Here is a 57,671-nt window from a genome sequence, read left to right as displayed (position 1 = left end):
TCTTAAGTTAAAAATATGTTAATAAGTTCAAGTGTGGTTTACTTTTATTTCCTTTTTTATTATGAAAATTAGGTTTTTTGACGCTTTAAAGTTAATTAAATTTGTTTTTTTTCGTTATTTTTATTATTGAAAATAGTTTATAAATAATAATGTTAATTATTTGTTGTTGTCTCTAATTGACTGTACACAATTGAAAGTGGGTAAAAAAGATACAATTTACTTTGTCTATATAACTAATGGTTATCGGGGGAAAAGGGGCATGGCGATACCAATTAAGTTGCACCAATTGAGAGCGTTTGTTGAAATTGGTCGTCATGGAAGCATAAGAGCTGCCAGCCGCTTTCTTCAGCTATCTCAGCCTGCATTAACAAAATCAATTCGTGAATTAGAAGGCTCTTTGGGTGCAAAATTATTTATTCGCACTAATCAGGGGATATATTTGACCGATTGTGGTGAACGTTTTTTACGTCGAGCTAGCATTATTCTTGAGGAGCTGCGAGTCGGGCAAGAAGAAATACAACAATGTATTGGTTTATCGGGAGGAACAGTAAATATTGGTGTTGCAGGAAGTATTGCACGTTCTGTTATGCCCAAAGTGGTTATTCAGTTCCATCGTGATTTTCCTAATATTAAAGTACGCGTTATGGAAGGGCAGTTGTTAACCATGCTGCCTCAATTACGCCAAGGTGAGCTCGATTTTACAGTGAATACTTATTGTCCTGGCAGCTTAGATGCTGAATTTACTTTTGAGCAACTGATGCAAAAAGAGTACAAAGTGATCATGCGTAAAGATCATCCTAAGAAGAATGCAACATCATTGAAGGAATTGGTTGATTGCGATTGGACGATGCCAACGCCTAAAGGAACCTATTACAAACAGCTTTCTGATGTGTTTTTGTTGATGGAAAAACCAATGAGTTTTAGCGTCACTTGCGAAACATTAATAGGTTGCATGAGCTTAGTTGCACAAAGTGATTTTCTGACGATTGTCTCTATCGATACTATTGATGATCCATTGTTTGAACAACAATTTGTGGCGTTAAACTTGATTGAACAATTACCTTATGCCACGTTCGCATTGGTTCAACGTCGTGATCATACCCTGTCTCCAGCGGGTGAACATTTTGCGAGGCTTTTTCGTGTTTATTGCCAAAATAGAGACGATACTTCAATTTATTAATTAAAAAAAACAACAAATAATATGTAATTAGTGCTGTTCAGTTGTATGAATAATGATTAAAGTTAATTCAGTTAATAACAATGGGGAAACGGTATGCTGTATATTTTCGATATGGGTAATGTGATTATTGATATCGACTTTAATCGTGTTTTTGATAAGTGGTCAGAACTCAGTGGTACGCCTTCTGAGCAAATCAAATCACGGTTTACTTTTGGGAATATCTTCCAATTACATGAGTGTGGCAAAATCTCAGATATTGAGTTCGCTGAACTGCTCTGTGAAGAGCTTGATATTACACTCAGTTTTGAAGAGTTTGCTGAAGGCTGGCACGCAGTATTTATTTCATTAAGACCTGAAGTCATTGAGATTATGGAACGTCTACGTGAACAAGGTCACCGTGTTGTCGTCCTATCAAACACTAATCGCTTGCATCTTGATTATTGGCCTCAGCATTATCCTGAAATTGCAGCCTCCTCTGATTTTCTTTATTTATCTCAAGATTTAGGAATGCGTAAACCTGATCCAGAAATCTATAAATATGTTCTGCAATCAGAAGAATTTGATGCTCAAGACGCTGTATTCTTTGATGATATTGAAGAAAATATTAAGGCGGCACAAGCACTGGGTATTCAAGGTGTACATGTTGTTAATAAAGACACTGTCCCTGAATACTTTCGTACATATGACTTCAGCTCTGAAGTTGAATAATTAATAATTTTTCATCGTGGAGTAACTTAAATAGTTACTCCATCTTTTTGTACAGAGTTACCATGATTGCATTAATACAGAGAGTCACTCACGCATCTGTTGCTGTCGATGAGCAAATTGTTGGCCAAATTAATGGCGGATTGCTTGTTCTACTTGGCGTAGAGAAACATGACAATGAGCAAACAGCTAAGCGGCTGCGTGATAAAGTACTTGGTTATCGGATTTTTAGTGATGAACAGGGAAAAATGAACCTGAATGTTCAACAAGCAGGTGGTAGTTTATTAGTTGTGTCCCAATTCACGCTGGCGGCAGATACCAAAAAAGGTATGAGACCGAGTTTTTCAGGGGGCGCAGAGCCTACACGGGCGGAACAGCTGTATGAATATTTTGTTGATCTCAGTCGCCAACAAGGCGTTGTCACTAAAACGGGGCAGTTTGCCGCAGATATGCAAGTCAGCTTGACCAATGATGGTCCAGTCACTTTCTGGTTGCAAGTCTAATTCTATTATTAAAGGGGAGACTATGTACCATCTACGTGCACCTAAAGATGAAACTGAATTCAACGCTTATTACCAGTTCCGCTGGGAGATGCTACGTAAACCCTTTAATCAACCTCTCGGTTCTGAAAAAGATGGTTATGACCTAACGGCTCATCATCAAATGGTTGTCGATGATAAAAACCGTATTTTGGCAATTGGTCGGCTCTACATTAATGCAGATAATGAAGGGGCTATTCGCTTTTTAGCGGTCAATCCTATTATGCAAGGGAAGGGGCTGGGTAAATTGATTCTGATGGCATTGGAATCTATTGCACGACAAGAAGGTGTGAAACGGGTTGTATCCAGTGTCAGGGAAGAGGCGGTTCCATTTTTTAATAAGATTGGTTTTGAAAGTCGTGGGTTAATTGCGGGTGAGCTAAATACTCCAGTACGCCATTATTTAATGATCAAACCGATTGAAACCCTAGACCAAATTCTTCACCGACCTGATTGGTGTGGTGAATTGCAACAAGCTTGGTACAAACACATTCCGTTAAGTGAAAAAATGGGTGTCCGAGTTGAGCAATATACAGGGAAAAAATTCATCACAACCATGCCTGAATCGGGCAATCAAAATCCTTATGAAACCATTTTTGCAGGTAGCCAATTTTCACTTGCAACACTGACTGCTTGGGGAATGATTTGGTTATTAATGCAAGAACACCAACTTAGTGGTGATATTGTATTGGTTGATGCAAGTATTCGTTATAGCAAACCCGTTAGTGGTAGGCCGACAGCTGTTGCCGATATGTCTTCTATGAGTGGTGATCTTGACCGCCTCTCAAGGGGAAGCAAGGCCAGAGTCAAACTCGAAGTTAAAGTGAGCGGTGCCAATAATGAGGTTGGGGGCGTTTTCAGCGGTGTTTATATGGTCTTCCCGATTGAGAATCCAGTAAAACCGTTATAACGTCGTTAGCAATATTAATTTTTAAGGCAGGCAATGCATGATAGCAAGCCTGCCTTTATTCTATTATCTGACGCTATTGTGTGAGCAGAGAAGGGAGCGGTTCCTGTATCGGTATAGCCCCAGCAGGTATAGGGGTTGATTCAATGACACCTGACTCAACAGGTGGAGCTTCACTTTCAACTGATGACGTGACCACTCCTTTGACGACAGTGCGATACATTTGTTTACCTTGCAATGGAATGGCTGATAGCTCTCCGTTTAAACTTTTTGCTAACGAAGGAGCCAAAAAATCCCCTTGCAGTGAGGTATCAAAATCACCAATTACTTGAGGTGGAAAACCTTGCCAGCCCCATTGATTTAATACAGATAGATCCACATTAGTACCAGAAGCACGTAATAAGAAAGGTATATTCTTAGGTGATTGTTTAACCAATAACCCTAGCTTGACGATGCCCTTTTCTGTGCTGGTGGTCAATGAGGCCGCAGCAGAAGCTTGCCCACTTTGGCGTAAATCCATATAAGGTCGACGTACCATTACCTGATTAATGGTTCCACTATCAGCATTGAATGAAGCTTTGCCATTCCATATGCCCCATTGTTTTTGCTTGATAAGACTTAAATTTTCGATATTGCCACTGAGCGCTGTAAATTCAAATGGAAAGTTGGGATCTATATTCATCAGCAAAGATTGTGATAGCGTAAACTGTTTGATAGTTAGCCCTGATAACCAATTTGGTGCAGGTTTAGCTGCGAAATCAAGCCAAGTCTCAGGTAAGGTATATAAAATGCCCGCCAACTTACCGTCATTGATAGTCAGTGTTTGATCATTACGCTGCCAAGTACCATTAAGATTGAAAACGCCTTTATAGTAATAGCCTGAGAGCTTTTCAATTTCGAGGTCATCACCTTGAATATTTATTTTTCCGATAAGTGTATCTAATTGCTCATCATGGATAACCAGTTGATTAACATTAAAGTTAATATGACTTTCAGGATTACTCCAGCTGCCTCTTATCATACTTAATCGGTCAATTTCAGCATTTATGCTTGAAATAGCCCAATCTTTACCTTGTAAATCAACATTAGTTAATGCAACATTTTTAAGCGAAATAGCGCGGTTACTGTCGATTGCTTCACGTAAAGAATCAAAAGAAATATTATTTTGCCAGCCAACTTGGTTCATCACTAAAGAATCAATATTGATTGAGCCATCCGCTAACATTTTCCCTGAACCGTTAATGTAACCATTATTCAGATAGCCACTTGCCTCTGTTAATTCGGTCATATTCTCTTGGAGTTTACCAGTTACAGCGACATTCTTTAACGTTAATTCATTGATGTTCAATTGTTTGGTGGTTAAACGAAAGTCGCCATATCCAAAAAGATGGTTTGTACTTGGACGCCATGGCGTGATCCCACCGGTTAACCCTGAAACTTGTAACTGGTTACCGGCTTGATTTAACTGAATACGGCTATTTTCAAACTGTAGAACATTAGCATTCAATGGAATTGAGGTTGATGTGTCAGATGTAGCTGCTATCAGATCACCTTGAGTAATAACTAAACGACGGATTGCATTACCGCTAAAAATATTACGCCAATTAACCTCAACAACGATTTGTTTTGCATCTAATTTCAGATCTTTATTTTGTGACTCGAGTTTGACGTCTTGGAAAATAAATTCACCCGCATTAACGAACTCATGTCCCATGATACCCACGTCGATATCAAAATTAGTGAATTTGCTTAAAAACTGACTCGCGTATGATGCACCCCAACGTGTTTGCAGCCCCGCATAAGCGAAAACGATCACTAATAAAAATAGTAACAGAAGCGTAATAATAAGCTTAGTCAACCATCTCATGGTTATCTGCCTCTTCATAAATTGGACTGATATCGATATACCCGTTAGATTTTAAGTTGCTTGGCGCGTGCTGTGAATACAGTATTTCGCTTAGCTACCCGAACTATAGGCTTATCTGTGTGATTTGGGATCTCTTCAATTACCTTCTAGCTGCAACACGTACTATTTTAGGAGTTTATCGTGAGTGCATTGATTAAGCTTAAAAGTTATCGGGATAGAATACAGAATAACCGCCAGTGTATTCAACTCTGGCGGTAAATGACAGGCTACTTTTCGTGAGGGAAGATTAAATTGAGAACAATTGCGGTCAAACCACCAGCGGCAATGCCGGATGAAAATAATGTTCTTAACCAATCTGGTGCGAATTGTAAAATAAGAGGTTGTTGCGATACGCCCATACCGACTGCAAGTGATAAAGCCATGATCATAATAGCCCGGCGATTTAAAGGCTCACGCGAAACAATGCGCACGCCTGATGCGGCAATAGTACCAAACATCACAATGGTGGCTCCGCCGAGTACAGGTTCAGGTATCTGCTGAACAAAACCCGCTACTGCTGGAAACAGTCCCAATAATACTAACATCGATGCCACGATATAACCGACATAACGGCTCGCCACGCCGGTTAGTTGAATGACACCATTATTTTGACCAAAGCAAGAGTTAGGGAAAGTATTAAAAACAGCAGAAACCATTGAATTCAAACCATTAGCGAGTACACCACCTTTAATTCGTTTCATATAAATTGGCCCACGAACGGGTTGTTCTGACACGTCTGATGTTGCGGTGATATCACCAATAGTTTCTAACGACGTGACCATAAATATCAGTATTAATGGGATCAATAAATTCCAATCGAACGATAAGCCATAATAGAAAGGTTTGGGTATGGTAATGATTGAATGTTCACTATTTACTGGTTGTGTGGTGGGTAACATATCCATCCACCAAGCTGCTAGATAACCAACTGCCATTGCAATTACGAGTGAAGCAACGCGTAAATAGGCATTTTTTTGGCGATTAAGCAAAATGATGACGGCTAAAACAATTCCCGCCAGTATTAGGTAATCCGGTGAACCAAAAGTGTTATCCGCAATTGCGCTATGCCCACCTCCAATAGAGGTAAGCCCCACTTGTATTAACGACAGACCAATAATCATCACGACAATACCAGAGACTAATGGTGTAATGACTCGACGAGCTAAATGCAAAAAGCGTGATAGAATGACTTCGGTCAGTGCTGCAACTAATAAAGTGCCAAATAGTGCTGCCATCATCGATGGAATATCTGCTCCGCCTTGTTTAAGTGCAACTCCTCCCATAATCAAGGGGGCAACAAAGTTGAAACTCGTTCCTTGGATAGAAAGAAGGCCTGAACCAATTGGTCCCCATGCTCGAATTTGAATCAAAGAGGCGATGCCAGAAGCAAACAGTGACATGCTAATAATACGCTCGGTATCATGAGCTGGTAGGCCTAGTGATTGGCAAATAAGCATGGCTGGAGTAATCACAGCAACAAACATGGCGAGAAGGTGTTGGCCTGCAGCAAAAAGAGCTTGCGGTAATGGTGGCCTGTCTTCAAGTTGATAAATAAGCTCGCTCTTTGTCGTTGCTTCAACGGCCTGTTTTTCAGATGCTGTGGTATTCATTATCTATTTCTCTGCCAACAAAAAACGCATTGTAAAACTATCAATCTAAAAAGCAATCGTTTGCGCTAAATATATTTTTCTACTTTTAATCAAGTGGTGTCACATTTTTATATGTTTTAACTTGTGTTTATAACAGATTTTTTTTCTAATTCGAGCACCTATTTCTGGCATTTTAATGCAGATGTTAACGTTTTGTTGGATTTAAATAACATTAATAACAGATGAGGTACCTAAATGTATCATCTCGATGTCTACGGTACGCTTGTGGCAGCTACCCTTGTTTTATTACTTGGACGTAAACTGGTAAAATCCGTTCCTTTCCTCGAAAAATATACGATTCCAGAGCCTGTGGCAGGCGGTTTGCTAGTCGCTTTCAGTTTATTAGTGATCAAACAAGTTTTCGATTGGAGTCTGTCTTTTGACTTGTCATTACAAGAGCCAATGATGCTGGCATTCTTTGCTACAATTGGTTTAAATGCCAACTTAGCGAGCTTAAAAGCAGGTGGAAAGGCTCTATTCATCTTTGTTTTTGTCGTTGTTGGTTTACTGTTGGTACAAAATACAGTCGGTATTGCATTGGCCAAATTACTTGGTCTTGATCCGTTAATGGGGCTTCTAGCTGGTTCTATTACCTTATCTGGTGGGCACGGAACTGGTGCTGCTTGGGGTAAAATTTTCACTGATAGTTATGGCTTCCAGAGTGCAACTGAGGTCGCGATGGCTTGTGCGACATTTGGTCTTGTTCTTGGTGGATTAATTGGTGGTCCTGTTGCTCGCTTCCTCATCCGAAACATTCCTACACCGAGTACGGCTGATGATGATAAAGATGTACCAACTGCATTTGAAAAGCCTCAATCAGGCCGAATGATTTCGTCTATGGTATTGATTGAAACACTTGCGATGATTGCCATTTGCTTAATGGCTGGTAGTTATATTGAAGAATTACTAGCAAGTACTGCTTTTGCTCTTCCTAAATTTGTTTGTGTATTATTTATCGGTGTTATTTTAAGTAATGGTTTGTCTTTACTCGGTTTCTATCGTGTCTTCGATAGAGCAGTTTCTATAATGGGGAACGTTAGTCTTTCATTATTCCTTGCTATGGCATTAATGAGCTTGAAACTATGGGAACTGGCTTCTTTAGCCATACCTATGTTAGTTATTTTAGGCGTTCAAGCTTGTGTTATGGCTGCTTATGCTATTTTTGTGACTTTCCGTGTGATGGGCAAAAATTATGATGCAGCGATATTGGCAGCAGGGCACTGTGGTTTTGGTTTAGGTGCAACACCGACAGCGATAGCGAACATGCAAGCAGTCACTGATAGGTTTGGCCCATCACATCTTGCATTTTTAGTTGTGCCAATGGTTGGTGCATTCTTTATTGATATTGCCAATGCTTTAGTGATCAAACTTTATTTAATGCTCCCCGTTTTTCCAACTCTTGTTGGCTAGCTCATATTCAAAATATTAAAATAATTAGCCGTGAATTTCTTCACGGCTAATTGCTATATGGAGAAAATGAGATTATCAACAAGCCTGCTATAAGCTATAGCCATCATGCGTGGCTATATTGTTCGCGCTCAGGTAGCCATCTTTCAATGATCAATTTTGCATTATCAGGATGATTTTGTTGAATATGGCGTGCGATACGTTGTACTTCAGGCAACATGTATTGGTCACGGAGTAAGTCTGCTACTTTGAATTCCGCATTACCTGTTTGTCTCGTTCCTAATAATTCCCCAGGTCCTCTAATTTCCAGATCTTTTTGAGCTATTACAAAGCCATCATTACTATCTCGCAGAACCTGTAAACGTTGCTTAGCTGTGTGGGTTAGCGGTGTTCTGTAGAGAAGTACACAGTGAGATGCGATAGCACCACGGCCTACTCGTCCCCTTAATTGATGTAATTGTGCAAGACCCAAACGCTCTGGATTATCAATAATCATTAAGCTAGCATTAGGAACATCGACCCCAACTTCGATAACGGTAGTCGCAACTAAAAGTTGAATTTCGTTATTTTTAAATGCCGCCATAATGCTTTGTTTTTCACTGGGTTTCATTCTCCCATGTACGAGACCAACTTTTAACTCTGGGAGAGCAAGAGACAATTCGTCGCTCGTGACTTGCGCTGCTTGCGCTTCTAAAACGTCAGAATCATCAATCAAAGTACAGACCCAATAAGCTTGGCGACCCTCTTCAATACAGGCTTGCCTAACGCGCTCAACAATATCATTACGCCTTGTATCGGGAATCGCGACGGTAGTGACAGGTGTTCGTCCTGGTGGTAGTTCATCAATCACAGAGGTATCCATATCCGCATAAGCAGTCATTGCTAATGTTCGTGGGATAGGAGTTGCAGTCATGATCAATTGATGAGGGTGAAAACCTTGTTTCTCACCTTTTTCTCGCAATGCAAGACGCTGATGTACACCAAATCGATGTTGCTCATCGATTATGATGAGGCCTAATGCTTTAAAATTTACTTGTTCTTGGAATATGGCATGAGTACCAATAATCATGCCCACGTCACCATTAGCGATGGCCTCTTGCTGTTGCTCTCGCGCTTTACCTTTCTGTTTTCCTGCAAGCCAGCCAACCTTGATACCAAGAGGTTCGAACCACAGCTTGAAATTATTGGCATGTTGCTCAGCTAGAATTTCGGTTGGTGCCATCAAAGCAACTTGTTTACCATTCTCGATAGCAAATAGTGCAGCTAGTGCGGCGACAAGTGTTTTTCCTGAGCCGACATCACCTTGAATTAAACGCATCATCGGGGTGTCTTTTAGTAGATCTTGCTCTATTTCGGAGACGACTCGAACTTGTGCATTTGTGGGTGAAAAAGGTAATTGGGCTAAAAATTGAGATTCGAATTTGCCTGTTGTTGGCATTGGTTGTGCATAAAGTCGATCATTACCCGCTCGGATCGCTAATCGACTTAAATGGTGCGCAAGTAGTTCTTCCAATATGAGACGTCTTTGTGCAGGATGTTGCCCTTTTTCTAGCTCACTTAAAGCCACATTAGCTGGTGGTGTATGCAATAAGCGTATTGCATCAGGGAGACTGATCAAACCACGACTCAATTCTTCTGGCAAAAGCTCTTTAATTTGCCCGCTATCTAGCATGACCAAAGCCTGCTCAATCAATTTTCGCAGCGTAGCTTGACGTATCCCTTCTGTTGTCGGGTAAACTGGCGTCAGGTTCTCTTGAAGTGCAATATTGCTAGTGTCTTGTGAGACTTTATATTCAGGATGAATAATTTCAGGGCCTGTCTGACCTCGACGGATCTCCCCGTATGCAATAACATGTCGTCCTTCTGCGAGACTATTTTTCATCGCAGCAGAAAAATTGAAAAAACGTAGCGTTAAATTTCCTGTGCCATCAGTGATCAGGCAGGTCATCATTTTTTTACGGCCAAACACAACTTTGGTTTGTAAGACCTCACCAACAATCGTTGCTGTTGTTCCCGGTAAAAGGTCGCGTATTTGATAGAGACGAGTATGATCTTCGTAACGCAGAGGAAGATGTAAGAGTAGGTCTTGAACGGTATTGAGGCCGATTTTGCTTAGTTTTTCTGATTGACTAGCTCCCACTCCATGTAGGGTGGCCAATGAAATTGTATCAAGCAGCCCACTGTTCATTGTTTCATCCTTAACTAAGCTGTTTTTTTCTCATTTTTTCGGTTAATTGCATTTGTGCCCACCAAGCATCTTCGGCTTCTATTTGCCCTTGAGTATTGATATAAGGGCGAGGTAGACCTTTGCGCCTTGCCACTTCAGCAAGAACTGGGTAGCCACCTTCAAATAACCACTCTTGCTGCTCTTGTGCTGACAGTACGCTATTTTCCCGAGAATACATTCCAGCAAGCTGCCTTTGGCGCTGAGCTTCATAAAGGATTAGCGCAGAAGCGACGGAGACATTGAGCGACTGAACCATGCCAGCCATCGGGATAATAATATGCTGATCACTGAGTGATAGGGCTTTTGATGAGATCCCTTTTTTTTCTTGCCCCACCATAATACAGGTCGGACGGGTATAATCAATTTCGCGAAAATCGACAGCATGTTCAGATAAATTCGTCACAAGAACCTGCATGTTTTGCGATTTTATCTGTGAAATAGCGTCTTCAGTAGATTTATGTGAAATGACTTTTACCCAACTATTGCTTCCAGCCGCAGAGGAAACCGAAAGTTTGACGTTCTGATCTGGCCAAATAGCATGAATTTGGTGAATACCTACGGCATCTGCACTGCGTACAATGGCAGAGACATTATGAGGTTTATGAACTTCTTCGAGGCAAATTGTGAGGTCTGGTTGCCGCATCGCCATCATTTGGCAAATGCGGCGATAGCGGCGTTCATTCATAGTTAATTATCGTCTAGTTAATTACGGTTTCGGCTGACTCGTAAAACATCCGGCATGATACGAATTTTTCGCATAACGTTTGCCAATTGAACACGATTTTTAGTCGTGAGGCGGATAAATGCACAATAAACTCGACCATCTTTCTCTTCTGTATTCATACTTTGAATACTTGAGTTAGCATCATTGATAGCCGCTGTTAAATTAGCTAGGGCGCCCTGATGGTTAATCATATCGACCTTAATTTCAGCAATAAAATCAGTATCAGTTTCATTATCCCATTCTACAGCCATGAATTTATCTGGCTCTTTTTGATAGCCGCGGATATTACGACAAGATTCATGGTGGATAACTAGACCTTTACCTGGGCTAATATGCGCGATAATTGGGTCGCCTGGAATAGGGCGGCAGCATTTAGCAAAGGTGATGAGAACACCATCGGCCCCTTTGATTGATAGCTTATTGCGAGTCGATGTAATTGATTCATCTTCAGGTGCTATTTGCGTGTTATTTTGCAAATTACGTGCGACAACAACGCTCATTGCGTTGCCTAAACCAATTTCGGCAAGCAAGTCATCAATTGAGTGTAATTTCATACGCGCAAGTTCGATATCAATATTCGCCTGTGGTACATCACTGAGTTTATTACCTGTACCAAGAGCATGATTCAACAGACGTCGACCTAAATTAACTGAATCTTCACGTTTTAGGTTTTTCAGCAGCTGCCGTATTTTAGCGCGTGCTTTTGAGCTGACGACAAAATTTAACCAAGCCGCATTCGGTCTAGCGCCTGGAGCTGTGATAATTTCCACGGTTTGACCACTAGTCAACGATTGTGATAGTGGATAAGGTTGGCGATCAACACGAGCACCAACACAAGCGTGGCCGATATCAGTATGAACCGCGTAGGCAAAATCGACTGGAGTTGCACCAGTCGGCAGTTCAACAATACGACCTTCTGGTGTGAAAACATAAATCTCATCAGGGAAAAGATCTGATTTCACACTCTCAATAAATTCGAAGGAGCTCCCTGCACTTTGTTGAAGTTCAAGTAAGCTTTGCATCCAACGCTGGGCACGAACTTGTGCAGTTGTGCCGGGTTCACCTTGCTCTTTATATGCCCAATGTGCGGCAACTCCCATTTCAGCCATTTGATCCATATCTTCAGTACGGATCTGAACTTCAACGGGTACGCCATGTGGACCTATTAATGAGGTATGTAGTGATTGATAGCCGTTGGCCTTTGGAATAGCAATGTAATCTTTGATACGACCAGGACGCGGTTTATATAGATTGTGCATCTGACCTAAAACACGGTAGCAGGTATCAACATCTTTCACGATAACTCTGAAAGCATAAATATCCATAATAGAATGGAAACGCTGCTCTTTAAGGTGCATTTTGCGATAGATGGAATAAAGGTGTTTCTCGCGGCCACTAACTCGACATAGCACACCAGCTTCTGTTAGGCGGCCGTCAATTTCAGAAAGGATTTTTTGAATCATTTCTTTACGGTTACCACGAGCTGATTTAACCACTTCTTTGATGACACGATAACGGTTTGGATACAAGGCCTCAAAACCTAGCTCTTCTAGCTCAGTTTTGATGTGATGGATACCTAACCGATGTGCAAGAGGACTATAAATTTCGAGCGTTTCTCTTGCGATGCGACGACGCTTATCAGGCCTTAATGAGCCCAGCGTTCGCATATTGTGAGTGCGGTCTGCCAGTTTTATCAAAATGACGCGAATGTCTTTGACCATCGCCATAATCATTTTGCGGAAATTTTCTGCTTGAGCTTCTTTTTTGTCGCGGAAGTTGAGTTTATCTAATTTAGATACACCTTCAACAAGACCTGCAACTGTGGTTCCAAATAGCTCTTCTATGTCCTGAAATGTCGCTGGAGTATCTTCAATGACATCGTGAAGTAGCGCCGCCATAAGTGTTTCATGATCCAAGCGCATCTGGGCAAGAATACAAGCTACAGCAACAGGGTGAGTAATATACGGCTCACCACTCGAACGGGTTTGTCCTTCATGGGCATCCCGTGCGACAACATAGGCTTTTTTCAGTAATTCAATCTGTTCTTTGGGAAGATACTTCTGAATTACTTGATTTAGGCTCTCAAACAGATACAAGGCAGACCCACCTTAGTGATTAGCGACGACCTTCAGCGATAGCAGAAACTGCTTGCATTTCAGCCGCTTCTTGCTCTTGCTGCTCTTGACGCTCACGTACATCCAGTATGTGACCGTTGATTAAACCTTCTTCTATTTCACGTAGTGCGATAACAGTAAATTTATCGTTTTCTTCAGGAACTAAAGGATCTTTACCGCCAGTTTGTAACTGACGAGCTCTGCGAGCTGCGACCAGTACGAGGTCAAAGCGGTTACCAATTTTTTCTACTGCGTCTTGAACAGTTACGCGTGCCATAAGTGTGCTACTCCGAAAGAAATAAAAAAATGACCTGATATGATACTGAAACTATTCTCAGTCTGCCAGCAATTTGCCGATTAAAGCATCATGTCGTTGAATTTGACGGTCCAACTTTAAACGTTCAGTGCGGATGATCGACTGTAAATCGCTTAATGCGCTATTAAAATCATCATTTACGATGAGGTAATCATATTCATTGTAATGTTCGATTTCACCGACAGCTTGCGACATACGTTTTTCAATAACTTCATCGCTATCTTGGCCACGGCCACGTAAGCGGCGATAAAGTTCATCTTTTGATGGTGGTAATATAAAAATACTACGAGCCTCAGGCATTGCTATACGAATTTGCTGAGCGCCTTGCCAGTCTATATCCAGAAAAACGTCGACTCCGCTTTTAAGAACTTCTTCAATAATTGGACGAGAAGTACCGTAGTAGTTTCCGAAAACACAAGCATGTTCTAAAAACTCGTTATTCTCGACCATAGTCAAAAAGTTAGCTTCAGAAACGAAAAAATAATGCTCACCATGAACTTCACCAGGGCGTGCAGTTCTTGTTGTATGGGAGACTGAAACTTGAGTGTCATACAACGGTTGTGTTTTCAACAACGCCTGGATCAGGCTGGACTTACCCGCACCGCTTGGTGCAGAAACAATATATAACGTGCCTTGTATCATGATGGTTTCTTGAATAATCGAGGGTTAAACATAAAAGACGGTAGTAAACCCCACATAGTATACACGGACTTAAACTAACATGCAGCGTTATCAATAAAACACGAATTATAACGCAATTAATTTAAGAAATAGATGAATTGCGAAGGTGTTCCACAAATTATTTTTGAATTTACCGAAAATACATTCTTTTTGCGAAGTGTTTTGCAAACTATATGCAATATGGCTGAAAGATTCAGACTATCGGTTTAGGATGTGTGTTTATAGCCCAGACGTAATTTAAATATTCTTTATTTTTTTATTAACAATTTGATTTTACTAATTAAATTTTAGCGATAATGCGTTGTATTGCTAGTTGATGGGTAGCGATAAAATATAATGACAAGGATATGTTATGCCGCAAATTTTTGGCTTAGTGAAAAGAACGTTTTTCAATCAACCTATTTTATTAATTATTTTACTATTCAGCAGTGCCAATTGTTTGGCTAAACAGCAAATTCTATCTCAACAACCTCATTGCTCAACACTTAGCAAAACACATTTAGTCAGTGAAAGCCAAAAGCTTGGCACTCAGTTACAACAGTGGAATACATTGTATCACCTATCGGGTAGTAGCCCTGTGAGTGATGAGATGTATGACCAACTTTTGACGACCTGGCAAGGATGGCAAGCGTGTCTAAATTTATCAGAACAGCTACCTCCAGCCAATATACCTGTTAACTCGAAGAGAAAAAAACACCCAATTGCTCATACGGGGTTGAAAAAATTAAATAAAGCCGCGATAACAACTTGGATCGCAACAAGAGCGAATATTTGGTTGCAACCAAAAGTGGATGGGGTTGCGGTTTCTTTGATATACAAACAGGGGAAGCTTGTTTCGATGATTAGTCGAGGTAACGGTATTGAAGGATTGGAATGGCGTGATAAAGCAGATTTTATACCTGCCGTTCTAAAGCAGTTACCCACTTCACAAGAACAGCTTATTTTACAGGGAGAATTATTTTGGCAATTGAATGGGCATATTCAGGAAAATAAAGGGAGCATCAATGCTAGAAATCAAGTAGCGGGATGGTTAATGCGTAAAACCTTTCCTTCCAAAGTGGAAAATAATATAGGTATTTTTGTTTGGGCTTGGCCTGAAGGAAACGACAATGTTGGAGAACAATTGAAACAGCTGTCAAAGTTAGGTTTTACATTAACTCAAAAATACAGCCATAAAGTTGAAAATATGGCGCAGGTCAAACAATGGCAAGAACATTATTACCAAACACCTATGCCTTTTGCGACGGATGGTATTGTACTAAAAACATCGCCAACGCCAAAAGCTGAAGCATGGCAAACGGGAAATAATAGTTGGTCAGTGGCTTGGAAACATCCATACAGAAGCACTATTTCCAAAGTAAAAGATCTGCATTTTCGTGTGGGAAGAACGGGTTTGGTAAGTGTTGTTGCTGAAATAGAACCTATCGAACTAGATAGTAAAAAGGTCAGTCGGCTTTCTTTAGGTACATTGAAATCATGGCAAAAGAAAGACGTGTTAATTGGGGATACAATACAAGTGGTGTTAGCGGGTCATGGTATTCCCAAGTTAGAATCGGTAATTTGGAGACTACAGGAACGCACATACCCCGATATTTCTCGGCTTAAACACTTTAATTATTTGAGTTGCTTAGTGGCAGCATCTTTTTGTCAGCAACAATTTATTGCTCGTTTAAATTGGCTAGGTAAACAGCTTAAGCTTAAGGGAATTAGTGAAGCAACATGGCGTGAATGGGTGGAAGATTATCATTTAACCAAGCTAACAACATGGTTATCGCCAAAATGGCAAAATGATTTACCAAATAATAAAAAAAACCGAAGTCTCATTGCTCAATTTAACGAAGTAGATAAGCAGCTTTTAGCCGGTTGGTTAAAAGGGCTAGGGATACCGTTAAAGGATAAACAACTTTTATTTATATCAGAGCTTAGTCAATTCGATGACCCTAAGTTTATCGATCAACTTGGCTTATCTCTTAATCAAACCGCTAAACTCAATCGATGGCTTTTAGAGCCTGAAATACAGGATGCTTTACAAGTGGTTAAAGAGATAAAAAGGAAGCCACCAATTGAATAAACTGATGGCTATAAATGAGTAATAAAGGCAAATAACGCTTATAAGCTAATCTTGGCTTTCATAGTTAAAAATAGGTAATCCTAAGCGGTAGCGTATTGCAATTAGTCTAGCGCTTAGGCCCAAAACTAATGTAATAATAACGACGATATCTTGTGGTAATGGTGTATAGAGTAACCCGATATACAGCCATGCGGCAGCAAATGAAACGCCTGCATAGACTTCTTTTTGGAAAACGAGAGGGATCGTGTTACAGAGCATATCGCGAAGAACACCACCAAAAACACCGGTAATAACCGCAGCAATTGCTGCAATCACTGGGCTATAATTCATATCAAGTGCTATTTGGGCACCTAGAATTGAAAAGACAATTAAGCCAATCGCATCAAGAATCAGAAATAAGCGACGTAAGTGCTTCATCATCGGTGCAATCCAAATAGTAATGATGGCTGCACCAGCAACCGTGAGGATATATTCAGGGTTTTGCACCCAACCTAATGGGTAGTGACCAAGTAAAATATCGCGAACCGACCCACCACCAATAGCGGTGGCAGATGCAATAATAATAACGCCAAATACATCCATTTTTCGACGGCCAGCAGCAAGTGCGCCAGTCATGGCTTCAGCAGTAATACCAATAATATAAAGAACACTTAATAACATAATGATTCTATTCGACACTAAGGTTATTGCTAAAGGGTAATATTACTTGTAGAAATTCTCGACTGAGATTTTCTAGCGCCTTGAAAAATAGATTAGTTAAAGTAATCCGATAGCTCATATTAAAAGATATCAAAGGATAACAGATTGAACAACAAGTTGCTTTATAAAGAGACTAGAATAACTGATGAGAGAAGAAGCCATCAACTGACTAATATTAATGTTTGGACACCAGATAGCCAGTGGCTGGCTTATGATGTCCGACCTAGTGGTAGTTCATTTACAGGATTAACCATAGAAAAAATTCATGTGGTTAGTGGGGAAATATGTGAAATCTATCGTGCTAGCCATGGTGCGCACGTCGGTGTCGTCACTGTTAGCGCGGAAAATCCACCTCGCTATGCTTTTATTCATGGTCCCGAATTTCCTGATCAACAATGGCAATATGATTTTCATCATCGCCGGGGTGTTTACGTTAAAGATAATGAATTGGGTGTAGCACATGCTATTGATGCAATGTGTATTACTCCACCTTATATTGCTGGAGCATTAAGAGGGGGAACACATGTTCATGTGTTTAGCCCCGATGGAAAGTGGTTGAGCTTCACGTATAACGATCATGTTATGCATGAAAAAAACATCCAATTGGATCAGCGCAATGTGGCTGTTGCAGTTCCTACAAAAAGAGTTAGCGTTGAACCCAAAAGGCATCCACGTGAGTATAGTGGTGACTATTTTTGTTGTGTTGTTAGCCAAACAACACCATCTCCTATTTTTGGCAGCGATGATATTAGCCGAGCCTATGAAGAAGGATGGGTTGGCCAAAATGGGTATTCCACTGAAAATGGACACTGGCAAGATAGAGCTATTGCATTTATAGGTGATACCCACGCACTTAATGGCGATATAATTCCTGAAATCTATCTCGTTGACCTGCCAAAAAATGTTGAAGATTTCATGCTAGCAGGTGAATTCCCTATTGAGGGAACGCAATTACGTATGCCTTATCCACCCAAGAATGTCCATCAGCGGCGCCTGACTTATACTCATGACCGGCAATATCCAGGGCTTGCTACACAGCCAAGGCATTGGCTACGTTCATCACCAGATGGCAGCTCAATTGCTTGTCTCATGAAAGATGACGATGGTGTTGTACAGTTGTGGTTGGTTAATACTTGCACTGGAGAACTTCAACAAATCACCAATGGAAGCTTGCCAATACAGTCGGCATTCACTTGGGATAGCCAAGGTGAGCATATTTGTTTTGTGTGTGATAACAGTGTGATGAATTGTAATGTAATGACTGGGCAATTACGGAGGCTAACTGCTCGTAGTGAGGTAGTACCTGTTGCTGATGCTATTGTATTCTCACCAGATGATCGGTTAATTGCTTTTATGCGTGATGATGATAATGGTTACAGGCAGATTTATACGGTAGAAACTGGTTTAGGTTATTAAGTCGCATAATCATCTAGAGAAAGTTTATCTTTGAAGGTCAATTTTCATTCAAATTAAAAGTCTTTATTTAAAGATGAGTGCAAGTAAGGCGAGTGGTTTGCCTCTTAGTAAACTAAGCGAAATCCACTCACCACAGTAAAAATTGTTTTTAATCTGATCTGAAGGGCGTTTTCATTTGTCGTTGGAAGTTTTTATAGTGTTTTTTTATCATTAAATAAACAAAATAATGAAATTATTGTTATTTAAATCAATTGGTGCAGTAAAAGTAAGCAAAAAATATCAATAGTCTCTCTTCACTTCGAGTACATTTATCTATCATGATTATACTCAGTCACATAAATCATATATTGATGTATATTTCTCAGGGTAGATTTGCTTAAATCTAACTAGAATTATTTTAAGTATATGTAAATGAACAGCCAAGTATGAGGCTTTAGAAGGGATTAAAATAAAGAGCTATCAATTCAATTGCTTATTATAAATAGAATATTCATTCAAAAAATTAAATATATCTATTCTTGAATATATTAATATTGGCTATTTGAATGGTTTAATGAAATATTCAGAACTATTCACCTACTTAGTTTAGTTATGGCTTGCATCGAGACTAGTCTGTTTATCTAGTTTTTCAATGCGTTTTTTAGGAGAATCATCTTCATTAATCCCTTTTTTCATATAATCAAGAGGAACCAGTAGTGTATCCATAACCGCAGTGAAAGGTAAATCAATAACTAACAGCGGACGCATGACCCAGCCAGTATTTTCATCTTTAATCATTTCTAAACTGTTTTTAGACCCAGGATAATAACTATCAGTAGGGCCTGCATGAGTCATAATGCTTGAACATCCCGATAGTATCAGTGGCATAAAACACATTAGTATTCTGGTCAATAATAAGCTAGCCATATAATCCCTTTAACCTGTATTCCAAATTTATTATTGCTTCTGATGACAATAATAGCTAAAAATTAAAAATTCACAATCAGAGCATAATATGAATCATTGATTTAATATTATAAATGTTGGATAAAAAGCAAAATTAATTATTTGTAACAAATACTAATGATTATACTTAAATTCACTCTTTTTGTTGAGAAATCGAGTGTGAAATTATTCCGATAAATAGAGATCAACCGTGTAAATTTAGTCGTTGAACTATATTCCATATTGACTAGATATTACGCAATTTCAGCTGTCACAAGTGTATATGTGAATTTACTTAAGCTGGCAAGTGGTTGAACTGTTAATAAGCTTCGAACTGTGGGCTAATGCACATATTAGTTTATCTTTATTTGGCACAATCGATTCAGTTATGTTTTTTAGTCTCTAAAAATGGCGTTTTGTGGGTGATTTTTCGTCAAAAGGATAACGGTCTATGAGTGAATTAGCTCTTACTGTGAGTTTGTTGGCGTTAGCTGCAGCACTAGGATTATGGATTGGTAATTGGAAAATTCGTAATGTCGGATTGGGAATTGGTGGCGTATTGTTCGGCGGAATTATCGTTGGGCATTTTGCACAAAGTTATGGCTTGCAACTAAATGGGCATATGCTGCATTTTATTCAAGAATTCGGTTTGATTTTGTTTGTTTATACCATTGGTATTCAAGTTGGGCCTGGTTTCTTCTCCTCTTTACGAGTATCTGGATTAAAGCTCAATGGTTTTGCCCTAATGATTGTTTTACTTGGGGCTATTGTTACAGCGATTATCTACAAATTAGTCAATATTCCATTACCCATTATTTTAGGGATTTTCTCTGGAGCAGTAACTAACACGCCTTCATTGGGGGCAGGTCAACAAATACTCACAGATTTAGGGTCAGACCCAGCACTTGTCGGGCAAATGGGAATGGGATATGCCATGGCATATCCCATGGGAATTTGTGGGATTCTATTTGTGATGTGGTTCATTCGTATCATATTTAGAATTGCAGTAGATAAAGAAGCATCAGAGTTTAGTAGTCAAAATATTCATCAACGTGAAACATTACAAACCATGAATATTGCAGTTCGTAACACGAATCTTGATGGCTTAATGATGCAAGATATCCCTTTATTAGGAAGTGACGAGATAGTTTGTTCGAGGCTGAAGCGCGGTGAAATGTTAATGGTGCCTCAACCAACAACAGCGATTCAACTAGGCGATTTACTCCATGTTGTTGGGCAAAAAGAAGATTTAAATAAAGTACGCTTAATATTAGGTGAAGAGGTTGATGCTTCTTTATCGACATCGGGGTCAGTACTTCATTCTGTTCGCGTAGTTGTTACTAATGATTCAGTATTGAGCAAACGCTTACGAGAGTTAAACCTTAAACAAAAATATGATGTTGTTGTTACTCGGCTTAACCGAGCGGGGATTGAGCTTGTCGCTAATAATAATTCTGTTTTACAATTTGGAGACATCCTTAATATTGTTGGAAGACCTGAATCCATTGAGGCAGTTAGTGCTTTATTAGGTAACGCGAAACAAAAATTACAACAAGTGCAGATGTTACCTGTGTTTATTGGTATTGGACTTGGTGTTGTTTTAGGATCTATCCCTATATTTATTCCTGGTTTCCCTGCTGCACTTAAACTAGGTTTAGCGGGGGGGCCATTGGTTGTTGCACTTATCTTAGGTCGAATTGGGACAATAGGGCGTTTGTACTGGTTTATGCCACCAAGTGCTAACCTTGCACTGCGGGAGTTGGGTATTGTGATGTTTCTTGCTGTTGTAGGACTTAATTCAGGTGGGGATTTTATTGATACTTTAATTAAAGGCGACGGATTGACTTGGATTGGTTATGGCTTATTGATCACTTTTATTCCTTTGTTTATTACAGGGGTTATCGCACGAGTTTTTGGCAAAATGAACTATCTCAGTTTATGCGGTGTACTTGCAGGCTCAATGACAGACCCTCCAGCTTTGGCATTTGCGAATAATATCCACCCAACAAGCGGAGCACCGGCGCTTTCTTATGCAACCGTTTACCCATTAGCTATGTTTTTACGCATTATATCACCACAGTTACTGGCTATTTTATTTTGGGCACTTTAACGATAAAACTGCAAATATAAGGTTGAGTAAGTTTGTTGTAATTAGCGGTATAAAGGTAAAAAGACCCTGTATTCAACCAATTGATGAACAGAAAATCTAGTTTAATAGAGATGAATGATATTCGTAATGCAGTATTTGATTACGGAGTTCTCGCTAATTTTCGCCCTCTCAGTCATGAAAGGGCATTTTTTTATTTAAACTTTAATTATTAATATTCAACAGCTTGATAAGCTAGCTCTAATTCTTCCGCAAGGATTACAATACCTTTCTCAATTTGTTCTGGTTCAGGTACATAATTCATTCGCATACATTCATGAGCATGTGGCCAATTCTCTTCAATTCCGGGGAAGAAGTAATGACCCGGAACCATCAGAACACCACGTTTCTTCAATCTCTGATACAACTCTAGGCTGGTAATTGGCAAATCTTTGAACCATAGCCATAAGAAAATAGCGCCTTCAGGTTTGTGGATCAAACATCTATCTTCGGAAATATAACGGCGAATAATACGAATAGTATCTTCTACACGTTGTTTGTAGAAAGGACCAATGACATTCTTAGATAAAGCGAGCAAGTCATCGCGTTCTAGCATTTCCAGTGCAAGAGCTGGGCCGATACCACCGGGCGCTAAGCTGATGATTCCATTTATGTTACTTACTGCTTCAATAATTTCTTCATTCGCAATAATAATGCCACAGCGAGTACCCGGTAACCCAAGTTTTGATAAGCTCATACATAGAATGACATTTTCATTCCAAAATGGCGTTGCTTCACTAAAAATAATTCCGGGAAAAGGAACGCCATAAGCATTATCAATCAATAATGGAATGTTATGTTCTTTCGCTAATTGGTCAAGATGCTCAACTTCTTCATCTGTTATTACGTTACCCGTAGGGTTTGTTGGGCGAGAAACACAGATAACACCAATATCATCTGTGACTTCTAACGTATTAAAATCAACATGATATTTAAATTGGCCATTTGGTAAATATTCAATTTGCGGTTTGTTAGCGATAAAAAGATCTTCATCTAAACCCGAGTCTGCATATCCAACATATTCCGGAGCTAACGGAAATAGGACTTTACGAGTGATACCATCTTCAAAACGACCAGCAAGCAAGTTAAATAGGTAGAAAAAGGCACTTTGGCTGCCATTAGATAGCGCGATATTTTTTGCGCTAATATTCCAGCCTAGTTTCGCTTTTAGGGTTGCTGCTAGCGCTTTCAACATGGCATCTTTGCCCTGAGGGCCATCATAGTTGCACAACGTATCTGTTAATTTACCGTTTGCACTCATTTCTGCTAATAACGTCTGGAAGTAGTTATCCATTTCAGGGATATGGGCTGGATTACCACCTCCGAGCATAATGGCGCCGGGTGTTCTAATACCTTCATTCAAGTCTTTCATCAATAATGAAATTCCCGAGTTTTTAGCGAATTTGTTACCGAATTTAGAAAAAATCATCTCATTTATTCACATATGTTAATTAGGTTGTTAATGGAATATAAAACATACTCTGCTCTACAACAGAGTTCAACCGCTAAAATTCGATAGTTATTGAAGGTAAACACTGGTTTGGTTTTAATTTACAACTTAATATTTTAGTTAATGCATTAAAATTTGGTTAATGTCGCTATTGATGATGATTGTACTGTCGCTAAGTTCTGATTTACTTATATTGGCAACAACTGATTAAGTGGTCATTAATCATGCCAGTCGCTTGCATAAAAGCGTAGCAAGTGATTGAGCCAACAAACTTGAAACCGCGTTTTTTAAGTGCTTTGGATAGTGCGGTTGAAATTTCAGTTTCTACAGGAATTTGCGACGATATCTCCCATTGATTAACAATTGGCTGGTGATTAACAAACTGCCAAAGAAATGTTGAGAATTCTTCGCCATTTTCTGCCATTTGAAGATAAGCTTTTGCATTCGAAATAATGGCATTAATTTTTGCTCGGTGACGAACAATTCTAGGGTCTTGCATTAAGCGCTCCACATCTTCTTCATTCATTAACGCAACGCGTTCAGGGATAAATTGGTGAAATAGCTCTTGATAACCTTGGCGTTTCTTAAGAATAGTGTACCAAGAGAGGCCTGCTTGCTGCCCTTCTAAACAGATCATTTCAAATAATTGTTGATTATCACGCATAGGTTTACCCCATTCATTATCATGATAGGCAATATATTCTGGGTCTTGGTTAACCCACTGGCAGCGAATTGGTGAGATATTCATTTCTATCCTCATATTATTTTATCATTTGGTTGATACTTAGCAGATACACTTTAACTGTATAAATATACAGTTAAAAGGGAAGGCTACAAGTTTTTTTTATTGATAGGATAAATAGACGCAGATTCAGTGCTGTATATCTGGCGGTCAAAGGGTATACTGGCATACTTTCATTAAATTATACCTATCGCGTGCGGATCTAACATGCAAAAGTTTGATACCAAAACCTTCCAAGGTCTTATCCTGACATTGCAGGATTACTGGGCGCGCCAAGGCTGTACCATTGTTCAACCATTGGACATGGAAGTCGGCGCAGGAACTTCTCACCCAATGACGTGCTTACGTGCGTTAGGGCCCGAGCCAATAGCAGCGGCGTATGTTCAGCCTTCTCGTCGTCCAACTGATGGCCGCTATGGCGAAAACCCAAACCGTCTTCAGCACTACTACCAATTCCAAGTGATCATCAAGCCGTCACCTGACAATATTCAAGAGCTGTATTTAGGCTCTTTGAAAGAGCTCGGTGTTGACCCAACAGTCCATGATATCCGCTTTGTTGAGGATAACTGGGAAAACCCTACATTGGGTGCGTGGGGTCTCGGTTGGGAAGTTTGGCTAAATGGTATGGAAGTCACCCAATTTACTTACTTCCAACAAGTTGGTGGGCTCGAATGTAAGCCAGTCACGGGTGAAATCACCTATGGTCTTGAGCGTCTTGCCATGTACATTCAAGGCGTTGACAGTGTTTATGACCTCGTTTGGTGTGATGGCCCACTGGGCAAAACCACGTATGGTGATATTTATCATCAAAATGAAGTTGAGCAATCAACTTATAACTTTGAATACGCCAATGTGGATTTCCTCTTTGCATGCTTTGAAGAGTATGAGAAAGAAGCTCAGTATTTGCTATCACTAGAAACGCCACTGCCGCTTCCTGCCTATGAACGCATACTTAAGGCGGGCCATACGTTTAACTTACTGGATGCCCGTAAAGCGATTTCAGTAACTGAACGCCAGCGCTATATTTTACGTATCCGTACCCTGACTAAAGGGGTTGCCGAAGCTTATTATGCTTCTCGTGAGGCGCTCGGATTTCCTATGTGTCACAAGAATTAAGAGGCCGTCATGACTCAACAGACTTTCCTTGTGGAAATCGGTACAGAAGAGTTACCGCCGAAGGCTCTTCGTTCTTTAGCTGAATCATTTGCTGCAAACTTTACGGCTGAACTTGATACGGCGGATATTGCTCACGGTGAAGTCAGCTGGTTTGCTGCTCCGCGTCGTTTGGCGTTGAAAGTTGCTTCTCTTGCAGCATCTCAGCCTGACCGTGAAGTTGAAAAACGCGGGCCTGCTATTTCTGCAGCATTTGGTGCAGATGGTCAGCCAACTAAAGCAGCTGAAGGCTGGGCGCGTGGTTGTGGTATTACTGTCGACCAGGCAGAGCGCTTAACCACAGATAAAGGTGAATGGTTACTTTATCGTGCTCAAATGAAAGGGCGGCCAGTTAGCGAACTACTCACTGATATGGTTAGCCGCTCACTGGCAAAATTACCTATTCCAAAGCTGATGCGTTGGGGCGATAAAGAAACTCAATTTGTTCGTCCAGTTCATACAGTTACATTATTGCTGGGTAGCGATGTTGTTGATGGCGAAATACTCGGTATTAAGAGTGGCCGTACTATCCGTGGTCACCGTTTTATGGGTGAAGCTGAGTTTACGATTGATAATGCAGACCAGTATCCTGAAATCCTTCGTGAACGCGGTAAAGTCATTGCAGACTATGAAGAGCGCAAAGCCGTCATTAAAGCTGACGCTGAAAAAGCTGCACTTGCGCTAGGCGGTAACGCTGATTTAACCAATAGCCTACTAGAAGAAGTGGCTTCATTGGTTGAATGGCCAGTGGTATTGACAGCTAAGTTTGAAGAAAAATTCTTAGCAGTACCTGCTGAAGCGTTAGTGTATACCATGAAAGGGGATCAGAAATATTTCCCTGTCTATGATAATGCCGGCAATTTAATGCCGAACTTCATTTTCGTGGCAAACATTGAATCTTCAGACCCTCAACAGATTATTTCTGGTAATGAAAAAGTAGTTAGGCCTCGTTTAGCCGATGCTGAATTCTTCTTTAAAACAGACCGCAAACAACGTCTTGAAGATAATTTACCTCGTTTAGAAACCGTTCTGTTCCAACAGCAGTTGGGGACATTACGTGATAAAACTGACCGTTTAGAAGCATTAGCTGGTTGGATCGCAAATAAGATTGGTGCAGATGTTAACCATGCTACTCGCGCAGGTTTATTGGCAAAATGTGATCTCATGACCAATATGGTTTTTGAGTTTACAGATACTCAAGGCGTGATGGGAATGCATTATGCTCGTCACGACGGCGAATCAGAAGATGTTGCATTAGCACTGAAAGAACAATACCAACCTCGTTTTGCGGGTGATGAGCTACCTTCTACCGATGTTTCAGCGGCTCTCGCATTAGCTGAAAAAATGGATACCCTTGCAGGTATTTTCGGTATTGGTCAACATCCGAAAGGCGATAAAGACCCATTTGCGCTACGCCGTGCGGCATTAGGGGTTCTACGCATTATTGTAGAGAAAGGCTATCAGCTTGACCTTGTTGAAATGACAGAGGAAGCAGCTCGCCTTTATGGTGATAAACTGACGAATAAGAATGTCGTTAATGATGTTGTCGAATTTATGCTTGGCCGCTTCCGTTCTTGGTATCAAGAGCTTGGCTATAGCATCGATACTATTCAAGCGGTATTAGCACGTCGTCCAACCTCACCAGCTGACTTTGATGCGCGTGTAAAAGCAGTTACTCACTTCCGCACATTGGAAGATGCGGAAGCTTTAGCCGCAGCGAACAAACGTGTTTCGAATATTCTCAGTAAATCAAATGAGAAATTGTCTGATAAGGTTCTCGCCTCCATTCTGAAAGCACCAGAAGAAGTTAAACTGGCAACTCACCTTGTGGTATTACAAGATAAGTTGGGTCCTATGTTTGCTGAGCGTAATTATCAAGAAGCATTGGTTGAGCTAGCATCATTGCGTGAGGTTGTTGATGCATTCTTCGCAGGCGTTATGGTCATGGACGAAGATGAAGCTGTACGTATCAATCGCTTAACACTGCTGAGCCAATTACGTGAATTGTTCTTGAAAGTAGCAGATATTTCTTTGTTGCAATAAATATCGCGTGATTTTGCTACTTCAGTAGAAATATAGCTCTATCGAAGTCAGTAAGCGCTCAATAGGCATTGTCTTTGAGCGCTTATTTTTTATCTAAAAAATAGAGTTGGTTAAAAAACCACATAGTATTGGTGGTTTTAAGAGCATTTGAACAAATATAGTGAAAAATGGGTTGACGGATAGATCACCTAACAGTATGATTCACTCCGTTTTCGGCGAGTAGCGCAGCTTGGTAGCGCAACTGGTTTGGGACCAGTGGGTCGGAGGTTCGAATCCTCTCTCGCCGACCAAATTCTAGAGCCTACCTCATTTATGAGGTAGGTTTTTTTGTGTCTCGAATATCCTTCATACTTCTTCAAGCCGCAGCGTTATTGGCTGCGAATATCCTTCATACTTCAAGCTGTAGCGTTGTTGGCTGCGTTCGCGAACCTTAGTCACATACTTGTGTATGCTCCCAAGGATTCACTCTCTTGCCGCCTAGCTACAACTCGAATTATTTTGGATATTTCTAAAGTTAATACCTCTTTTTAGCTAACTTTTTAGTTTAAAAATATTCTTATCAAATGGTTGTGGCGGTCAGCGGATATCGGCATGACAGGCCTAGCTATTACTCGAATTATTTTGGATATTTCTAAAGGTAAGTCCTCTTTTGGGCTATCTTTTTAATCAAACCTTTCAGACTAACTTTTTTACATTTCCTCTTCATAATCTGTTTTTATATTAGCCACATATACTTTAAATACTTTAATTTTCATGTAGGCGAAAAGGCAAGATAAACGATGTCACTCGGCTCGCTTAGCGAAGGCAATAATCATGCACTTGAAGTATGGTGAGTATATATTTTATGGATCATTAGCGGGTCTGTTACAGATAATCATGTAGTCGCTAGTTGTTGATTGCTTACATACGAATTTTTCATTACAAGGATGTGTTAATGAAAGTAATATGCGCGATGATGCTATTTTTACATTTAATGAATATGTGCTGTTATGCCGATAAGACAATTCACTCATTATCTGCTATTTCCTCTTCTTCCACACAAATGCCATCTAATCAATTACTCTCTGTGTCGCAAGCGCTGCCTTGCGTAGCGGTACATCAAGTTCATTTCACTGGGCTTTCCCAACTACCACTTATCAAACCCGAAAGCCTTAAGGAATGGAAATTACAGCTTGAAGGGCAATGTATCAAAGAAGATGCATTATTGTTGTACGCGGACCATCTTAATGAACAGATTGCTCAAATGGGGTATGTAACATCATATATTTATTACCCTGAGCAATCGTTGCTATTTGGTGTGTTGAATATTGATTTTATTGCCGGAAAGCTTTCGAGTATTGAATATCAAAATGGTTCTCATGATAGCTGGTCATTAATGAGTGCTTTTCCTTTACAGCGAGGGCAGGTCATTAATATTCATCAAGTTAATCAAGGTTTAGCGAATTTACGTAACTCACAATTGATCCCTTATCAAATCGATATTATTTCAGGAAATGAAGGAAGTAATGTTAGTCGGCTGGTCATTCAACGTAATGCGGCAAGAGCTTTCAAGGGCCGACTATTATTGGAGTCAACGCAATCACAAGATCGACCCACAAATATGGTGAGCAACATTATTATGTTGGCCAATCCATTATTACTTAATGATTTTTTTTACATGAGCTTAGATAGCGATACAGGAGAAGACCCATCAAAGAAACTAAAATCAGCTTCAGTGTTATATTCTCTTCCTTATCATTATTGGCTATTTAGCTTATATGCAGGCTACCAAGAAAGTACTAATCATAAAAATCTTCAATTAATAGATGATGTTAAGGTACGAAATGACCTCAGAAGCCGGCTATTATCATTGCAGGCAGAGTATATTTTTTATCGAGCACCCCATAGCACAACCTCTGCTAGCTTTGGTACCCAAATTCAGACACTCGATCTCTTTCTGGAACAATATCGTCTAGAAACTCAAAAACGCTTCGCGAGCTATGGGCTATTAGGGCTAAATCATAAGCGAGATTTTGCCCAAGGTAGTGCTACATTTTCATTGAAATATAAGCAAGGTATTGATTGGTTTGGTGCGACGAGACAGCAGATTTCCGGTTTGGATAGTGCTCGCATCTATCAATTTTCAGTAGATATACAGCGAGCATTTCTATTAGCGCGCCAGTCGATGTATCACCGCCATGAACTTGAGGTTCAATTGAGTCACTCTAAGCTCGATCCAATGCTTGAGGTCGATAGCATCACTGGGAGATTTGGCGTCAGGGGGTTCACTAATAGCACGCAGATTGAAAATTCAGGTAATAACACATTGAAACTGAAAAATGAATTGGTTTGGTTTTTACCGTGGCAAGGTGCTCAGTTATACAGTGGATTGGATTTTGCAACAACATCGAATGATCGATCTAGGTTTTGGCGAGAAAACATGCTGATTGGTACTGAATTTGGTATTCGTGGGCAGGTAGACAGAGTTGGTTATCAGCTGTTTTTTGATGCACCACTTTGGCAATCAATTGAACTGCAAACGGATCCTATTAATGTTGGTGCTAAGTTGAGTATTAATTATTGATAGTCATACTAATCTCTATTGTCATTGGTTGAAATTTTGTCGAAGAACTAAATCAAGTAAATTATTTATTTATTGAAGTTATTAACTAACCGTTGAATTGTTAATTTTTTGGTTGTGAAATGTTTTTATCTGAATAAAAAATAAGCAGAATAATAACATGCTAAAATGATTTTAATTTAGAAGTTCTTTAGAATTTTATACCGTTCTCTATTAGTTGTCGCACTATTTTCGTTCAGTAATTCAGCACTTAATCACAAATATAAAAATAAATATCCTAGAGATAAAACACTATTCAATACTATTTTTATGGTTATTACTTCTATATTAAGTAATTCCCGTCTATATAATAATCTATATTTTGGCTAAATATGTTTCTAATATGTTAATTTTGTTCAAGGTCAGTAACGAGATGTGCTATTGACGAAGTTGATAACAGTTGATTAATTGCTCAGTGAATAACAAAAAATACAGATCTCACATCTGTCACTTTCAATGATGGGTTTTGGGATCAAGCAAACATAACATGAACGCCACAGGAGCATACAGATGACGCTCTCTCTTAAAAAGACAGGTCTATTAACCGTTGGATTAACACTCGCAGCTCTCGCAGTTTCTGCATCAGTGCAAGCAAAAACATTGGTCTATTGTTCAGAAGGTTCTCCAGAAGGTTTTAATCCTCAACTATTTACATCAGGCACAACATTCGATGCCAGCTCAATCCCGCTATATAACCGTTTAGTAGAATTTAAATTAGGGACAACTGAAGTTAAGCCGGGATTAGCAGAAAGTTGGGATGTGAGTGATGATGGTAAGGTATATACCTTCCATTTGCGTAAAGGCGTTAAATGGCATTCAAATAAAGACTTTAAGCCAAGCCGTGACTTTAATGCAGACGATATAATTTATACCTTTATGCGTCAAAAAGATCCTAATCACCCTTATCACAAAGTATCAGGTGGCAGCTATGAATACTTTATGGGCATGGATATGGATAAGATCATCGATAAAATTGAAAAAGTTGATGATAACACCGTTCGTTTCACGCTCACTCGTCCTGAATCTCCGTTTATAGCGAATATGGCAATGGACTTCGCATCCATTCTGTCAGCTGAATATGCAGATCAAATGCTTGCTGCGGGGACGCCACAAAAAGTTGACTTGAATCCTATCGGAACAGGTCCTTTTGAGCTGCAACAATATCAAAAAGACTCTCGTATTCTGTATAAAGCAAATAATGAGTACTGGGGCAGCAAGCCTAAAATTGATCGTTTAGTCTTCTCTATTACACCTGATGCATCTGTTCGTTATGCAAAATTGCAAAAGAATGAATGCCAAGTGATGCCATTCCCGAATCCGGCGGATTTGGAGCGCATGAGAGAAGATAAAAATATTACGTTAATGGAGCAACCAGGTCTGAACGTTGGTTACCTCTCCTTTAATGTTGAGAAGAAACCACTGGATAATCAAAAAGTCCGTCAGGCATTGTCGATGGCGGTGAATAAAGACTCGATTATCGAGGCTGTTTATCAAGGTGCTGGGCAAAAAGCGAAAAACTTAATTCCGCCAACAATGTGGAGTTACAACGATGATGTGAAGGATTATGAATATAATCCTGAAAAAGCAAAAGCATTATTGGCTGAAGCCGGCTTCCCAGATGGTTTTGAAATCGACCTGTGGGCGATGCCAGTACAGCGTCCTTATAACCCAAATGCACGCAGAATGGCTGAAATGATCCAATCTGACTGGGCAAAAATTGGTGTTAAATCGAAAGTGGTTAGCTATGAGTGGGGCGAATATCTGAAACGCGCCAAAGACGGTGAGCCGCAAACGGTCATGATGGGTTGGACTGGTGACAATGGGGATCCAGATAACTTCTTTGCAACACTATTTAGCTGTGCAGCGAAAAAACAAGGGTCTAACTATTCGAAATGGTGTTATCAAGGGTTTGAAGACTTGATTCAACCTGCTCGTATGACAGCGGATCATGACAAACGTGTTGATCTCTACAAGCAAGCTCAAGTTGTAATGCATGACCAAGCTCCAGCATTAATCATTGCACACTCAACAGTATTTGAACCAGTACGTAAAGAAGTTAAGGGTTATGTCGTCGACCCACTTGGCAAGCACCATTTTGAAAACGTCGATATTGAAAAATAATCGTTTTTAATTTGTATAGCCCTTCGACATCATTTTGGTTGCGAAGGGCGTTTTCACCTCTGAACTTCAGAGAAACAGAAAACTCAGTTCTTTGTGAGCATACGGAAGAATGCTTTTTCTTCTGGTTAGCCAAACGGACTTAGAGCCGTCAAAGGCAATATTAAAGAGATTCCGGATATGTTGCAATTTATCCTCCGGCGCTTGGGGTTAGTCATCCCCACGTTTATCGGTATCACATTACTTACTTTCGCTTTCGTTCATATGATCCCGGGTGATCCGGTGATGATTATGGCAGGTGAAAGAGGCTTATCGCCTGAAAGACATGCCTATTTAATGGCTGAGCTAGGCTTAGATCAGCCACTTTGGAAACAATATCTTCACTATCTCAACGGCATATTCCACGGTGATTTAGGGATTTCATTGAAAAGCCGCATTGCGGTTTGGGATGAGTTTTTCCCTCGCTTTAAAGCCACCATGGAACTAGCCACTTGTGCCATGATTTTTGCTGTTTCAGTGGGTATTCCCGTTGGTGTTCTTGCTGCGGTTAAACGTGGCTCTATTTTTGATCACGCCTCAATTGGTTTGTCACTAACTGGCTATTCGATGCCAATTTTTTGGTGGGGGATCATGCTTATCATGTTGGTGTCGGTTCAATGGGATTTAACTCCCGTATCAGGGCGCGTCAGCGATACGGTCTTCCTTGACGAGTCTTATCCACTCACCGGATTTATGTTAATTGACACCCTAATTTGGGGGGATGATGGTAACTTTATTGATGCGGTGGAGCATTTGATTTTGCCATCGATTGTACTCGGAACGATACCACTCGCCGTTATTGTACGTATGACGCGTTCAGCGATGTTAGAAGTCCTCGGTGAAGACTATATCCGTACAGCGAGAGCCAAAGGGGTTAGTCGTGCGCGAGTTATTCTGATCCACGCACTGCGCAATGCGATGCTGCCCGTTGTAACCGTTATCGGCTTACAAGTCGGGGTCATGCTTGCGGGAGCAATTCTAACAGAAACTATTTTTTCTTGGCCAGGCCTAGGTCGTTGGTTAATTGAAGGGTTGCAGCGTCGTGATTACCCAGTTGTTCAAGGGGGAGTATTGTTAGTCGCGACATTGATTATTTTTGTAAACCTCGTGGTTGATGTGCTGTATGGCATTGTTAACCCTCGTATTCGATATAAAAAATAAGGAGCGCTAAAATGTCTCAATCTACTGAGTCAACGGTTGTCAGCGCCCCTAAGCCGATGACGCCACTGCAAGAGTTTTGGCACTACTTTAAACGAAATAAAGGCGCTGTTATTGGGATGGTATACATCATCTTGATGGTGCTAATTGCTATTTTTGCTGGGCTATTGGCACCACATGCACCTGATGAACAGTTTCGTGATTTCCTATTAGTCCCACCAGTATGGGAACATGGTGGGAGCTGGCAGTTTATCCTAGGGACAGACGATGTAGGCCGTGACCTATTATCGCGTTTGATGTATGGCGCTCGTTTATCTCTGTTAGTGGGCTGTTTGGTTGTGGTGCTCTCATTGATGATGGGGGTCACTCTCGGTGTTATAGCCGGCTACTTTGGGGGTGTGGTCGATGCAATCATGATGCGTTTGGTCGACATCATGTTAGCACTGCCAAGTCTATTGCTGGCCTTAGTACTGGTTGCCATTTTTGGCCCCTCCATCGTCAATGCGTCTATTGCACTGACTTTTGTTGCATTACCACATTATATTCGACTCACGCGGGCAGCCGTTTTGGTTGAAGTGAATCGTGATTATGTTACGGCTTCACGTGTTGCAGGCGCAAGCGCCACTCGCCAGATGTTTTTGAATATTTTACCTAACTGTATGGCACCGTTGATTGTTCAAGCATCGTTAGGTTTTTCCAATGCCATTTTAGATATGGCTGCTTTGGGTTTCCTTGGCATGGGTGCTCAGCCACCGACTCCTGAGTGGGGCACAATGCTTTCTGATGTGCTGCAATATGCTCAGAGTGCATGGTGGGTCGTGACCTTCCCAGGGTTAGCAATTTTATTGACTGTATTAGCGTTTAACCTGATGGGTGATGGGTTACGCGATGCATTTGATCCAAAACTCAAGCAGTGATGAGGTAATCTAATGGCATTGTTAAATGTAGATCAACTTTCGGTGCACTTCGGTGATGAAGGTGCCCCGTTCCGGGCCGTTGACCGCATCAGTTATAGCGTAGAGAAAGGTCAAGTCGTTGGTATTGTTGGTGAGTCCGGCTCAGGAAAATCAGTCAGTTCACTGGCTATTATGGGGTTAATTGACTACCCCGGCAAAGTGATGGCGAAATCGTTGCAATTTAATGGACGGGACTTACTTTCAATGCCTGAAAAAGAGCGCCGACAGATAGTCGGGGCAGATGTGGCGATGATATTTCAGGATCCCATGACTAGCCTGAATCCTTGCTTTACAGTGGGGTATCAGATCATGGAAGCATTACAAGTGCATCAAGGTGGAAATAAAAGTACCCGTAAACAGCGTGCTATTGATCTGCTTGATATGGTCGGTATCCCTGATCCTAAATCACGACTTGATGTTTATCCTCACCAGTTATCTGGCGGGATGAGTCAGCGAGTAATGATAGCCATGGCGATCGCATGCCGGCCAAAATTACTGATTGCTGATGAGCCTACTACGGCACTTGATGTGACAATCCAAGCTCAAATTATTGAGTTATTGCTTGAGTTGCAGAAGCAAGAAAATATGGCTCTTGTGTTAATCACACATGATCTTGCATTAGTGTCCGAAGCGGCTCATCACATTATCGTTATGTATGCCGGGCAAGTCGTCGAATCAGCAAAAGCATCTGATATCTTCAAGCACCCACGTCATCCTTATACACAGGCGTTATTACGAGCATTACCTGAGTTTGCAACTAATAAATCGCGACTGGCTTCTTTACCGGGTGTCGTACCGGGGAAATATGACCGTCCGAATGGTTGCCTGCTCAATCCGCGTTGTCCGTATGCGACAGAACGTTGTCGTATAGAAGAACCGGAGTTGTTGCCTATTGGCGATAGACAAGTGAAATGCCATATGCCGCTGGATGATATGGGGAGGCCGACACTATGAGTGAAAATCAAAAAAAGCCATTGTTACAGGCGATTAACCTAAAGAAATATTATTCAGCGAAGGGGGGGATATTTTCGCCAGATAAAATTGTTAAAGCGCTAGATGGTGTCTCGTTTGAGTTAGAAAAGGGTAAAACCCTCGCGGTTGTGGGGGAGTCTGGTTGTGGTAAATCAACCTTAGGCCGCTTGTTAACGATGATTGAGATCCCAACAGAAGGTGAGCTGTACTATCAAGATCAAAATTTGTTGGTGAAAGATAAAACCGCAGAGCAATTACGCCGACAGAAAATTCAAATTGTTTTTCAAAACCCGTATGGTTCGTTGAATCCACGTAAAAAAGTTGGGCAGATATTGGAAGAGCCTTTATCGATCAATACCAAGTTGACTAAAGAGCAACGTAAAGAAAAGGTATTATCGATGATGGCGAAAGTTGGACTCAAAACAGAACACTACAGTCGTTATCCTCACATGTTTTCTGGTGGGCAACGCCAGCGTATTGCGATAGCACGTGGCTTAATGCTTGACCCAGATGTGCTGGTGGCGGATGAGCCGGTTTCTGCGTTGGATGTGTCTGTTCGTGCTCAAGTACTTAACTTGATGATGGACTTGCAGCAGGAATTTGGGCTTTCCTATGTGTTTATCTCCCATGATTTGTCTGTGGTTGAGCACATTGCTGATGACGTGATGGTGATGTATTTGGGGCGTTGCGTAGAAAAAGGAACGAAAGAGCAGATTTTTAATAATCCGCTACATCCTTATACACAAGCTCTGTTATCAGCAACACCAAGGTTGAACCCAGATTCCCGACGTGAGCGGATCAAGCTAACGGGGGAGTTACCAAGCCCAATGAACCCACCGCCTGGATGCGCTTTTGCTGCACGTTGTCGTCGAGCTTTTGGTCAATGCACACAATTTCAGCCGACTTTGAAAGAGTATGATGGTCAGTTAGTCGCTTGTTTTGCTGTCGATGAAGATGAAAAAAATACAGTCGTCGTGAGCTAAATTGATTAAAACGGCAGAAAAATCTTTTTCTGCCGTCCTTTCACTGAGATGTATTATAGCCATTTTCCCTCAAACTAATCCTTCTCCTAATTACATAAACTTGCATTAATAACCGCTCCTTTAGTGATAAAATAAAGTATACTGACGCACTCTCATCCTATACCCATTATATATCAAGTCGTTTGGTGTTTATTGTTAATACAACACAGCGCTTACGGTACCTCGATCGCTGTACTATGTATCGCCATTGGGTTATCTGCGTCGTTTACTTGTATGCCACTCGAACCATTTGGGGTATATATTTAAAAAGAAACCTGATACACAAAATTTCAGTAAATGAAGAAGATTTAACTAAAATGAAAACCCGAGTTCAACGCTCACTAACTTTAAAAAGCATGATCGTATTTTTTGTGATCACATTGCTTTCATTCGCCCTTTTTTTGGCTATCCAGTTTAGTTATTTACTTGAACAGAGAAAACACGATTATCTTGGTCAACTTAGTAATGCTGTTGTACAAATTCAAAAGCCATTAACTGACTCACTATTGAGCTCCGACTTAAACGAAGTTAAACGGTTACTTGTGAGCCTAAAAACATCAGGCATTATGGGTAAGGCGATTGTAACGGTAGATGATGCGACAGTAATGAGTTTAGATTTTGCAACACCGCGACCCATTCCTGAATGGGCAGTGAAATTTACAGGGATCCCCGTTGAACTGACGGTACCTCTCTATGCTTATGGTAATATGTTATTAACGGTCAAGCCTCAAGGGTATCTGACACTTCAGGTTGATTCTAATCGTGTTTATCGTTTTGCGTTTAATACACTGGCGTTGATGACAACAACTTATTTACTGTTAGTATTAATTATCGCGATTGCAATGACATGGTGCGTGAGCCGGATGATAGTCAGGCCATTACGTAAAATTGCGTTAGAATTACAAGATACGGATAATCAGCATGACATCCAAGTTTCAGATTACCATAATGATGACGAACTGGGTTTACTTGCGAAAAACTATAACCGCCAAAGAAAAAAGCAAAATTCAGACTAAGTCATGAACATGTGGTGACCTTTGTGGTCTAATATCGGTAATAGTTGGTGTCACTTGTATTTAATGAGACCAAGCCATATTGTTTAACCCTATAATTAACGTGCTCGTTAATTTGTCAGTCATACTTTTGCGGTTAAATACAAGGATAGAAAATACATAGGGGTTTACATGCAGGGTTTGAAAATTCAATATATCTTCAGTGTTGTACTACTCTCAGTGGCTAGCTTTGCTAGTGCCGAGTCATTACAGCCTGATCCAGCATGGCAGCAAGGAAAGCTTGATAACGGCTTTAGCTGGCAACTGCTACAGACACCACAACGTCCAAACGATCGAATTCAACTCAGATTGGCAATTAAAACGGGATCACTGTCAGAGAAGACCAGTGAAAAAGGTTACAGTTATTTGATCCCTAAGATGGCACTTTTCCATCAAACAGATGCTTTTCCAACGGCAACATTACAAAATTTTTGGCGTCAAGCGACCGATCCTGATATTCCCATGCCACCTGCGGTTGTTTCGTATGATTACACTATCTATAACCTAAGCTTACCGCACAACAAACCAGAACTACTCAAACAAGCATTAAATTGGATGGCAACATCTGCGGCAGGCGCAAGTTATACAGAAACATCACTTCACAATGGGCTTAATGCAATAAATGCACCGGTAGCAACGATACCATTGGATGCAAATGATCCCGTTTGGCGTGCACGTCTGAAAGGGACGGCAATGATAGGCTATGAGCCAGGGCAAAAAATTAAGGACAACGTTGATTTAGCGAGTGTGAATTCCTTTTATCAAAAATGGTACACACCCGATGTAATGACACTGTATGTTGCCGGTCATGTTGATGCACGTATGTTGTCTGATTATATCACACAAACTTTCTCTTCATTGGAAGGGCGCCGTTCAGAGCCAGTTTCAATGGCTGTTTTATCTCAAGTTAAACCTCAATCAATTGATATTCTTGAACCGAAGCAAACAAAAGATACTTTGTCTTTGATTTGGGATATTGATTGGCTGCCAATCAATGATTCTGTTGTGTTATTACGTTATTGGGGAAGCGATTTAGCTCGAGAAGCCGTTTATCGTTCATTACAAAAAACGTTTAGCCAAAAATTCAATGAAAATGAAGTCACACCTAGCTTAGATTGCCGAGTGCAATATCAAAAAGCGAGTTGTATTCTTTCTATTACTGCTTCACCAGAAAAAATGCAGGCAGTGGCGGATGTTGTTCTCAATGAATTATCAACGATTAATCAAAATGGTATTCCTCAAGAATTATTCGATGAGATGATTGCAGAGAAACAAGGCCAATTATCACAGCTGTTTGCCGCTTATGCTCGAACTAGTACTGATGTTTTAGTTGGTCAACGCCTGATTTCCCAACAAAATGGAGTTGTTGATATCGCACCAGAGCAATATCAGCGTTTAAGACAATCTTTCTTAGCAGGGCAAACGCTTGAGCTAGTCAATATGGAAGTGCAGCGTTTATTGTCTCAGGAAGCAGCGTTTGTTTTGACACAACCAAAAGAAAAACAGTTAATGGATGCGGAACAAATCCGTCAGAAGTTTACTAAAGTATTGTGGCCGCAAACAGAAGCAGCGCAAGCTGAAACCGTGCCAGGTGAAGCAGGTGTTAAGCTTGAATTACCAAAAGCCTCACAATAATCATTGATAAATAGCCCCTGTTAAAGGGGCTATTTTGTAGATTATTACGTAAGTAGTGCTTCAATGATTTGAACTAATTTTTCACGTGATTCTTTGTCATCAACGAAACCAGCCGCACTTATTTTGGTTTCTGGCGCGTAGTAAGCAACTGAGCCCCAAAAGCCAAGATGTGAGTACAAGGTAACTCCGTTGACGACGCTCGCCATGATCCCCAAACGATAAGACTGCCCGCCTTCATGGCTACCCGCGCTTAGCATAGTATTGAGTGTCTCTGCGTGTTCAAATACCTTGCCGTTAAACAGAGCCTCAAGGAACTGCGCCATTTGTCGTGAAGACATGATGAGCCCGCCTCCACCATACACATCCATTGATGCATGAATATGTGTACCTTCTAATTCTTTCAGGTATTGACGGGCTCGTGGAACTTTGGTTGTTGGCTGTTCCAAATATTCCCAATAGGCAGTTGCAAGTCCTATTTCATCAAATTTCAACAGTTCCCGAACTGCATGGCCTAAAGATTTTCCTGTTAGGCGTTCAATAACATCACCTAGCAAGATATACCCAGTATCAGAATAGATAAAAGACGTCGAAGGTGGAACAAAAGGGTATTTTTTGCGCGTGTATAACTGAACTTGCTCGAGCCTACTCCATTGATAATTAGGGCGTGTAAGAACAAACTTTAAATATCGCTCATCAGCATGATCATAAAGCCCACTGCTGTGGTTAAGTAGATTCCTGATAGTGATACTGTCAGTTGCATAACGATCATTGAGCAGTTGATTGAATTCGGGGTCGATATGTCGTGAAATAGCATCATCGAGCGATAATTCTCCCATTTCTAACAATCTTAGTATCGCTGCAGCTGTAAAGGTTTTCGTATTGCTGGCGATCCGTAATGGGGTGTCGACGGTGAGAGGCTGACCAGTAAGATCGCTTCCCTTTGCACAAAATGTCTCTGTACTTATTGTTGATTGGTTATGTGAGTAAAGTACAACACCGCAGGTTAAGTCTTTCAAAGATGTTTTTGTTATCATTATTTTCCCGCCATACTGCAAACTGGATGGTTATTGATTACGCTCAGTGAGTCGATCCATCGGGTTTATCTGTGTTCCCTGACTATTTTCCTTGTCATCTACATGCAAACTGAATTATTTAGTGTATAGAATAATAAGTGTAACCCTACATCATCATAATAAAGGAAAGACAATGAATAATTCAGCGTTATTTCTTCAACGTTTAGGTCTTCGTTACCCAATCATTCAAGCACCGATGGCAGGTGTTTCTACGCCAGCTTTAGCAGCTGCTGTTTCTGAAGCTGGTGGACTTGGTTCTCTAGGTTTAGGCGCAAATTCGGTAGAACAAGCACGAGAAATAATTGCAGCAACACAGGCTTTAACCGATAAAGCCTTTAACGTGAATGTGTTTTGCCACACCACGCCAAAACGCGACAGTATCAGTGAGCAGAGATGGATCGATTATTTGACACCGCAATTTTCTGCATTTAATCGTCATCCTCCACAGCAACTGAATGAGATTTATCGATCATTCTTAGATGATCCTGAAATGTTGGCGTTGTTTCTGGAAATGAAACCCGCGGTAGTCAGTTTCCATTTTAATATTCCTGAAAAAGCTGTGATTGAGCAGCTCAAAGCGAAGGAGATTTACACCATAGCTACCGCAACTAACTTAACGGAAGCGAAACTTATCGAACAGGCCGGTATTGATGCGATTGTTGCCCAAGGCATTGAAGCGGGTGGTCATCGCGGCATGTTTGATGTTCAAGTAGATGATGAGGAATTAACGACTTGTGAGTTGGTCGATTTATTGGTGCAAAACATCACATTACCAATAATATCGGCTGGCGGTATGATGAATGGGCAAGATATTAACGCCACATTAGCGCAAGGTGTTGTTGCGGCACAATTGGGAACTGCCTTTATATTATGCCCAGAATCTGCGGCAAATGAAGGTTACCGACGCAAGCTAAAAAGCCAAGATGCCACAAATACGGCATTAACTGCGGCTATTTCAGGTCGCCCAGCAAGAGGGATCGTCAATGAGTTTATTCGTATAGCACAACAACCGAATAGTCCACAAGCTCCCGATTATCCGATTGCTTATGATCTTGGTAAGCAACTTAATGCAGCCGCAAGCCAAGCAGGAAATGAGGTTTTTGCCGCACATTGGGCTGGTCAAGGTGCGGCTCAAGTTAGAGAAATGTCAGCGCAAGCTTTAATGGCAACATTAGTGGCAGAAATGAATGTGTAGGTTCTAAATAATGCGCTAGAGGAGATTGAAATAAGATCCGGATAGGTTGTCAATAAAGGCAGTGCATAATAAAAGCAGACTTTTTTGCACTATCCGATCTATGCCACACGCAATAAAATAATGCTAAAACAGTGAAAAATAAACGCCGTGACATGTCACGAAAAATGGTCATTGAATGGTTTATTTTATATAAAACGGCATGAAACATCAGCTATATATCTCTTAATTAATTTCCCTATCAATTTGTTTTATATGAGCTTTAATTGCATTTGTAGCTGTATTCCTAACGACAAATAAGCGATATGGGTAATGATTTCATTATCTGATTGAGATGTAATGAGCTACACATCATTGTTTATTTATTGATTCCATGATTAATCAATCCGTTAGGTTTAATTAATATAAAAACGAATAGGTAGGGGGGAAGTCGAAAGTGGATAAAACAGAACATAATTCGAAGCCGATGATTTAGGGATGGCTGACTGTGAGTCAATTTGCCATTCCATCCCATTTACATCACTAATAGATTAGCTTTTCGTTCTCGCTTGAATCTTTTGGTTCATCAGTGGCTATCCATGCTGCGCAAAATAGGGTTAATCTGGCAAAGAAGTAGAAGAATGCCATTAAACCAATCACTGAACCAAAGGCCGCGCCAGAAGGTGATGAGGCTAAATTGGGTAAAATCCACGTCATCAACCATTTAATCACTTCAAATCCAATTGCCGCAAGTAGGGTGCCTTTCAACAAAGAAGAACGACGATGTTGCATACGTGGCAGGATCCAGAAAATCCATAAGAACAATAAAAAGTTAGCAATAATCGAAATAGTGAGGCCGATCAGCGTCCAAACGGGTTTTAACCACTCAATACCATCTAAACCTATCGCTCTAACTATGGTTGCTTGAGCTGAACCGGCGACAGAGGTAAGGGTAATGGTGACGACAAGAGCAATAAGTAAGCCAATTAACGCCAGAAAATCGCGTAAATAGCGGAAATAGATTTTTTCGTGCTCATCTTCATTACGTTCCCACACACTACGTGATTGCGCCAAAATAGCTAAGCGTAGGTTATTGACCCAGTTGATACCCGAATAGAGCGCTAGCGCTAAACCGGTTAGTCCAACAGTCGTACGTTGTCGAATAGCAGTATCAATAGTTCTTTCTAAGGTGCCTGCAAGCGTAGGGTCGCTAATGCTGGTGGAAATACCACGGATTAATCGCTCGAGCAATTCAGGGTTGCTGGCTAACACAAAACCAGCAGCAGCAAAGGTGAACATTAATACTGGGATTAAAGAAAGAAACGAGAAATAGGTAATCGCAGCACCAAACTGATTGCCCATGCGATCGTTAAACCGCTGTGCAGTACGAATAAGGTGAGCAATAAAAGGGATCGCACAAATAAAATTCACAACACGCATAGAGAAGGTGAGCGCTTTTTTACTATTATCGATACTTTTATCTAATGTGGATTTTAATTTACTTGCGTCTTTTTGCTCTTCATCGTGCATATTCGACATTCGATCCCCTTTTCTACATCTTGTCTAATTTTGCTTAATAATCACCATACTATAGCTTAAATTTGCAAAATTCTTCACCCTAATGCCTATTTTATTCTGCAAAGTAGGCATTAGAGGTGATATACCCGTCATACTTCAATTTGCATGGTTGTTGACTACACTCAGCTAGCCGAGTCACAGAGTTTATCTATGCTCCCCGTCTATCTTCGCTTGTCACTTACATGCAAATCGAATTATTTTGTGTATATATCTGCTTAAAAAATGCAGATTAAACAAAGAAAATAGGGTTATAAACCCGCTTTATAGGTATCTAACTTCGCTTGTGCTTCTTTAAGTTCTGCTTGTGCTTCTTGTAATTTGCGCTCACGTTTAGCGATTTTATTGCTATTGCCTTTTTGTTTTTCTTCTGACAATTCAGCTTCTCTTTCTTGAACTTTTTCCAATTTTTCAGCGACGTCTTTTTGGCTATCACGATAAAGCGATTCAGGCGTGCAGTAAGTATTCACATTATCGAGCGCTGTTTGTAGCCCAGCAATACGATAAGTATTGTTATGCTTTTTGGCATATTCAATTTGGGTTTCGATCTCTTGTTTTTTAATATCACAACCATTTTGTGGTTTGGCGGCCATAGTAGAAGTACTGACTAAAAGAAAGGCCATAGTTGATGTTGTTATAAGTAATTTACGCATATATTATTCCTGGTTATGTTGTTATTTGTGTTTAGGATAACTTTTAGTATCGTTGCTGTCATGCTTAATTTATCAACAAAATCTGAACTATGACAATTCAATAGAAATTTCGCTATAATGATATGCACGAAATAATCCGGTCTATACCCGTCATACTTCAAGTTGCTAATTGGCAGCGCATGCAGGGGAAGCCTGCAACCCGTATGGCATCGCGAGTTATGTCTATCGGGCTTTATTTATCGGAATAGCTTCACTTGATGCCCATATGTGATTCGAATCATTTTGGGTATACACAAAACGCTATCTTTAAAGAATCTATTTAATAGTAGCCATTATTGGCTAATGTTGAATTTCCTCGGGAAATAAAAGAGTCATGTTAAGTTACCGCCATAGTTTTCACGCAGGCAATTATGCAGATGTGCTAAAGCACACAGTTCAAAGCCTGATCATTGAATCTCTTAAAGAGAAAGAAAAACCCTTCCTGTATGTCGACACGCATTCTGGTGCGGGGCGTTATCAGTTGACGAGTGAACATGCAGAAAAAACAGGTGAATATCTGCAAGGGATCGCGCGTATTTGGGAACAGCCGGACTTGCCCGAGGAATTATTGCCTTATATGAATATCGTCCGTCGTATGAATGATAATGGGCGACTACGTTATTATCCGGGCTCTCCATTGCTGGCGAAACAGTTGCTACGTGAAGATGATTCATTAGTACTGAGTGAATTACATTCGACCGATTTTCCATTACTACGCGCAGAATTTTCTCGTGATCACCGCACCAAAGTTTCGAAAGAAGATGGCTACCAGCAGCTTAAATCTAAACTGCCACCGGCTAGTCGTCGTGGATTTATCTTGATGGATCCCTCTTACGAGCTGAAATCAGATTATGAAGCCGTCGTTAAAGGTGTCGAAGAAGGTTATAAACGTTTTGCTACAGGCACTTACGCGATTTGGTATCCGGTTGTTTTACGTCAACACATTAAGCGGATGATCAAACAATTAGAAGCGACGGGGATCCGTAAAATTCTGCAAATCGAGTTAGCCGTTCGTCCAGACAGTGACCAACGCGGTATGACTGCATCAGGCATGATTGTGATTAACCCGCCATGGAAGCTAGAACAGCAGATGAAAAATGTATTGCCTTGGTTGCATAAAACCTTAGTTCCAGAGGGAACAGGTCATACGCTAGTCGAATGGATCGTACCTGAATAGGCTATATCTATTTCATTAACAGGTTATATCTATAAATAGGTATGCCGATGATAGATCAAACCGCATGAGCACTGGCTGCACTCCGCTAGCTGAATGACAGTTTCATTGATGTTTTTCAGAATCGAGTCGCAGTCTGGATATATGTAACTCGAATTATTTTGGGGATACGGTTATTGTTGTATACACGTCATACTTTAAATTGCATTAGTGCTGACTGTACTCATCTATCTGAGTCACACCGTTATCTGTGATCTCTGACTAGTTTAGTTTGTCGCTCATATGCATCTTGAACTATTTTGTGTATAGATTACGCGGTAGTAAGTATTCGCTTGTTAATTAATCAATAAATGGGAATAACCAAGTTATGAGCAAACATTACGACTATATTGCGATTGGTGGTGGTAGTGGCGGCATTGCTTCCATGAACCGCGCAGCAATGTATGGACAAAAGTGTGCCCTAATCGAAGCAAAAGCTTTAGGTGGAACCTGTGTTAACGTGGGTTGCGTACCGAAAAAAGTAATGTGGCATGCAGCGCAAATTTCTGAAGCTATTCGTGCTTACGGCCCAGATTACGGTTTCGATACCACAATCAACCATTTTGATTGGAAAACCTTAATTGCCAGCCGCACTGCTTATATTGATCGTATTCATCAGTCCTATGACCGTGTTCTCGGCAATAACAAGGTTGATGTGATCAGTGGTTTTGCCCGTTTTGTTGATGCACATACCGTTGAAGTTAATGGTGAAACCTATACCGCGGATCATATTTTGATCGCCACGGGTGGTCGTCCGGTGATCCCAGCGATCCCAGGTGCAGAATATGGCATGACATCTGATGGCTTCTTTGAGCTTGAGGCTTTACCAAAACGCGTTGCTGTTGTCGGTGCTGGCTATATTGCTGTTGAACTGGCTGGTGTCTTAAATGGCCTCGGTAGTGAAGCTCATCTGTTTGTACGTAAACATGCACCGCTGCGTTCATTTGATCCGTTGATCGTGGAAACCTTGGTAGAAGTGATGAATACTGAGGGTCCCGCGTTACACACTGAATCTGTACCAAAAGAAGTGATTAAGAACGCAGATGGTTCTTTGACGCTGAAATTGGAAAATGGCAAAGAGCAAACTGTTGATGCACTGATTTGGGCGATTGGTCGTGAGCCAATGACTGACAACCTAAATATTGAAGCAGCTGGCGTTGAGCTGAATGAAAAAGGCTATATCAAGGTTGATAAATATCAGAACACCAGTGTTGCAGGCGTTTATGCCGTTGGTGATAACACGGGTGCAGTTGAATTAACGCCAGTGGCTGTTGCAGCGGGTCGCCGTTTATCAGAGCGTTTGTTTAACAACAAGCCTGACGAGCATTTAGATTACAGCAATATTCCAACCGTGGTGTTTAGCCACCCACCGATTGGAACTGTTGGATTGACTGAGCCTGAGGCGATCGAAAAATACGGTGCGGATCAGGTTAAATGCTATACATCTTCCTTTACTGCAATGTATACCGCGGTAACGTCTCATCGCCAACCTTGCCGTATGAAGCTCGTGTGCGCTGGAGCAGACGAGAAAATTGTCGGTATTCATGGTATTGGCTTTGGTATGGATGAGATCTTACAAGGTTTCGCAGTTGCACTGAAAATGGGCGCAACCAAGAAAGATTTCGATAATACCGTCGCGATTCACCCGACAGGTGCAGAAGAATTTGTCACTATGCGTTAGTGTAGGGCTTCCATCTTTCCATCCTTTGGAAAATATTTTATTAAGGCCAGAAAACATTCTGGCCTTTTACCAATCATCGCGTTTTATTATCACCTATTCCCCAAACTAATAGCTCGTAACTAAACTTGATTGAAGCTTAAATCCCCTATCAACGTAGCCATACTTTGGTTTAGCTGTAGAAGATACGCAAAACAACATCAACTCAATCGATATATATTGGTAGTGAAATCAATATTGAATTTTCTCCTATAGAATTCAATAGTATGTCCTAATTAATTAAAGCACAGACATATATAGTAACCGGATATTGACAATAGTCATCTTAATATGAATACTCAATCGTTGTTAACGATAATGCATCATTTCATTAACAATGTAAGGTGTTATGCGAATATGCGTCAAAACTTAATATATGAGGTGTCAAATGAACCAAGAAGTTATTTTCGTGGAATTGGAAGAGCGTATTTCTTCAATTAGTGAAGAAAAAGCGATGTATACGGAAGAAGAAGCGATTGAGTTAGAGTAAGTCGATAAAAGCCACCCAACGGGTGGCTTTTATCGTATGTAGAGGAACATAATGACATGTTTATAACAAAACCAAGGATTAAGCGTTCTCACCATATTATCTTATCCGACGATGGAGATATTTGTATTGGCGAGATCCCACAGAAATCACAAATAATTAAGGATCCACCTGAATGGGTCAAGGTTGTATTATCCAAGCTAGATGGTTTTCACACTATTCCTCGAATATTCAAGGAAGTGTCGCTGAAAGGATGTGAAGTTAGTAATAATGATATTAGCTGTTTTATTAATAAGCTTCATTCATTTGGCCTTATTGAAGATAATGCTGTTTTTTCTGATATTTTGACATCCGAAGAAATAGAATTGTACGATCGTCAGTTACTTCAATTTTCATTAGTTGATAAAAATAACAATAATGCGATTAAATATCAGGAAAAATTAAAAACTAGCCGTGTACTGATACTTGGTATGGGGGGATGGGGCACATGGTGTTCACTACAACTAGCTATGTCTGGAGTTGGTACGTTACGAATTGTTGATGGTGATGATGTAGAGCTTTCTAACCTGAATCGTCAGGTATTATATACCTTTGATGATATTGGTAAAAATAAAGTAGATGCGGCTGAGGAGGGTCTGAAAAGACATAACAAATATGTTAATGTTGAGAAATACCCAGAATTTTCAACAACGGATAAGAATCAACTTTCAGAATTGCTAACTGGAGTTGATCTCATTTTACTTGCATGGGCCAGTCTTGGATATTTCAGAAAAAACACAGTAGAGGAACTCGTACATTCTTTAGCTAAAGAGAGAAATATTTCTATAATTGAATTGGGAGGAGATCCATTCGACATAACTGTTGGTCCTATTTATCTGAACAACAAAAGAAATAATGATTATTCGGATGCAAAAGAGAGTATTAAACATAAATTTTATAGTAAAAAATCGGATATTAAAAAATTCCAAGAAGCACGGATGAAACAGCAATTCTTAGACGGCAATCGGAGTGTGAATGCGTGGCAAAGTGCACCTTCATTAGCTGCGATGTCAGGACTTGTTGCAGACCAAGTCGTAAAAATTATTACGGGTTATGATACTCCAGCACTAGTTGGTAAAAAAATTCATATATGTCTTCGTGATTTTAGCACTAGAGAGGAGACTATATTTAATGAGTATTGAACAATTGTCAGCCATATTTAATAACCAAGGATATGTCTCATTTGATATATCGAGGTTTTTTCCGGAATTAACCGAATATGGCGAGAAATTTTCTAATATTGGCGATGAATATTGGTCCTGGATAATTAAAAACCAAGATGGTGAAAATGATTTTTATTTGAAAAATCATTCATTATCTTTAATTGAAAAAGAGAAGTTAGCTGCTTTAACTGATTATAATAATGGTTTGTTTTCATTTTCATTTCGTAGAATAGTAGATGATAATGTCGGTAATTCTATTAATTACTTCACTGAAATTAAAAAAGTTGTTAATAGTAAATTTTTTATAGACTTTCTAATAAATATTACGGGGAAAAAAATTGAAAAAAGCACACTTGTTTATTTGAATAGATTTGATTGCGGGGATTTTTTAACAACTCATTGCGACCCAGGACAAAGCTTCGGTATAGTGATCAATTTCACTTTAAATTGGAATGTAAATTATGGTGGTTTAACCATGATTTTAGATAATAAGCGAAAAATTATCCTAGATACTTTAGCTCCTTATAATATGAGCACTCTCATTTTTGATACTGATACAAAAGAGATCCCTCATTTTGTATCAATGGTTACAGCAGAAACATCTTTCAAGCGGATTGCATTGGTTGTGAGATATGATTAAAGAAAAGAAATTGCTATGGTTTGCTTTATTTATTGCATTACTGTGGGGGGGCGGGTTCCCTATATCAAAAATTGCAATTGAGCAAATTGGAGTTTGGTCTTTTAGATTTTATTGCAATTTAATATCTGTAATCTTGCTAACAATACTTGTTATTCTGTTTTTTCGCTTCCGTCCTCAATTTTCAGACATTCTCCTTTGTATACCTTTAGGTACTTTTAATATATTTTTAGTTCCGTTGCTTAATAACTGGGCGCTCGATTATACTGATGCAGCTAAAGCATCTGTTTTAATTTATATGATGCCTACATTTACATCTTTAATTCACTTAATTATCAGTAGAAAAATATATATAAAATATATCATTATTTCGATATTAAGTTGTATAGGGATATTTATTTTTATATCCCTAGATGAGATAACTATTGGGGAGATTATCATATTAGTTAGTGCTTTCTTTTGGGCAGTTGGAACTTTCTTATCAGAAAAAATTCCTACTAAGCTGAACCTTTTTTCTAAGGTACTTTATCAAAATATTGTATCTTTGTTTTTTATATTACTAATAACTCCATTCATTTCTACGGAAATATATCAACCATTGTTATTATTAAGAAATCCTGAAATGTTAATTCCAATTATTTATATGGGATTAGCAAGTGGAGTTATTGTTTATATATTATGGTTTTATATGATTGAGCATGGTGGTTCTGAGCTTACATCATATGCAGTTTTATTATCTCCAATTATTAGTGTTTTCATATCATGGTTATTTCTTAATGAAATAATAACCTTAAATATGTTAGTGGGAATGATGTTTATCCTTTCTAGTGTTTTTATTGCTTTCAAGTACAAAGATAAATAGATATGTTAGATAAAATTAAAAATCATTATATTTCAATCTACAATCTAGAGCATGCTCATAGTATTTGTTATTGGGACCAAACAACAATGATGCCCAACAATAGTTATTTAGCTAGGGCAAATGCTATGGCGGAATTAGAGTTAATTATCCATGAAAAAAGAGTCTCACCTGAAATTTTTAATCTCATCGAAAAAGCATTATTTGGTCATGATATTTTAGATGAAAAGTGGATCGGATTGCAGTCAGCAAGACAGGAAATAATCTTAAAAGGTATTGTTCCAAGCAACCTGATGAAAGCCATTAAATTGGCTTCACTGTGCTGTGAAGCATCATGGATAAAGAACAAAAAAAACAATAACTGGAATATATATTCTAAAGATTTGTCTCAGTTATTAAATTTAGTTCGTGAGAAAGCAGAGCGAGTCTCTCAGTACTTAAGTATTTCACCTTATGAAGCTTTGTTGAATGAGCATGAACCGGGAATCAGTATTAAGATTTTAAATGAGCTGTTTAATGAGATACAAAGTTGGTTACCAGATTTAATTTCACGATACAGTAAAAATAATGAGAACAAAAATTTTTCGAAAATTGTTTCAATTGAAAGCCAAATTTTGGTCAATAGAACTTTGTTGAATGATCTAGGTTTTGATTTCACCCGAGGTAGGCTTGATGTTAGTCATCACCCGTTTTGTGCTGGAAATAGAGATGATATAAGAATCACAAATGTCTTTTTAAAGAATGATATTCTTGCTGGAATTTATGCAACACTACACGAGTGTGGGCATGCATTATATGAAAGTCATTTACCGAAGAAATTTACTGGCATGCCTTGTGATAGGTCATGTTCAATAGGTATACATGAAAGTCAAAGCCTTCTTTATGAAATGTTTTTAGGAAAATCAGATACTTTTATAGAATATTTGGTTAGCATTCTGGGATCCCATAATGTTAATGTTACTCAAGATGTGATTAGAGAACACATATTAAAGTTAAAACCTTTTGAAAGTCGTATAAATACAGATGAACTTCATTACTTACAACATATATATTTACGCTACTTAGTCGAGGTGGAAGTTTTTGACCATAATCTTGATATTAAAGATTTACCAGATTTTTGGAATGAGTTATCAACCAGATTATTAGGATTTAATCCTCAATGGGAACATAGTAAAGGGTGTATGGAGGATATTCATTGGTCGGCAGGTTTTTTTGGGTATTTTCCTTGTTATATGTTGGGATATATTTATGCAGCACAGTTGTTTAGTATTTTGAAAATATATAATTTTAAAGAGATAAATATTTGGTTAAATAAAAATATTTGGTCTGTTGGGCAACGTTTAACTCCTACCAAATTAATTGAATCAACCACAGGCTCACCCGTAAGTACCAACTATGCAAAGCAAGCTTTTATTGAAAGATATAAATAATATTATTAGCTTTTCTGAACAGGGTTGATGAGAAATTCAGCGCTTATTGATATATGGGTATGACTATTTATTCTAAATTAAACTGACTAACTACACATGCGTTCTCTGGAGCGTTGTTCTTCAACAATGGTTACCGGATAACGGGATTAGCTACTCTTTAGCTCAAAAGTATAAATTGGTTGGCTAATCAAATTAAATGCTGGGATATATTATCGCCTTAATACTGATAATGTCCTTAGGCCTGAGTGGGTGAATGCATTACAAGCGTTAATTTCTGTGTAGAAGTCGATGCTATTTGCACTACAAGCTAATTTTACATCACAGGATCGATAGTTTTTATTATCATTTAAGCGGGGTGAGCTTGGTTGGACGTTATTGGAATATCCGAAAATTGCTAATTTTCCCGCTATTCAATGGAAGCAGGTTAAGATTGGCAATTGCTTTATAGCTGAATTGAATCTATATGAAAAATAGACTATTTGACACCATTTGTAAGATGATAAGTTAAGTCCTCTTACCAATTCGATACAGCTCATTTACTCGAACATAAATAAGCTATCTATCATAGATGCCGCAAGCTCTATTGGCTTTTCTGCCACCAAGACACAATATAGTCAGCTATCTGCTCTGGGTTATTGATATCCAATTGTGGGATAGTGGTATCAATGATTTGATTGCTGGCAACGGCAATAACGTGTTGATCAATTAAACCTGCGAGCGGTTTGCCAACTTCAGATCTATACAATGCGATTTTAGCGATCGTTTCATGTTTAAATCCTTCAACCAAAATAAGATCCAGTGAATCTGGATCAAAACGGCTTGCGAGATAGTGTAGATCCAATTCATCATCATTGTTGGGCGTTTCGGTCATTAGTGCCCAGCGATTTTGGCTGGCAACGAGGGTTTGGTCTGCACCCGCTTTGCGTAATTCATAACTATCTTTTCCGGGCTTATCCACATCCATATCGTGATGGGTATGCTTAACCAGCCCAACACGCAGATGGCGCTGCCTAAGTAGCGGAATGACTTGTTTTAATAGCGTCGTTTTGCCTGTGCCGCTATATGCGGTGATACCGAGTAGAGGTACTGTTTTTTTGTTCATGATTATTTTTGTTGCAGCTCCCAGTTGAGGCTATCTTCCGGTGTATTTAAATTAGCAAATGACCCTGAGGGGAAAATAATACATTTTGCGGCAATTTCCCGCATGAAAAACATCAGTTTGCGCTCGCCTTTTGCGAGATATTCATCAAGTTGTTGAACTAATGAGCGATGAAGTAACGCAAAAGTAGGGTGGTCGCGCTCAGTATCATTGGCATAGCAAGCAAGGCTATCACCTTTATTTAAAAACATGTTTTCGGCTAATGTGAGTGGAAATGAAGGAACATCACAAGGAACAAATAGTAGCCATTCCGTGGGAGCGGCATGTAATGCTGCCTGCATACCCGCCAATGGACCCGAAAAGTCGTTATTCAGATCAGAGATCACGTTAAAACCACTTTGCTGATAGCGCGATTGGTTGCGGTTGGCGTTGATCATTACTTGCCCGACTTGTGGCTCAAGACGTTCAATAATATGTTGATAAAGCGGTTTTCCGAGTAAAGGCACTAGACCTTTGTCCTGCCCGCCCATCCTGCGACCTAGTCCACCCGCGAGTATGACGCCTGTAAGCAATTCACGATAAAACATATTTATACCCTTGTGATATTTCAAAGTGCATGTGTGTTGTCTAGGAAATAAAACATTTTGACATATTTGAACGCAGATTTAGTTAAATTATCTGCTAAAACTTATTCTATTTTGCTATAAAATCAACGGATATTCATAAAGATTAATCGCAAACTTTACCTAGATTGACAGCAGTTCGCTTTTTCTCTTGTATTATATCAACTAATTTGGCCCCAAATATTCGTGATGAAGGAATAAACATGAAATGCCATCGCTTAAATGAAGTTATTGAGCTGTTGCATCCTGTATGGAAAGACAACTCGGATTTGAATTTGGTGGAATTACTGCAAAAACTGGCAGATGAAGCAGGTTTTAAAGGCTCATTGTCTGAGCTGACAGATGATGTACTCATTTATCATCTAAAAATGCGCGGAAAAGGTAGTGATGAAGCGATCCCCGGTCTGAAAAAAGACTATGAAGATGATTTTAAAACCGCGATTCTACGAGCTCGTGGCATCATAAAAGACGAATAAGCGATGGACAAAATCGAACACTCTAATTTCCATTTCAGTGGTATATCACCTGACCTGATCCTTGATGCCTTAATGGAAGTTGGTATCTACCCTGAATCAGGATTGACCGAGCTCAATAGCTATGAGAATCGGGTTTATCAATTTCAAGATGAAAACCGAAAACGTTTTGTGGTTAAATTCTATCGTCCTACACGTTGGAATCGCTCACAAATTCAAGAAGAGCATGACTTTACGCTCGAATTAAAAAATGCGGAATTGCCAGTTGCCGCGCCGATCGAATTTGCAGGGCAAACGGTATTGGAATTTGGCGGTTTTATGTTTGCTATTTTTCCGAGTATCGGTGGGCGTCAATATGAAACGGATAATCTATATCAGCTCGAAGAGGTTGGCCGGCTATTAGGTCGTGTTCATCAGATTGGGAAAAAAAGCACCTTCACGTTTCGCCCAACATTGGGTGTAGAGGAGTACCTTGATCAACCTCGTGAAATTATGGTGCAGAGTGAACTGATCACTCCAAAATGGAAAGAAACCTTCATCGAATCGCTTGATAAATTGATTGCTGAAGTGAAACAACAATGGCCGACGATATCATCGCCATTACGCCTGCAAGGTGATTGCCATCCGGGTAATATTTTATGGCGAGATGAAGCTTGGCTGGTAGACTTCGATGATGCACGTAACGGCCCTGCGGTACAAGACTTGTGGATGCTATTGAATGGCTCACGTCAGGATCAAGTGATCCAGTTAGATACCTTGCTGGAGGCTTACAATGAATTTGGTGATTTTGATGTAAAAGAACTCAAGCTCATTGAACCGCTAAGGGCTATGAGAATGGTACAATATTTAGGATGGATTATTCGCCGTTGGCAAGATCCTGCTTTCCCTAGAGCATTTTCATGGCTACAAGCTGATGATTTTTGGCAGAAACAATCACTCGAATTTGCTCAGCAAGTTCAACGGTTGCAAGAAGCCCCTTTGCAGTTGAACCCTCAATTTTAATAAAGAAATCGTATTTTTGGAGAACGTTGTATATGAAAAAAATTATGTTGGCTTTAATTGGTATCGCCATGTCATTTGGGGTTTCTGCCGCAAATTACTCGGAAGGGAAAGAGTATACTGATGTCAAACAATCAGTACAAAACTTGCCACAAGTTTTAGAATTTTTCTCTTTTTATTGCCCTCACTGCTATCAGTTTGAAAATGTTTATAAAGTTCCTCAAACTGTAGAAAAAAACCTACCTGAAGGCGTGAAAATGGAACGCTACCATGTTGATTTTCTTGGTCCTTTAGGTCCAAACCTGACTCAAGCATGGGCAGTGGCAATGGTGCTGAAAATAGAAGATAAAGTGACACCAATTCTGTTTGAAGGTATTCAGAAAACGCAATCAATCAATACGCCAGCAGATATCCGCAATGCTTTCGTTAAAGCAGGCGTTAGTGGTGAAGAGTATGATGCGGCATTAAATAGCTTCGTCGTAAAATCATTAGTCGCGAAACAACAAAATGCAGCGCAAGATCTGAAATTGCGCGGTGTACCAGCAATGTTTGTTGATGGTAAATATCAAGTTCGTAATAATGGTATCGCGGTTGATAACGCGGCTGATTATGGTAAAGAGTTCTCCAATATTGTGAACTATTTGATCAGCAAAAAATAGCCCATCCTTGTGGCGGCGGCGATTTGCCGCCACATCTTTAAATCCTCACTCATGAAATCAATATCCACAATATGGCTTATGCGCTTTTTTTGTGTTAGATCAACACGTATATAGCTAACCTATTGATTTTACATTCCTGTTTTACGGCTTGATCTTTTCTTAGTTATTGAATCTAAGGCATAACATTATTTTGCCCACAGAGTTATCCACAGGTTGTGAATGTACTAATTGAAATAATATTATGTCGAATTATTGCTTAATTGACTAACGCGCTATGAGTGAATATATCGCGAGGATTGCGGAAGAAATTGAAACTGAACGTGTATCTAAACGCACATTGTGGCATCCTATCGCAATTCATTCCTGATAAAAAGATGATGACAGATTATGGCTCAGATCGCAGAAAATCCCCTTATTTTGGTTGATGGTTCCTCTTACCTATACCGTGCTTATCATGCATTCCCTCCACTGACTAACAGTGCGGGTGAACCGACAGGAGCCATGTATGGTGTGCTTAATATGTTGCGTAGTTTGATTATGCAATATAAGCCAAGCCATGTGGCTGTCGTCTTTGATGCGAAGGGAAAAACATTTCGTGATGAGTTATTTGAAAGTTATAAATCACACCGTCCACCTATGCCTGATGATTTGCGTGAGCAAATAGCGCCATTGCATGAGATGGTTGAGGCAATGGGCTTACCTCTGCTGGTCGTTTCTGGCGTCGAAGCCGATGATGTGATTGGTACACTTGCCAGACAAGCTAGCCAGAAAGGCATTCCTGTCTTGATCAGCACGGGTGATAAAGATATGGCCCAGCTGGTTGAACCGAATATCACGCTGATCAATACCATGAATAACACCATTTTGGGGCCTCAAGAGGTCGAAGAGAAATACGGTGTCCCACCTGAATTGATCATCGATTTTCTGGCTTTAATGGGTGACTCTTCAGATAACATCCCAGGTGTACCAGGTGTTGGAGAAAAAACAGCATTAGCCTTGTTACAAGGGATCGGCAGTTTAGAAAAAATCTACGATTCGTTAGATGATATTGCGCCATTGGGTTTTAGAGGATCAAAAACTTTAGCGCCGAAAATGGCTGAAAACCGCGAATTAGCATTTCTCTCTTATCAGCTTGCCACCATCAAAACAGATGTTGAACTCGACAAAAGCTGCGAACAACTGGCCGTGTCTGAACTGGATACAGATAAACTCCACCAATTATTTAGCCGTTATGAATTTAAACGCTGGTTAGCGGATATTGAAAACGGGACTTGGATGGAAGGAAAAAGCGGCAAAAGCGCTACCCCAGCCGCGAGTGCTGTCGAAAAGAAAATTGAAGCTGTGATGGCAGCACCGATATTGAATGCCGAAAACTACCAAGTCATTTTAGAAAAAGCGGATTTAGACCGCTGGCTAGAAAAGCTAGCTTCCGCGCCACTGTTTGCTTTTGATACTGAAACTGACAGTTTAGATACACAAGAAGCACGTTTAGTCGGAATGTCATTTGCTATCGAACCGGGTCATGCGGCGTATTTGCCACTCGGCCATGACTACCTTGATGCACCAGTTCAGTTACCATTAGACGAGGTGCTGGCTGCCATCAAGCCAATACTCGAAAGTGATAAAGTGCTGAAAGTGGGTCAAAACTTAAAGTATGACGCAGAAGTGTTACAAAACTACGATATCGAGCTCAAAGGTATTGAGTTTGACACTATGCTGGAATCCTATGTACTTAATAGCGTTGCAGGTATGGGGCGTCATGATATGGATAGCCTCGCGGATCGTCACCTTAATCATAAAACTATTTCTTTCGAAGAAATCGCAGGTAAAGGTAAAAAGCAACTGACGTTTAACCAAATTGCGCTAGAGCAGGCAGTCACCTATGCGGCAGAAGATGCAGATGTCACTTTGTTACTGCATCAAGCTCTCTTTCCACAACTGGAAGCAGAACCAAAGCTGGCTAATATATTCCGCAATATCGAAATGCCATTAGTGCCGGTATTAGTCAGAATGGAACGTAAGGGTGTATTGATTGATGCTACGGTTTTAGCTGCGCAATCGAAAGAGATTACTGCACGTTTAGCTGAGCTTGAAAAAGAAGCTTTTGAGCTGGCTGGTGAAGAATTTAACCTAGCATCACCAAAGCAATTACAGACTATTTTGTTTGAAAAACTGCAATTGCCTGTTGTGAAAAAAACACCAAGTGGTGCGCCTTCAACGAATGAAGAAGTTCTTGAAGAGCTAGCCCTGAACCACGCATTGCCTAAGCTGTTGTTAGAGCACCGTAGTCTGGCGAAGTTAAAATCAACTTATACAGATAAGCTTCCGTTGATGATTAGCAAAAGAACTCAACGCGTGCATACCTCTTATCATCAAGCCGTCACGGCAACTGGTCGCTTATCTTCACGTGACCCTAACTTGCAAAATATTCCAGTGAGAACTGAGGAAGGGCGTCGTATTCGTCAAGCCTTTATTGCTCGTAAAGGGTATAAAGTTGTCGCAGCCGACTACTCGCAAATCGAACTGCGCATCATGGCGCACCTATCGCAAGATAAAGGGTTACTCACTGCCTTCGCTGAAGGTAAAGATATCCACCGTGCTACCGCTGCGGAAGTATTTGGGGTACCACTTGATGAAGTGACCAATGATCAACGCCGTAGCGCCAAAGCGATTAACTTTGGTTTAATTTATGGGATGAGTGCATTCGGACTTGCTCGCCAACTGGGTATTCCTCGTGGTGAAGCGCAGCGTTATATGGATCTCTATTTTGAGCGTTATCCGGGCGTCTTACGTTATATGGAAAACACTCGTCATCAAGCCTCTGAGCAAGGCTATGTTGAAACGTTAGAAGGCCGTCGTTTGTATCTTGCTGATATTAAATCGAGTAATGGGATGCGTCGTAAGGCTGCTGAACGTGAAGCGATCAATGCGCCAATGCAAGGTACTGCCGCTGATATTATTAAGAAGGCAATGATTGCTGTTGATAGCTGGTTACAAACAGAAAAACCTGATGCAGACATGCTGATGCAGGTGCACGATGAACTGGTTTTTGAAGTGAAAGAGTCTGAGCTTGAGCATGTTATCGAAAAAGTACGAGAGCTGATGGAGCAAAGTATGCAGCTTGATGTGCCATTAAAAGTTGATGTAGGCGTCGGCGATAATTGGGATGAAGCCCACTAATTTGCGATTTTTCTATAAAAAAAGTGACAATTT

46 protein-coding genes and 1 tRNA gene are annotated in these 57,671 nt (G+C 40.1%); 31 read left to right on the top strand and 16 right to left on the bottom strand.

Features of this window, described 5'->3' with window-relative positions; genetic code table 11:
- The first annotated feature begins 259 nt into the window (after positions 1-259).
- From OOA_RS14660 to fabY, 4 genes are all read left to right on the top strand, one after another.
- Positions 260-1,180 (top strand): LysR family transcriptional regulator, encoded by a 921-nt coding sequence (locus OOA_RS14660; RefSeq protein WP_008912940.1) that lies wholly within the window; start codon positions 260-262, stop codon positions 1,178-1,180.
- A 93-nt stretch (positions 1,181-1,273) separates the two neighbouring features.
- A complete protein-coding gene (yihX, locus tag OOA_RS14655) occupies positions 1,274-1,888 on the top strand; it encodes a glucose-1-phosphatase (protein ID WP_008912939.1) in 615 nt (204 codons plus the stop codon).
- 62 nt (positions 1,889-1,950) lie between these two features.
- Positions 1,951-2,388, top strand: coding sequence for a D-aminoacyl-tRNA deacylase (gene dtd / locus OOA_RS14650; protein WP_008912938.1), 438 nt, complete (start codon positions 1,951-1,953; stop codon positions 2,386-2,388).
- 22 nt (positions 2,389-2,410) lie between these two features.
- Complete coding sequence (gene fabY / locus OOA_RS14645) at positions 2,411-3,334, top strand: fatty acid biosynthesis protein FabY (RefSeq protein ID WP_008912937.1); 924 nt, start codon at positions 2,411-2,413, stop codon at positions 3,332-3,334.
- 73 nt (positions 3,335-3,407) lie between these two features.
- Here fabY and OOA_RS14640 read toward each other — a convergent pair whose 3' ends face one another.
- Both OOA_RS14640 and OOA_RS14635 read right to left on the bottom strand, forming a co-directional pair.
- Complete coding sequence (locus OOA_RS14640) at positions 3,408-5,198, bottom strand: AsmA family protein (RefSeq protein ID WP_008912936.1); 1,791 nt, start codon at positions 5,196-5,198, stop codon at positions 3,408-3,410.
- A 266-nt stretch (positions 5,199-5,464) separates the two neighbouring features.
- Positions 5,465-6,847, bottom strand: coding sequence for a uracil-xanthine permease family protein (locus OOA_RS14635; protein ID WP_008912935.1), 1,383 nt, complete (start codon positions 6,845-6,847; stop codon positions 5,465-5,467).
- Positions 6,848-7,081: 234 nt separating this feature from the next.
- Here OOA_RS14635 and gltS point away from each other — a divergent pair, with 234 nt between their 5' ends.
- Complete coding sequence (gene gltS / locus OOA_RS14630) at positions 7,082-8,296, top strand: sodium/glutamate symporter (protein WP_008912934.1); 1,215 nt, start codon at positions 7,082-7,084, stop codon at positions 8,294-8,296.
- A gap of 103 nt (positions 8,297-8,399) precedes the next feature.
- Here gltS and recG read toward each other — a convergent pair whose 3' ends face one another.
- The 5 genes from recG to gmk are packed head-to-tail and all read right to left on the bottom strand — an operon-like array spanning position 8,400 to position 14,316.
- Complete coding sequence (recG, locus tag OOA_RS14625) at positions 8,400-10,481, bottom strand: ATP-dependent DNA helicase RecG (protein ID WP_008912933.1); 2,082 nt, start codon at positions 10,479-10,481, stop codon at positions 8,400-8,402.
- A gap of 10 nt (positions 10,482-10,491) precedes the next feature.
- Positions 10,492-11,205 (bottom strand): tRNA (guanosine(18)-2'-O)-methyltransferase TrmH, encoded by a 714-nt coding sequence (trmH, locus tag OOA_RS14620; RefSeq protein WP_008912932.1) that lies wholly within the window; start codon positions 11,203-11,205, stop codon positions 10,492-10,494.
- Positions 11,206-11,222: 17 nt separating this feature from the next.
- Entirely contained in the window at positions 11,223-13,340 is a 2,118-nt protein-coding gene (gene spoT, locus OOA_RS14615) for a bifunctional GTP diphosphokinase/guanosine-3',5'-bis pyrophosphate 3'-pyrophosphohydrolase (protein WP_008912931.1), read from the bottom strand.
- A gap of 19 nt (positions 13,341-13,359) precedes the next feature.
- On the bottom strand, positions 13,360-13,635 hold the full coding sequence (gene rpoZ, locus OOA_RS14610; protein WP_008912930.1) for a DNA-directed RNA polymerase subunit omega: 276 nt from the start codon (positions 13,633-13,635) through the stop codon (positions 13,360-13,362).
- Between the two features lie 57 nt (positions 13,636-13,692).
- On the bottom strand, positions 13,693-14,316 hold the full coding sequence (gmk, locus tag OOA_RS14605) for a guanylate kinase (RefSeq protein WP_008912929.1): 624 nt from the start codon (positions 14,314-14,316) through the stop codon (positions 13,693-13,695).
- A 391-nt stretch (positions 14,317-14,707) separates the two neighbouring features.
- Between gmk and ligB the strand changes: the two genes are divergently transcribed.
- Positions 14,708-16,426, top strand: coding sequence for an NAD-dependent DNA ligase LigB (gene ligB, locus OOA_RS14600; RefSeq protein ID WP_008912928.1), 1,719 nt, complete (start codon positions 14,708-14,710; stop codon positions 16,424-16,426).
- Positions 16,427-16,471: 45 nt separating this feature from the next.
- On the opposite strand, the gene OOA_RS14595 is transcribed toward ligB, so the two are convergent.
- The gene (locus OOA_RS14595) at positions 16,472-17,086 is read right to left on the bottom strand and encodes a trimeric intracellular cation channel family protein (protein ID WP_008912927.1); all 615 of its coding nucleotides are present in this window, start codon (positions 17,084-17,086) and stop codon (positions 16,472-16,474) included.
- A gap of 144 nt (positions 17,087-17,230) precedes the next feature.
- On the opposite strand from OOA_RS14595, the gene OOA_RS14590 reads away from it, so the two are divergent.
- Positions 17,231-18,541 carry a YidR family protein gene (locus tag OOA_RS14590; RefSeq protein WP_008912926.1) on the top strand — a complete coding sequence of 437 codons (1,311 nt, stop codon included), beginning with the start codon at positions 17,231-17,233 and terminating at the stop codon, positions 18,539-18,541.
- Between the two features lie 585 nt (positions 18,542-19,126).
- On the opposite strand, the gene OOA_RS14585 is transcribed toward OOA_RS14590, so the two are convergent.
- A complete protein-coding gene (locus OOA_RS14585; RefSeq protein WP_040691659.1) occupies positions 19,127-19,447 on the bottom strand; it encodes a YceK/YidQ family lipoprotein in 321 nt (106 codons plus the stop codon).
- Between the two features lie 469 nt (positions 19,448-19,916).
- On the opposite strand from OOA_RS14585, the gene OOA_RS14580 reads away from it, so the two are divergent.
- The gene (locus OOA_RS14580) at positions 19,917-21,575 is read left to right on the top strand and encodes a putative transporter (protein WP_008912924.1); all 1,659 of its coding nucleotides are present in this window, start codon (positions 19,917-19,919) and stop codon (positions 21,573-21,575) included.
- 208 nt (positions 21,576-21,783) lie between these two features.
- Here OOA_RS14580 and OOA_RS14575 read toward each other — a convergent pair whose 3' ends face one another.
- Entirely contained in the window at positions 21,784-23,040 is a 1,257-nt protein-coding gene (locus OOA_RS14575; protein WP_008912923.1) for a valine--pyruvate transaminase, read from the bottom strand.
- Positions 23,041-23,245: 205 nt separating this feature from the next.
- Positions 23,246-23,809 carry a DNA-3-methyladenine glycosylase I gene (locus OOA_RS14570; protein ID WP_008912922.1) on the bottom strand — a complete coding sequence of 188 codons (564 nt, stop codon included), beginning with the start codon at positions 23,807-23,809 and terminating at the stop codon, positions 23,246-23,248.
- 201 nt (positions 23,810-24,010) lie between these two features.
- Here OOA_RS14570 and glyQ point away from each other — a divergent pair, with 201 nt between their 5' ends.
- The 11 genes from glyQ (at position 24,011) to OOA_RS14515 (ending at position 38,549) form a co-directional block, all read left to right on the top strand.
- A complete protein-coding gene (gene glyQ / locus OOA_RS14565; RefSeq protein WP_008912921.1) occupies positions 24,011-24,919 on the top strand; it encodes a glycine--tRNA ligase subunit alpha in 909 nt (302 codons plus the stop codon).
- A gap of 9 nt (positions 24,920-24,928) precedes the next feature.
- Positions 24,929-26,998, top strand: a complete 2,070-nt coding sequence (glyS, locus tag OOA_RS14560) for a glycine--tRNA ligase subunit beta (protein ID WP_008912920.1) — start codon at positions 24,929-24,931, stop codon at positions 26,996-26,998.
- Positions 26,999-27,211: 213 nt separating this feature from the next.
- Positions 27,212-27,288, top strand: a tRNA-Pro gene (locus OOA_RS14555).
- Between the two features lie 644 nt (positions 27,289-27,932).
- Positions 27,933-29,561: a ShlB/FhaC/HecB family hemolysin secretion/activation protein gene (locus tag OOA_RS14550; protein ID WP_008912919.1), complete on the top strand. Its 1,629-nt coding sequence runs from the start codon at positions 27,933-27,935 to the stop codon at positions 29,559-29,561.
- A 546-nt stretch (positions 29,562-30,107) separates the two neighbouring features.
- Positions 30,108-31,718 (top strand): dipeptide ABC transporter periplasmic-binding protein DppA, encoded by a 1,611-nt coding sequence (gene dppA, locus OOA_RS14545; RefSeq protein ID WP_008912918.1) that lies wholly within the window; start codon positions 30,108-30,110, stop codon positions 31,716-31,718.
- A gap of 177 nt (positions 31,719-31,895) precedes the next feature.
- Positions 31,896-32,915, top strand: a complete 1,020-nt coding sequence (gene dppB, locus OOA_RS14540) for a dipeptide ABC transporter permease DppB (protein ID WP_008912917.1) — start codon at positions 31,896-31,898, stop codon at positions 32,913-32,915.
- A gap of 11 nt (positions 32,916-32,926) precedes the next feature.
- A complete protein-coding gene (gene dppC / locus OOA_RS14535) occupies positions 32,927-33,829 on the top strand; it encodes a dipeptide ABC transporter permease DppC (RefSeq protein ID WP_008912916.1) in 903 nt (300 codons plus the stop codon).
- A gap of 12 nt (positions 33,830-33,841) precedes the next feature.
- Positions 33,842-34,822 (top strand): dipeptide ABC transporter ATP-binding protein, encoded by a 981-nt coding sequence (dppD, locus tag OOA_RS14530; RefSeq protein WP_008912915.1) that lies wholly within the window; start codon positions 33,842-33,844, stop codon positions 34,820-34,822.
- Positions 34,819-35,823 carry a dipeptide ABC transporter ATP-binding subunit DppF gene (dppF, locus tag OOA_RS14525; RefSeq protein WP_008912914.1) on the top strand — a complete coding sequence of 335 codons (1,005 nt, stop codon included), beginning with the start codon at positions 34,819-34,821 and terminating at the stop codon, positions 35,821-35,823. The genes dppD and dppF overlap by 4 nt, the downstream gene beginning before the upstream one ends.
- Before the next feature lie 356 nt (positions 35,824-36,179).
- On the top strand, positions 36,180-36,878 hold the full coding sequence (locus OOA_RS14520; protein WP_040691714.1) for a HAMP domain-containing protein: 699 nt from the start codon (positions 36,180-36,182) through the stop codon (positions 36,876-36,878).
- Between the two features lie 168 nt (positions 36,879-37,046).
- Positions 37,047-38,549, top strand: coding sequence for an insulinase family protein (locus OOA_RS14515; protein ID WP_008912912.1), 1,503 nt, complete (start codon positions 37,047-37,049; stop codon positions 38,547-38,549).
- 44 nt (positions 38,550-38,593) lie between these two features.
- On the opposite strand, the gene OOA_RS14510 is transcribed toward OOA_RS14515, so the two are convergent.
- Positions 38,594-39,583 (bottom strand): serine hydrolase domain-containing protein, encoded by a 990-nt coding sequence (locus OOA_RS14510; RefSeq protein ID WP_008912911.1) that lies wholly within the window; start codon positions 39,581-39,583, stop codon positions 38,594-38,596.
- 172 nt (positions 39,584-39,755) lie between these two features.
- Between OOA_RS14510 and OOA_RS14505 the strand changes: the two genes are divergently transcribed.
- A complete protein-coding gene (locus OOA_RS14505) occupies positions 39,756-40,817 on the top strand; it encodes an NAD(P)H-dependent flavin oxidoreductase (RefSeq protein ID WP_008912910.1) in 1,062 nt (353 codons plus the stop codon).
- Between the two features lie 519 nt (positions 40,818-41,336).
- On the opposite strand, the gene yhjD is transcribed toward OOA_RS14505, so the two are convergent.
- Both yhjD and OOA_RS14495 read right to left on the bottom strand, forming a co-directional pair.
- Positions 41,337-42,332 carry an inner membrane protein YhjD gene (gene yhjD / locus OOA_RS14500; protein WP_008912909.1) on the bottom strand — a complete coding sequence of 332 codons (996 nt, stop codon included), beginning with the start codon at positions 42,330-42,332 and terminating at the stop codon, positions 41,337-41,339.
- 287 nt (positions 42,333-42,619) lie between these two features.
- A complete protein-coding gene (locus OOA_RS14495; RefSeq protein ID WP_008912908.1) occupies positions 42,620-43,021 on the bottom strand; it encodes a DUF1090 domain-containing protein in 402 nt (133 codons plus the stop codon).
- Between the two features lie 373 nt (positions 43,022-43,394).
- Between OOA_RS14495 and OOA_RS14490 the strand changes: the two genes are divergently transcribed.
- The 7 genes from OOA_RS14490 (at position 43,395) to OOA_RS14465 (ending at position 50,605) form a co-directional block, all read left to right on the top strand.
- Positions 43,395-44,237 carry a 23S rRNA (adenine(2030)-N(6))-methyltransferase RlmJ gene (locus tag OOA_RS14490; RefSeq protein WP_008912907.1) on the top strand — a complete coding sequence of 281 codons (843 nt, stop codon included), beginning with the start codon at positions 43,395-43,397 and terminating at the stop codon, positions 44,235-44,237.
- A 364-nt stretch (positions 44,238-44,601) separates the two neighbouring features.
- Positions 44,602-45,954 (top strand): glutathione-disulfide reductase, encoded by a 1,353-nt coding sequence (gene gorA, locus OOA_RS14485; RefSeq protein WP_008912906.1) that lies wholly within the window; start codon positions 44,602-44,604, stop codon positions 45,952-45,954.
- A 424-nt stretch (positions 45,955-46,378) separates the two neighbouring features.
- Positions 46,379-46,480 carry a pantocin A family RiPP gene (locus OOA_RS20135; RefSeq protein ID WP_071524243.1) on the top strand — a complete coding sequence of 34 codons (102 nt, stop codon included), beginning with the start codon at positions 46,379-46,381 and terminating at the stop codon, positions 46,478-46,480.
- A 56-nt stretch (positions 46,481-46,536) separates the two neighbouring features.
- A complete protein-coding gene (locus tag OOA_RS14480; RefSeq protein WP_008912905.1) occupies positions 46,537-47,658 on the top strand; it encodes a ThiF family adenylyltransferase in 1,122 nt (373 codons plus the stop codon).
- Positions 47,648-48,319, top strand: a complete 672-nt coding sequence (locus tag OOA_RS14475; RefSeq protein ID WP_008912904.1) for a 2OG-Fe(II) oxygenase — start codon at positions 47,648-47,650, stop codon at positions 48,317-48,319. The genes OOA_RS14480 and OOA_RS14475 overlap by 11 nt, the downstream gene beginning before the upstream one ends.
- Positions 48,312-49,178, top strand: a complete 867-nt coding sequence (locus tag OOA_RS14470) for a DMT family transporter (protein ID WP_008912903.1) — start codon at positions 48,312-48,314, stop codon at positions 49,176-49,178. Before OOA_RS14475 ends, OOA_RS14470 begins: the two co-directional genes overlap by 8 nt.
- Before the next feature lie 2 nt (positions 49,179-49,180).
- Entirely contained in the window at positions 49,181-50,605 is a 1,425-nt protein-coding gene (locus tag OOA_RS14465; RefSeq protein ID WP_008912902.1) for a carboxypeptidase M32, read from the top strand.
- 580 nt (positions 50,606-51,185) lie between these two features.
- Here the strand turns inward: OOA_RS14465 and mobB are convergent.
- On the bottom strand, positions 51,186-51,707 hold the full coding sequence (gene mobB, locus OOA_RS14460) for a molybdopterin-guanine dinucleotide biosynthesis protein MobB (RefSeq protein WP_008912901.1): 522 nt from the start codon (positions 51,705-51,707) through the stop codon (positions 51,186-51,188).
- A 2-nt stretch (positions 51,708-51,709) separates the two neighbouring features.
- The gene (gene mobA, locus OOA_RS14455; protein WP_008912900.1) at positions 51,710-52,291 is read right to left on the bottom strand and encodes a molybdenum cofactor guanylyltransferase MobA; all 582 of its coding nucleotides are present in this window, start codon (positions 52,289-52,291) and stop codon (positions 51,710-51,712) included.
- Positions 52,292-52,530: 239 nt separating this feature from the next.
- On the opposite strand from mobA, the gene OOA_RS14450 reads away from it, so the two are divergent.
- The 4 genes from OOA_RS14450 (at position 52,531) to polA (ending at position 57,638) form a co-directional block, all read left to right on the top strand.
- The gene (locus OOA_RS14450; RefSeq protein WP_008912899.1) at positions 52,531-52,803 is read left to right on the top strand and encodes a YihD family protein; all 273 of its coding nucleotides are present in this window, start codon (positions 52,531-52,533) and stop codon (positions 52,801-52,803) included.
- 3 nt (positions 52,804-52,806) lie between these two features.
- Entirely contained in the window at positions 52,807-53,802 is a 996-nt protein-coding gene (locus tag OOA_RS14445; RefSeq protein WP_008912898.1) for a serine/threonine protein kinase, read from the top strand.
- 32 nt (positions 53,803-53,834) lie between these two features.
- Entirely contained in the window at positions 53,835-54,458 is a 624-nt protein-coding gene (gene dsbA / locus OOA_RS14440; protein ID WP_008912897.1) for a thiol:disulfide interchange protein DsbA, read from the top strand.
- A gap of 387 nt (positions 54,459-54,845) precedes the next feature.
- Positions 54,846-57,638 (top strand): DNA polymerase I, encoded by a 2,793-nt coding sequence (gene polA / locus OOA_RS14435; protein ID WP_008912896.1) that lies wholly within the window; start codon positions 54,846-54,848, stop codon positions 57,636-57,638.
- The last annotated feature ends 33 nt before the right edge of the window (positions 57,639-57,671 follow it).

This window comes from Providencia burhodogranariea DSM 19968 (genome assembly GCF_000314855.2).
GTDB lineage: Bacteria > Pseudomonadota > Gammaproteobacteria > Enterobacterales > Enterobacteriaceae > Providencia > Providencia burhodogranariea.
The sequence above is the reverse complement of the archived record's forward strand: the minus strand, read 5'-3'. Positions and strand labels throughout refer to the sequence as shown.

Excerpts from the sequence above, each read along its gene's own strand:
- polA (WP_008912896.1), top strand. The coding sequence starts at position 54,846 with ATGGCTCAGATCGCAGAAAATCCCCTTATTTTGGTTGATGGTTCCTCT.
- dppF (WP_008912914.1), top strand. The coding sequence starts at position 34,819 with ATGAGTGAAAATCAAAAAAAGCCATTGTTACAGGCGATTAACCTAAAG.
- OOA_RS14640 (WP_008912936.1), bottom strand. The coding sequence starts at position 5,198 with ATGAGATGGTTGACTAAGCTTATTATTACGCTTCTGTTACTATTTTTA.
- gltS (WP_008912934.1), top strand. The coding sequence starts at position 7,082 with ATGTATCATCTCGATGTCTACGGTACGCTTGTGGCAGCTACCCTTGTT.
- OOA_RS20135 (WP_071524243.1), top strand. The coding sequence starts at position 46,379 with ATGAACCAAGAAGTTATTTTCGTGGAATTGGAAGAGCGTATTTCTTCA.
- rpoZ (WP_008912930.1), bottom strand. The coding sequence starts at position 13,635 with ATGGCACGCGTAACTGTTCAAGACGCAGTAGAAAAAATTGGTAACCGC.
- OOA_RS14575 (WP_008912923.1), bottom strand. The coding sequence starts at position 23,040 with ATGATTTTTTCTAAATTCGGTAACAAATTCGCTAAAAACTCGGGAATT.
- dppA (WP_008912918.1), top strand. The coding sequence starts at position 30,108 with ATGACGCTCTCTCTTAAAAAGACAGGTCTATTAACCGTTGGATTAACA.
- OOA_RS14520 (WP_040691714.1), top strand. The coding sequence starts at position 36,180 with ATGAAAACCCGAGTTCAACGCTCACTAACTTTAAAAAGCATGATCGTA.
- OOA_RS14660 (WP_008912940.1), top strand. The coding sequence starts at position 260 with ATGGCGATACCAATTAAGTTGCACCAATTGAGAGCGTTTGTTGAAATT.
- yhjD (WP_008912909.1), bottom strand. The coding sequence starts at position 42,332 with ATGTCGAATATGCACGATGAAGAGCAAAAAGACGCAAGTAAATTAAAA.
- OOA_RS14480 (WP_008912905.1), top strand. The coding sequence starts at position 46,537 with ATGTTTATAACAAAACCAAGGATTAAGCGTTCTCACCATATTATCTTA.
- OOA_RS14635 (WP_008912935.1), bottom strand. The coding sequence starts at position 6,847 with ATGAATACCACAGCATCTGAAAAACAGGCCGTTGAAGCAACGACAAAG.
- OOA_RS14450 (WP_008912899.1), top strand. The coding sequence starts at position 52,531 with ATGAAATGCCATCGCTTAAATGAAGTTATTGAGCTGTTGCATCCTGTA.
- dppD (WP_008912915.1), top strand. The coding sequence starts at position 33,842 with ATGGCATTGTTAAATGTAGATCAACTTTCGGTGCACTTCGGTGATGAA.
- OOA_RS14490 (WP_008912907.1), top strand. The coding sequence starts at position 43,395 with ATGTTAAGTTACCGCCATAGTTTTCACGCAGGCAATTATGCAGATGTG.
- OOA_RS14515 (WP_008912912.1), top strand. The coding sequence starts at position 37,047 with ATGCAGGGTTTGAAAATTCAATATATCTTCAGTGTTGTACTACTCTCA.
- OOA_RS14595 (WP_008912927.1), bottom strand. The coding sequence starts at position 17,086 with ATGTTATTAAGTGTTCTTTATATTATTGGTATTACTGCTGAAGCCATG.
- glyQ (WP_008912921.1), top strand. The coding sequence starts at position 24,011 with ATGCAAAAGTTTGATACCAAAACCTTCCAAGGTCTTATCCTGACATTG.
- glyS (WP_008912920.1), top strand. The coding sequence starts at position 24,929 with ATGACTCAACAGACTTTCCTTGTGGAAATCGGTACAGAAGAGTTACCG.
- OOA_RS14470 (WP_008912903.1), top strand. The coding sequence starts at position 48,312 with ATGATTAAAGAAAAGAAATTGCTATGGTTTGCTTTATTTATTGCATTA.
- OOA_RS14585 (WP_040691659.1), bottom strand. The coding sequence starts at position 19,447 with ATGGCTAGCTTATTATTGACCAGAATACTAATGTGTTTTATGCCACTG.
- OOA_RS14495 (WP_008912908.1), bottom strand. The coding sequence starts at position 43,021 with ATGCGTAAATTACTTATAACAACATCAACTATGGCCTTTCTTTTAGTC.
- yihX (WP_008912939.1), top strand. The coding sequence starts at position 1,274 with ATGCTGTATATTTTCGATATGGGTAATGTGATTATTGATATCGACTTT.
- dppB (WP_008912917.1), top strand. The coding sequence starts at position 31,896 with ATGTTGCAATTTATCCTCCGGCGCTTGGGGTTAGTCATCCCCACGTTT.
- dtd (WP_008912938.1), top strand. The coding sequence starts at position 1,951 with ATGATTGCATTAATACAGAGAGTCACTCACGCATCTGTTGCTGTCGAT.
- mobB (WP_008912901.1), bottom strand. The coding sequence starts at position 51,707 with ATGAACAAAAAAACAGTACCTCTACTCGGTATCACCGCATATAGCGGC.
- OOA_RS14445 (WP_008912898.1), top strand. The coding sequence starts at position 52,807 with ATGGACAAAATCGAACACTCTAATTTCCATTTCAGTGGTATATCACCT.
- OOA_RS14475 (WP_008912904.1), top strand. The coding sequence starts at position 47,648 with ATGAGTATTGAACAATTGTCAGCCATATTTAATAACCAAGGATATGTC.
- gorA (WP_008912906.1), top strand. The coding sequence starts at position 44,602 with ATGAGCAAACATTACGACTATATTGCGATTGGTGGTGGTAGTGGCGGC.
- OOA_RS14510 (WP_008912911.1), bottom strand. The coding sequence starts at position 39,583 with ATGATAACAAAAACATCTTTGAAAGACTTAACCTGCGGTGTTGTACTT.
- OOA_RS14580 (WP_008912924.1), top strand. The coding sequence starts at position 19,917 with ATGAGTGAATTAGCTCTTACTGTGAGTTTGTTGGCGTTAGCTGCAGCA.
- ligB (WP_008912928.1), top strand. The coding sequence starts at position 14,708 with ATGCCGCAAATTTTTGGCTTAGTGAAAAGAACGTTTTTCAATCAACCT.
- OOA_RS14550 (WP_008912919.1), top strand. The coding sequence starts at position 27,933 with ATGAAAGTAATATGCGCGATGATGCTATTTTTACATTTAATGAATATG.
- OOA_RS14570 (WP_008912922.1), bottom strand. The coding sequence starts at position 23,809 with ATGAATATCTCACCAATTCGCTGCCAGTGGGTTAACCAAGACCCAGAA.
- mobA (WP_008912900.1), bottom strand. The coding sequence starts at position 52,291 with ATGTTTTATCGTGAATTGCTTACAGGCGTCATACTCGCGGGTGGACTA.
- fabY (WP_008912937.1), top strand. The coding sequence starts at position 2,411 with ATGTACCATCTACGTGCACCTAAAGATGAAACTGAATTCAACGCTTAT.
- recG (WP_008912933.1), bottom strand. The coding sequence starts at position 10,481 with ATGAACAGTGGGCTGCTTGATACAATTTCATTGGCCACCCTACATGGA.
- trmH (WP_008912932.1), bottom strand. The coding sequence starts at position 11,205 with ATGAATGAACGCCGCTATCGCCGCATTTGCCAAATGATGGCGATGCGG.
- OOA_RS14505 (WP_008912910.1), top strand. The coding sequence starts at position 39,756 with ATGAATAATTCAGCGTTATTTCTTCAACGTTTAGGTCTTCGTTACCCA.
- dsbA (WP_008912897.1), top strand. The coding sequence starts at position 53,835 with ATGAAAAAAATTATGTTGGCTTTAATTGGTATCGCCATGTCATTTGGG.
- dppC (WP_008912916.1), top strand. The coding sequence starts at position 32,927 with ATGTCTCAATCTACTGAGTCAACGGTTGTCAGCGCCCCTAAGCCGATG.
- gmk (WP_008912929.1), bottom strand. The coding sequence starts at position 14,316 with ATGATACAAGGCACGTTATATATTGTTTCTGCACCAAGCGGTGCGGGT.
- OOA_RS14465 (WP_008912902.1), top strand. The coding sequence starts at position 49,181 with ATGTTAGATAAAATTAAAAATCATTATATTTCAATCTACAATCTAGAG.